The 57671-nt window shown below is 42.0% G+C and carries 59 protein-coding genes and 5 tRNA genes (2 of these 64 only partly in view); 32 read left to right on the forward strand and 32 right to left on the reverse strand.

Translation table 11 applies throughout. The features are described 5' to 3' along the window. The 3 genes from hsdR to DRF63_RS08060 form a co-directional block, all read right to left on the reverse strand. On the reverse strand, positions 1-1389 hold the 5' portion of the coding sequence (hsdR, locus tag DRF63_RS08050) for an EcoAI/FtnUII family type I restriction enzme subunit R (protein WP_005599900.1). The gene continues 975 nt to the left of window position 1, outside the view; 1389 of the gene's 2364 nt are visible here — the first part of the coding sequence; its start codon is at positions 1387-1389; its stop codon lies beyond the left edge, outside the window. A 116-nt stretch (positions 1390-1505) separates the two neighbouring features. Continuing rightward, complete coding sequence (gene asd / locus DRF63_RS08055) at positions 1506-2396, reverse strand: archaetidylserine decarboxylase (RefSeq protein ID WP_005599901.1); 891 nt, start codon at positions 2394-2396, stop codon at positions 1506-1508. Positions 2397-2546: 150 nt separating this feature from the next. Next, positions 2547-2891: a ComEA family DNA-binding protein gene (locus tag DRF63_RS08060; protein WP_005599904.1), complete on the reverse strand. Its 345-nt coding sequence runs from the start codon at positions 2889-2891 to the stop codon at positions 2547-2549. A 300-nt stretch (positions 2892-3191) separates the two neighbouring features. Between DRF63_RS08060 and DRF63_RS08065 the strand changes: the two genes are divergently transcribed. The 9 genes from DRF63_RS08065 to DRF63_RS11455 all read left to right on the forward strand — a co-directional run bounded on the left by DRF63_RS08065 (position 3192) and on the right by DRF63_RS11455 (position 12592). After that, the gene (locus tag DRF63_RS08065; RefSeq protein WP_005599906.1) at positions 3192-4583 is read left to right on the forward strand and encodes a LysM-like peptidoglycan-binding domain-containing protein; all 1392 of its coding nucleotides are present in this window, start codon (positions 3192-3194) and stop codon (positions 4581-4583) included. A gap of 121 nt (positions 4584-4704) precedes the next feature. Further along, positions 4705-5109 carry an MliC family protein gene (locus tag DRF63_RS08070; RefSeq protein ID WP_005599908.1) on the forward strand — a complete coding sequence of 135 codons (405 nt, stop codon included), beginning with the start codon at positions 4705-4707 and terminating at the stop codon, positions 5107-5109. 81 nt (positions 5110-5190) lie between these two features. Beyond that, positions 5191-6228 carry a lipopolysaccharide heptosyltransferase II gene (gene waaF / locus DRF63_RS08075; protein ID WP_043991944.1) on the forward strand — a complete coding sequence of 346 codons (1038 nt, stop codon included), beginning with the start codon at positions 5191-5193 and terminating at the stop codon, positions 6226-6228. A 74-nt stretch (positions 6229-6302) separates the two neighbouring features. Further along, complete coding sequence (gene rfaC / locus DRF63_RS08080) at positions 6303-7262, forward strand: lipopolysaccharide heptosyltransferase RfaC (protein ID WP_005599912.1); 960 nt, start codon at positions 6303-6305, stop codon at positions 7260-7262. 121 nt (positions 7263-7383) lie between these two features. After that, complete coding sequence (gene rpsL, locus DRF63_RS08085) at positions 7384-7758, forward strand: 30S ribosomal protein S12 (protein WP_005543325.1); 375 nt, start codon at positions 7384-7386, stop codon at positions 7756-7758. A gap of 136 nt (positions 7759-7894) precedes the next feature. Then, positions 7895-8365: a 30S ribosomal protein S7 gene (gene rpsG / locus DRF63_RS08090; RefSeq protein WP_005619841.1), complete on the forward strand. Its 471-nt coding sequence runs from the start codon at positions 7895-7897 to the stop codon at positions 8363-8365. Between the two features lie 99 nt (positions 8366-8464). Next, complete coding sequence (gene fusA, locus DRF63_RS08095; RefSeq protein ID WP_005620535.1) at positions 8465-10570, forward strand: elongation factor G; 2106 nt, start codon at positions 8465-8467, stop codon at positions 10568-10570. Positions 10571-10631: 61 nt separating this feature from the next. Then, positions 10632-11816 carry an elongation factor Tu gene (tuf, locus tag DRF63_RS08100; protein ID WP_009875214.1) on the forward strand — a complete coding sequence of 395 codons (1185 nt, stop codon included), beginning with the start codon at positions 10632-10634 and terminating at the stop codon, positions 11814-11816. 155 nt (positions 11817-11971) lie between these two features. Further along, positions 11972-12592: an IS256 family transposase, variant Zn-binding type gene (locus DRF63_RS11455; RefSeq protein WP_418910104.1), complete on the forward strand. Its 621-nt coding sequence runs from the start codon at positions 11972-11974 to the stop codon at positions 12590-12592. 535 nt (positions 12593-13127) lie between these two features. Here DRF63_RS11455 and DRF63_RS08110 read toward each other — a convergent pair. Both DRF63_RS08110 and pdxY read right to left on the reverse strand, forming a co-directional pair. Beyond that, entirely contained in the window at positions 13128-14027 is a 900-nt protein-coding gene (locus DRF63_RS08110; protein WP_418910105.1) for an IS256 family transposase, variant Zn-binding type, read from the reverse strand. Between the two features lie 137 nt (positions 14028-14164). Then, positions 14165-15025, reverse strand: a complete 861-nt coding sequence (gene pdxY / locus DRF63_RS08115; protein WP_005598723.1) for a pyridoxal kinase PdxY — start codon at positions 15023-15025, stop codon at positions 14165-14167. 100 nt (positions 15026-15125) lie between these two features. Between pdxY and DRF63_RS08120 the strand changes: the two genes are divergently transcribed. Next, positions 15126-15201 (forward strand) — tRNA-Thr (locus DRF63_RS08120). A 127-nt stretch (positions 15202-15328) separates the two neighbouring features. Here the strand turns inward: DRF63_RS08120 and accA are convergent. From accA to DRF63_RS08135, 3 genes are all read right to left on the reverse strand, one after another. Further along, positions 15329-16282 carry an acetyl-CoA carboxylase carboxyl transferase subunit alpha gene (accA, locus tag DRF63_RS08125; RefSeq protein ID WP_005598724.1) on the reverse strand — a complete coding sequence of 318 codons (954 nt, stop codon included), beginning with the start codon at positions 16280-16282 and terminating at the stop codon, positions 15329-15331. 116 nt (positions 16283-16398) lie between these two features. Further along, on the reverse strand, positions 16399-17811 hold the full coding sequence (locus tag DRF63_RS08130; protein ID WP_005598726.1) for a multicopper oxidase domain-containing protein: 1413 nt from the start codon (positions 17809-17811) through the stop codon (positions 16399-16401). Between the two features lie 6 nt (positions 17812-17817). Beyond that, a complete protein-coding gene (locus DRF63_RS08135; protein ID WP_005598728.1) occupies positions 17818-18552 on the reverse strand; it encodes a 1-acylglycerol-3-phosphate O-acyltransferase in 735 nt (244 codons plus the stop codon). Positions 18553-18694: 142 nt separating this feature from the next. Between DRF63_RS08135 and tpx the strand changes: the two genes are divergently transcribed. Beyond that, complete coding sequence (tpx, locus tag DRF63_RS08140) at positions 18695-19195, forward strand: thiol peroxidase (RefSeq protein WP_005598730.1); 501 nt, start codon at positions 18695-18697, stop codon at positions 19193-19195. A 122-nt stretch (positions 19196-19317) separates the two neighbouring features. Beyond that, a complete protein-coding gene (gene mnmE, locus DRF63_RS08145) occupies positions 19318-20676 on the forward strand; it encodes a tRNA uridine-5-carboxymethylaminomethyl(34) synthesis GTPase MnmE (RefSeq protein ID WP_005598732.1) in 1359 nt (452 codons plus the stop codon). Between the two features lie 108 nt (positions 20677-20784). Here mnmE and DRF63_RS08150 read toward each other — a convergent pair whose 3' ends face one another. The 3 genes from DRF63_RS08150 to DRF63_RS08160 all read right to left on the reverse strand — a co-directional run bounded on the left by DRF63_RS08150 (position 20785) and on the right by DRF63_RS08160 (position 23252). Then, positions 20785-22140: a PFL family protein gene (locus DRF63_RS08150; protein ID WP_005598734.1), complete on the reverse strand. Its 1356-nt coding sequence runs from the start codon at positions 22138-22140 to the stop codon at positions 20785-20787. Between the two features lie 12 nt (positions 22141-22152). Beyond that, complete coding sequence (locus DRF63_RS08155) at positions 22153-22425, reverse strand: ACT domain-containing protein (protein WP_005598736.1); 273 nt, start codon at positions 22423-22425, stop codon at positions 22153-22155. A 137-nt stretch (positions 22426-22562) separates the two neighbouring features. After that, the gene (locus DRF63_RS08160; protein ID WP_005598738.1) at positions 22563-23252 is read right to left on the reverse strand and encodes a pirin family protein; all 690 of its coding nucleotides are present in this window, start codon (positions 23250-23252) and stop codon (positions 22563-22565) included. Between the two features lie 315 nt (positions 23253-23567). On the opposite strand from DRF63_RS08160, the gene DRF63_RS08165 reads away from it, so the two are divergent. The 3 genes from DRF63_RS08165 (at position 23568) to DRF63_RS08175 (ending at position 26196) form a co-directional block, all read left to right on the forward strand. Next, complete coding sequence (locus tag DRF63_RS08165) at positions 23568-24137, forward strand: Dps family protein (protein WP_005598741.1); 570 nt, start codon at positions 23568-23570, stop codon at positions 24135-24137. A gap of 245 nt (positions 24138-24382) precedes the next feature. Continuing rightward, entirely contained in the window at positions 24383-24685 is a 303-nt protein-coding gene (locus DRF63_RS08170; RefSeq protein WP_005598743.1) for a helix-turn-helix domain-containing protein, read from the forward strand. Positions 24686-24831: 146 nt separating this feature from the next. After that, entirely contained in the window at positions 24832-26196 is a 1365-nt protein-coding gene (locus DRF63_RS08175) for a patatin-like phospholipase family protein (protein ID WP_005598745.1), read from the forward strand. 67 nt (positions 26197-26263) lie between these two features. Here DRF63_RS08175 and yccS read toward each other — a convergent pair whose 3' ends face one another. Together yccS and mgsA are read right to left on the reverse strand one after the other, a co-directional pair. Continuing rightward, positions 26264-28438 (reverse strand): YccS family putative transporter, encoded by a 2175-nt coding sequence (yccS, locus tag DRF63_RS08180; protein ID WP_005598747.1) that lies wholly within the window; start codon positions 28436-28438, stop codon positions 26264-26266. Between the two features lie 81 nt (positions 28439-28519). Next, a complete protein-coding gene (gene mgsA, locus DRF63_RS08185) occupies positions 28520-28978 on the reverse strand; it encodes a methylglyoxal synthase (RefSeq protein WP_005598748.1) in 459 nt (152 codons plus the stop codon). Between the two features lie 132 nt (positions 28979-29110). On the opposite strand from mgsA, the gene thrC reads away from it, so the two are divergent. Continuing rightward, complete coding sequence (gene thrC, locus DRF63_RS08190) at positions 29111-30391, forward strand: threonine synthase (RefSeq protein ID WP_005598749.1); 1281 nt, start codon at positions 29111-29113, stop codon at positions 30389-30391. An 85-nt stretch (positions 30392-30476) separates the two neighbouring features. Next, positions 30477-31810 (forward strand): IS3-like element ISApl3 family transposase gene (locus tag DRF63_RS08195; RefSeq protein WP_108744159.1). Its coding sequence is split into 2 segments (ribosomal slippage): positions 30477-30930 and positions 30930-31810, totalling 1335 coding nucleotides; the frame shifts between segments, so codons are not numbered across the junction. Between the two features lie 58 nt (positions 31811-31868). On the opposite strand, the gene DRF63_RS08200 is transcribed toward DRF63_RS08195, so the two are convergent. The 5 genes from DRF63_RS08200 to DRF63_RS08215 all read right to left on the reverse strand — a co-directional run bounded on the left by DRF63_RS08200 (position 31869) and on the right by DRF63_RS08215 (position 36671). After that, on the reverse strand, positions 31869-34733 hold the full coding sequence (locus DRF63_RS08200) for a valine--tRNA ligase (RefSeq protein ID WP_043991894.1): 2865 nt from the start codon (positions 34731-34733) through the stop codon (positions 31869-31871). A gap of 14 nt (positions 34734-34747) precedes the next feature. Continuing rightward, complete coding sequence (locus DRF63_RS08205; protein WP_005619261.1) at positions 34748-35224, reverse strand: hypothetical protein; 477 nt, start codon at positions 35222-35224, stop codon at positions 34748-34750. Between the two features lie 251 nt (positions 35225-35475). Continuing rightward, positions 35476-35652, reverse strand: a complete 177-nt coding sequence (locus tag DRF63_RS11155; protein WP_005598756.1) for a hypothetical protein — start codon at positions 35650-35652, stop codon at positions 35476-35478. A 158-nt stretch (positions 35653-35810) separates the two neighbouring features. Beyond that, complete coding sequence (locus DRF63_RS08210) at positions 35811-36233, reverse strand: GNAT family N-acetyltransferase (RefSeq protein WP_005598759.1); 423 nt, start codon at positions 36231-36233, stop codon at positions 35811-35813. Beyond that, positions 36234-36671 (reverse strand): DNA polymerase III subunit chi, encoded by a 438-nt coding sequence (locus DRF63_RS08215; RefSeq protein ID WP_005598760.1) that lies wholly within the window; start codon positions 36669-36671, stop codon positions 36234-36236. Between the two features lie 318 nt (positions 36672-36989). On the opposite strand from DRF63_RS08215, the gene lysM reads away from it, so the two are divergent. From lysM to cysE, 6 genes are all read left to right on the forward strand, one after another. Further along, positions 36990-37433 carry a peptidoglycan-binding protein LysM gene (lysM, locus tag DRF63_RS08220; protein ID WP_005598764.1) on the forward strand — a complete coding sequence of 148 codons (444 nt, stop codon included), beginning with the start codon at positions 36990-36992 and terminating at the stop codon, positions 37431-37433. Between the two features lie 211 nt (positions 37434-37644). Further along, positions 37645-38946: a trigger factor gene (gene tig / locus DRF63_RS08225; RefSeq protein WP_005598766.1), complete on the forward strand. Its 1302-nt coding sequence runs from the start codon at positions 37645-37647 to the stop codon at positions 38944-38946. A gap of 132 nt (positions 38947-39078) precedes the next feature. Continuing rightward, entirely contained in the window at positions 39079-39528 is a 450-nt protein-coding gene (locus DRF63_RS08230; protein WP_005598767.1) for a rhodanese-like domain-containing protein, read from the forward strand. A gap of 24 nt (positions 39529-39552) precedes the next feature. Beyond that, positions 39553-40053, forward strand: a complete 501-nt coding sequence (gene secB, locus DRF63_RS08235) for a protein-export chaperone SecB (protein ID WP_005598769.1) — start codon at positions 39553-39555, stop codon at positions 40051-40053. A 184-nt stretch (positions 40054-40237) separates the two neighbouring features. Further along, positions 40238-41248 carry an NAD(P)H-dependent glycerol-3-phosphate dehydrogenase gene (gene gpsA / locus DRF63_RS08240; protein ID WP_005598771.1) on the forward strand — a complete coding sequence of 337 codons (1011 nt, stop codon included), beginning with the start codon at positions 40238-40240 and terminating at the stop codon, positions 41246-41248. 11 nt (positions 41249-41259) lie between these two features. Further along, positions 41260-42075, forward strand: a complete 816-nt coding sequence (cysE, locus tag DRF63_RS08245) for a serine O-acetyltransferase (protein ID WP_005598772.1) — start codon at positions 41260-41262, stop codon at positions 42073-42075. Positions 42076-42269: 194 nt separating this feature from the next. Here cysE and tuf (DRF63_RS08250) read toward each other — a convergent pair whose 3' ends face one another. The 5 genes from tuf (DRF63_RS08250) to DRF63_RS08270 all read right to left on the reverse strand — a co-directional run bounded on the left by tuf (DRF63_RS08250) (position 42270) and on the right by DRF63_RS08270 (position 43962). Next, positions 42270-43454, reverse strand: coding sequence for an elongation factor Tu (gene tuf / locus DRF63_RS08250; RefSeq protein WP_009875214.1), 1185 nt, complete (start codon positions 43452-43454; stop codon positions 42270-42272). A gap of 113 nt (positions 43455-43567) precedes the next feature. Further along, a tRNA-Thr gene (locus DRF63_RS08255) sits at positions 43568-43643 on the reverse strand. A 3-nt stretch (positions 43644-43646) separates the two neighbouring features. Then, a tRNA-Gly gene (locus DRF63_RS08260) sits at positions 43647-43721 on the reverse strand. Positions 43722-43765: 44 nt separating this feature from the next. After that, positions 43766-43850: transfer RNA gene (locus DRF63_RS08265), tRNA-Tyr, on the reverse strand. A gap of 36 nt (positions 43851-43886) precedes the next feature. Next, positions 43887-43962 (reverse strand) — tRNA-Thr (locus DRF63_RS08270). Between the two features lie 245 nt (positions 43963-44207). Here DRF63_RS08270 and coaA point away from each other — a divergent pair. The 9 genes from coaA to DRF63_RS08315 all read left to right on the forward strand — a co-directional run bounded on the left by coaA (position 44208) and on the right by DRF63_RS08315 (position 50089). Further along, a complete protein-coding gene (coaA, locus tag DRF63_RS08275) occupies positions 44208-45158 on the forward strand; it encodes a type I pantothenate kinase (RefSeq protein WP_005598784.1) in 951 nt (316 codons plus the stop codon). Positions 45159-45292: 134 nt separating this feature from the next. Continuing rightward, positions 45293-45835, forward strand: coding sequence for a DsbE family thiol:disulfide interchange protein (locus tag DRF63_RS08280; protein WP_005598787.1), 543 nt, complete (start codon positions 45293-45295; stop codon positions 45833-45835). Beyond that, complete coding sequence (locus DRF63_RS08285) at positions 45816-46307, forward strand: cytochrome c-type biogenesis protein (RefSeq protein ID WP_005598789.1); 492 nt, start codon at positions 45816-45818, stop codon at positions 46305-46307. The genes DRF63_RS08280 and DRF63_RS08285 overlap by 20 nt, the downstream gene beginning before the upstream one ends. Next, on the forward strand, positions 46307-47221 hold the full coding sequence (gene ccmI, locus DRF63_RS08290) for a c-type cytochrome biogenesis protein CcmI (RefSeq protein ID WP_005598791.1): 915 nt from the start codon (positions 46307-46309) through the stop codon (positions 47219-47221). Before DRF63_RS08285 ends, ccmI begins: the two co-directional genes overlap by 1 nt. 71 nt (positions 47222-47292) lie before the next feature. Beyond that, entirely contained in the window at positions 47293-47877 is a 585-nt protein-coding gene (gene mog / locus DRF63_RS08295) for a molybdopterin adenylyltransferase (protein ID WP_005598793.1), read from the forward strand. A gap of 119 nt (positions 47878-47996) precedes the next feature. Beyond that, on the forward strand, positions 47997-48335 hold the full coding sequence (gene glnB, locus DRF63_RS08300; protein WP_005598795.1) for a nitrogen regulatory protein P-II: 339 nt from the start codon (positions 47997-47999) through the stop codon (positions 48333-48335). A gap of 78 nt (positions 48336-48413) precedes the next feature. After that, on the forward strand, positions 48414-48896 hold the full coding sequence (gene lspA, locus DRF63_RS08305; RefSeq protein WP_005598797.1) for a signal peptidase II: 483 nt from the start codon (positions 48414-48416) through the stop codon (positions 48894-48896). Further along, the gene (gene ispH / locus DRF63_RS08310; RefSeq protein ID WP_005598799.1) at positions 48897-49841 is read left to right on the forward strand and encodes a 4-hydroxy-3-methylbut-2-enyl diphosphate reductase; all 945 of its coding nucleotides are present in this window, start codon (positions 48897-48899) and stop codon (positions 49839-49841) included. Then, positions 49841-50089, forward strand: a complete 249-nt coding sequence (locus tag DRF63_RS08315; protein WP_005598800.1) for an FAD assembly factor SdhE — start codon at positions 49841-49843, stop codon at positions 50087-50089. Before ispH ends, DRF63_RS08315 begins: the two co-directional genes overlap by 1 nt. 67 nt (positions 50090-50156) lie before the next feature. On the opposite strand, the gene DRF63_RS08320 is transcribed toward DRF63_RS08315, so the two are convergent. The 9 genes from DRF63_RS08320 to frdA all read right to left on the reverse strand — a co-directional run. Next, complete coding sequence (locus tag DRF63_RS08320) at positions 50157-50756, reverse strand: NAD(P)-dependent oxidoreductase (protein ID WP_005598802.1); 600 nt, start codon at positions 50754-50756, stop codon at positions 50157-50159. After that, positions 50756-52573, reverse strand: coding sequence for a heme anaerobic degradation radical SAM methyltransferase ChuW/HutW (hutW, locus tag DRF63_RS08325; protein ID WP_017357825.1), 1818 nt, complete (start codon positions 52571-52573; stop codon positions 50756-50758). Before hutW ends, DRF63_RS08320 begins: the two co-directional genes overlap by 1 nt. A 156-nt stretch (positions 52574-52729) precedes the next feature. Next, a complete protein-coding gene (locus DRF63_RS08330) occupies positions 52730-53347 on the reverse strand; it encodes a glutathione S-transferase family protein (protein WP_005598806.1) in 618 nt (205 codons plus the stop codon). A gap of 65 nt (positions 53348-53412) precedes the next feature. Continuing rightward, the gene (gene lysA, locus DRF63_RS08335; RefSeq protein WP_005598808.1) at positions 53413-54663 is read right to left on the reverse strand and encodes a diaminopimelate decarboxylase; all 1251 of its coding nucleotides are present in this window, start codon (positions 54661-54663) and stop codon (positions 53413-53415) included. A gap of 122 nt (positions 54664-54785) precedes the next feature. Beyond that, positions 54786-54899: an LPS translocon maturation chaperone LptM gene (lptM, locus tag DRF63_RS08340; protein WP_012263268.1), complete on the reverse strand. Its 114-nt coding sequence runs from the start codon at positions 54897-54899 to the stop codon at positions 54786-54788. A 177-nt stretch (positions 54900-55076) separates the two neighbouring features. Beyond that, positions 55077-55421, reverse strand: a complete 345-nt coding sequence (gene frdD / locus DRF63_RS08345; protein WP_005619584.1) for a fumarate reductase subunit FrdD — start codon at positions 55419-55421, stop codon at positions 55077-55079. A 12-nt stretch (positions 55422-55433) separates the two neighbouring features. Further along, the gene (frdC, locus tag DRF63_RS08350; RefSeq protein WP_005598814.1) at positions 55434-55826 is read right to left on the reverse strand and encodes a fumarate reductase subunit FrdC; all 393 of its coding nucleotides are present in this window, start codon (positions 55824-55826) and stop codon (positions 55434-55436) included. Between the two features lie 8 nt (positions 55827-55834). After that, positions 55835-56569: a succinate dehydrogenase/fumarate reductase iron-sulfur subunit gene (locus tag DRF63_RS08355; RefSeq protein WP_005598817.1), complete on the reverse strand. Its 735-nt coding sequence runs from the start codon at positions 56567-56569 to the stop codon at positions 55835-55837. A 12-nt stretch (positions 56570-56581) separates the two neighbouring features. Further along, a protein-coding gene (frdA, locus tag DRF63_RS08360; RefSeq protein WP_005598820.1) for a fumarate reductase (quinol) flavoprotein subunit crosses the window boundary here: on the reverse strand, positions 56582-57671 show its 3' portion. It continues 710 nt past the right edge of the window; only the last 1090 of its 1800 coding nucleotides appear in the window; its start codon lies beyond the right edge, outside the window; the stop codon is at positions 56582-56584.

Genomic DNA, 57671 nt, shown 5'->3' on the forward strand with positions numbered 1-57671 from the left:
TTGGCGAATATATTTGGGATTTTTTGCCAACATATCGGCATTTAAGCGAGAAAGCTCCGCCACCATTCGCTGTGCGTGATTGATATTGGCACAGAACACAATGGTTTTATCCAAGCGGTTGGTTTTCTTGAGAAATTCTGTAATGCGTTCTGCGACAAGGCAAGTGCGGTCGTTTAAGATAATGTTGTAGTCAAAATCTTTAATGGTATAAAGACGATCCTCTACCAATTCTCCATTTTTGTCGGTTAAACCTTTGGTTGGTCGCCAACCTTTTAAGTCGCAATCTAAATCCACTCGAATAACCCGATAAGGGGCTAAAAAGCCATCTTCGATACCTTGTTTTAGGCTGTAGGTGTAAATCGGATCGCCAAAATAGCTGATATTGCTTGCATCAGCAGTTTCTTTTGGCGTTGCGGTCATACCAATGTGCGTTGCTTCGTTAAAATAGTTCAAAATTGCACGCCAATTAGAATCTTCTTTGGCACTGCCACGGTGACATTCGTCAATGATGATTAAGTCAAAAAATGACGGTTGGAATTGCTTAAATAATTCGTTATCCGTTTCGCCATCTAATTGCTGGTAGAGTGCAAGATAGACTTCAAACGAGCTATCTAATTTTTTATTGCTCACTTTAACCATTTTGTCTTTAAATGGCTTGAAGTCTTGAGTCATCGGCTGATCGACTAACACATTTCTGTCTGCTAAAAATAAGACTTTACGTTTTGCCCCACTGGCTTTTAGACGATGAATAATTTGGAAAGCGGTGTAAGTTTTCCCTGTTCCCGTTGCCATTACCAATAAGATGCGATTTCGTCCTTTTGCCACCGCTTCAATGGTAAGATTGATTGCATTCTCTTGGTAATAGCGTGGCTCTTTAAAATTATCACTTGCACTGGTGTAATAAGGCTGTTGGATAATTTTCAATTCTTCGGGTGTATATTGTTTGCTCCAACGTTCAGAAAGTTCTTGTGGAGTCGGGAATTGCGACATTGGCAAAGTACGTTGAACACCCGTAATAAAATCATGCTCAACAAACTCATCACCATTTGAGCTATAGGCAAAAGAGGCTCCCAAGTCTCTTGCATAATCCATTGCTTGCTGTAAACCATCTCTTGGCGAATGTTTATAATCCTTCGCTTCTACTACCGCAATCTTATGATTTTTTGATTGATATAAAATATAGTCCGCTCGTTTTGCGTCTTTGCGGCTGGCTAGTTTAGTTTTAGGATCAACAATCATCTGTCCATCGGTAAATGGTTTATCAACTTTAAAAGAATATTCCTCGCTAATATGTCGATCACTCCAACCTGCATTTTTAATTGCAGGTGTAATGAATTTTGAACGAATATCTGCTTCGGACATCTGACGTTTTTCTGCTGGACTAAACATGGCTTTCCTTCCGATAAGTTTCTCTTATCGGAATAATATCAGAAAGATTTATTTAGAAAAACAAAAGGCGTAAGTTACCTTACGCCTTTTATAAATACATTTTACGTTTGAATCGCTTATTTTATTTTCGCCAAACGTTCACCCATTCGAGTTTCTACGCCGGCTTGTAGGTGAGCTTCCAATTCAACACTATCTTTCGGGAAGAGGTTAATTACGGTTGAACCTAAGCGGAACGCCCCCATTTCCTGACCTTTTTTCAGGTGTACGGCCGTTTCACCGCTGGTTTCGTAGTGATATTCTACTACCTCTTTCGTACGAGGAGGGTTAATGATACCTGCCCAAACCGTACTCATACTTGCGGTAATTGTTGCGCCGACCAGAATTTGTACCATCGGTCCGAATTCGGTTTCAAACTCACAAATCACACGTTCGTTACGTGCAAATAAATTCGGCACGTGTTCGGCTAAGAACGGATTGACCGAGAACAATTCGCCCGGTACGTAAATCATTTTACGTAATGTCGCATCGCACGGCATATGTACGCGGTGGTAATCGCGCGGCGATAAATAAGTGGTAATAAAATGACCGTCTTTAAATTTATTTGCCATTTCTTGATCGTTCGCTAATAAAGTCTCAAGCGTGAAAAAATGACCTTTAGCTTGCAGTAAACGATCGTCTTCAATTTTGCCCGATTCGCTTACTTTACCGTCTGCCGGTAAGCAAAGTGCTTGTGCGTCTTGATTGATCGGACGAGCGTTTTCTTTTAGCGGACGAATAAAGAATTCATTAAAAGTTGCGTAGTCCGAAGCGTTGCTTTTTTGCGCCTCCGATAAGTTCACTTTATATTGTTTAGCAAATGTACGAATAATAAAGTGAGTTACTGCACCCCATTTTTGTTCTGCCAGCCAGCCGGCTAAGCGCGTAACGGGTAATTGCGGGAAGATATATTGAAATGCGACTTTCACTCGTTGCCAATAAGTCGGAGTAGCGTATGGCTTTAAAGACATTAGGTTGTATCCTTTTTATTCAATTACAGAAATAGGCGCGAAGTATAACAGAAAGAAAAGTGAATTACCTAATAGTTATAGAAGGGACTGAGCCGAACGATAAAATTAATAAGAGAGTGTGAGTATTGACGGTCGGCTCAGCGGATTTTTTTATTCTAGCGTGATGCGTTCGCGATTTTTCTCTAGTGTCGCTTTACCGATTCCGGAGACTTCCGTTAGTTGTTCTATCGTAATAAAAGCACCGTTTTTAGTGCGGTAATCGACAATCGCTTGTGCTTTTTTCTCACCGATTCCCACCAGTTTGGATTTAATTTCCGCTGCATCCGCCGTATTGATATTCACTTGATTTTGTTTATCGGCAGTTTTGTTCGTTGTTGTCATTTGTTGAACTACGGGAGTCGGTTCGGAAACGGGCGGATTATTAGGCTTTGCGATTGAATCGGCGGATAACAATGCAATGATGAAGCTAATACTAAATCGGGCAAATTTTTTCATAAAAGTTCTCCTTTAAGTAATCATATTTTTAGCTCAATTTACAGGCGAGAACCGTCTTGATCAATTTAAGCGGCATATTTTTGCGATCAGGATCGAGAAAGTAATAAAATTTGTTGTCATAAAATAAACGGAGAAATTGAGCTTTTATTTGCGATTCGGATAGAACGGGTAAGTAATTTCGCTATTATTCTTATTTATTAAGAGAAATTTTCTAAAAAGCGTGTGCTGATTGAGCGGAAATACTTTAAAATATAAAAAATTTATTTAGTTTTATTTTTACTCTAATATTTGGATATCTAAATGTCACATAATCATTTCCGTAAAGAGCCGACATTCGGCGAGCCGTCCGCAAATACTGTAAATTCGGCGGAACAAGTTGCAGAACAAATTAATTCGGACATTACTGAAAAAAGTGCCGTAAATGCTAAAGTATCGTTACATTCGACCAAAGTGCCTAGTTATACTTTTACGCCTACGATGACACGTCCGGTTGATGAAACGACCACATTAAAATCAATCGAGGAAACTCAACTAGTGAAAAATGAATCAAAACTATCGACTAATGTAGATAACGGTACTACAGATACGATTAAAGATGCGGAACCGGTAAATAAAGTGATCGCTTCGGAAGCTAACGAATTAAAATCGACCGCTAAAAATGCCGGTTTTACATTCTCTCCTGTCGAAGACGAAGCGGAAAGATACAAAGCGGAAGCTGTGAAAGTTGAGAAAACGGTAACGGAGGAAAAACCGACTATGAATACGAATAATATGGAACGTGTGATTCCCGTATCGAATACGGAAAAACCGGAAACGCCAATGGCAAAAGTACCGTCCAAATTCCGTCGTTTAGGGCTTGTTGCCGGACTGGCGGCCGTTTTAGCCGGTATCTTCTTTTGGTTAAAACCGAGCGCACCGGAAACCGTAGAAGAATTACAAGCTCAGCAAGGCGGTTCATTACCGATTGAGTTCCGACCGGTTGATGAAGAAGAAGCGAAACGTGCCGAAGCGCAAGCAAAAGCCGAACAGGAAGCAGCATTAGCACAGCAACAAGCGGCACAGCAAACACAACAAGCGGCGACAGAACCGACGGGAACGGCAGCGACAAATATGCCGGCAGAAACAGCGCCTACGACTGAAACTACTATGCCTGCGGCAAATAATTCCGCGCCTACCGAAACGGCGCCGGTTGTAAATAAGCCTGTCGTTCAAGCGGAAGTTGCTAAGCCGAAAACTCAAGGTAGTGTGATTCATCAATCGGAAAATAAGGCGGATAATAAAAAAGTTGAGCCTAAACAACCGAAAGTGAAGGCAATGACCGCCGATGAGTTTAATGCGAAGAAAGCTAAAAACGCTCAGTTAGATCAATTAGTGAAGAATGTGGAGCAAGGAAAACCGGTAGAAAAAGCGACCGCTAAAGTAGCGAAACCTACTACGACAAGCGCCGGCGTCGTTTCAAGCAAAACCTTAACGGTACCGAAAAGCACTTCATTAATGCAAGTATTCCGTGATAATAAGTTAAATATTTCGGATGTAAACGCAATGAGTAAGGTAAACAATGTAGTAAGTAACCTCAAAGTCGGTGAACGTATTACGGTTCGTTTGGATAAGAACAACCGCGTAGTCGAAATGAATATCGGTTCCGGCGGTAAGTTTACTCGTCAAGCGGATGGTAGCTATAGCTTTAAATAAGAAATATCACAGAGCAACGCTATAGCCGTTGCTCTTTTTCTTTTAATATTAGGAGAAAGAGAGGTCTATTGAGGTGCCTTTTTTAATTAAAAAGAAAATTGCGGTTATATGCTCAATAAGTATGTTGGCTGTGGTAGGCTGTAAGCCGTTGGAAGCGCCGGTCGAACAGGTGCAACGAGTACAATTTGTAAATAAACTTGTGCCTACCGCAATAAAACCGACGGAAAAAATTAGTGTGGTAAAAAGCCAAACGGCAACCGAGTTTCTTTGCAAAGACGATGTGGTTATTAAAGTTCAACGTTACCAACCGAAAAAAGATACGAAAAGTAAGCGCAGAACAAATGCCAATCAAGCTATTGCTTTAACGTACGGTAATGCTAAACATACTCTGTCGCCGGTCGTAGCTAAAGTCGGTGGCAAAAAATATAGCAATATTCGTTGGACGTGGTTTGAAGGGCTGGACGGAATCGCCGTACTTTCTGATAACAGCGGCAATATATTGGCAAGCGACTGTAAAGCCAAATAACGATAAGCGGTTAAATTTACTTAGATTTTTGCAAGTTTCTAGGTAAAAATGACCGCTTGTTATTTTAGGGAAAAGGATTTAATGAATATCTTAATTATTGGCCCGTCTTGGGTCGGCGATATGATGATGTCGCACGCACTGTACCAACAACTCAAAATTCAATATCCGAATTGTCACATTGACGTGATGGCACCGGATTGGTGTCGCCCGCTGCTTGCTCGAATGCCTGAAGTACGCAAAGCGATTTCGATGCCGATTGGGCATGGTTCGTTCCGCTTATGTGAGCGTTATCAGTTAGGAAAATCGTTAAAAAATCAATATGATATGGCGATTGTGTTACCTAATTCGCTTAAATCTGCATTTATTCCGCTATTTGCTAAAATTGCGGTGCGCCGCGGCTGGAAAGGCGAAAGTCGCTATTTCTTGTTAAACGATTTGCGTAATAACAAGCAAGGTTACCCGATGATGGTGCAACGTTATGTTGCGCTGGCTTTTGAGAAAAATGCCGTGCCGGATGCCAAAGCATTGCCGATGCCTGTACCTTATCTACAAACGCAAGTGGCTGAGATCAGTGCGACCAAAGCGAAATTTGCCAAACAGTTTGAATATGCCGAACAGCGTCCGGCAATCGGCTTCTGCCCGGGAGCGGAATTCGGGCCGGCAAAACGTTGGCCGCATTATCATTATGCCAAGTTAGCGGAAATGCTAATTGAAAAAGGTTATGCGGTACATCTGTTCGGTTCTAATAAAGATAAAGAGGTCGGCGAACAAATTCGTGCAAGTTTAGCGGACAATTTACAGCGTTATTGTGTCAATTTAGCGGGGCAAACCGACTTGAATCAAGCGGTTGATTTAATTGCCGATTGTCATGCAGTGGTAAGTAATGATTCCGGATTAATGCATATTGCCGCGGCACTTGGCAAACCGTTGGTTGCGCTTTACGGACCGACCAGTCCGCAATATACGCCACCGCTTTCCGATAAGGCGGTGATTATTCGCTTAATTGAAGGCGGTTTGATTAAGATTCGCAAAGGTGAAGCTGCCGAAGGCTATCATCAGAGTCTGATTGATATTCAGCCGGAAATGGTGATTAAAAAATTAGAGGCGTTATTAGGCTAATTGCAAGCGGTCATTTTTTGTAAAAACTTTGCAGATTTAGACCGCTTGTTTATCTCAATTTAAAAGATAAATAAATGAAAGTTTTAATTGTAAAAACATCCTCAATGGGGGATGTGATTCATACTTTGCCGGCCTTAACCGATGCTCAACAAGCAATTCCGGATATTCAATTCGATTGGGTAATAGAAGAAAATTTTAGTGAAATTCCGCATTGGCATTCGGCGGTTGATAAGGTCGTGCCGTTAGCGATTCGTCGTTGGCGTAAGAACTTATGTAAACGCCAGACCTGGCTGGAATGGCAAAATTATCTGAAGCAACTCCGCTCGACGGAATATGATGCGGTAATTGATGCGCAGGGGTTGATTAAAAGTGCGGTATTTGCCACCAAGCAGGCGAAAGGAACGAAATACGGTTACGATAAACATTCGGCACGAGAAGGTTTAAGTAGCCTGTTTTATGATCACTCGTTTAATATCGCTTATCAACAACATGCGGTGGAACGGATTCGTCAGTTATTTGCGATGTCACTGAATTACACGCTCCCCGATAGATTGGGCGATTATGGCATTGCCACGCATTTTGCTAAAAAAAATGAAAATTCAACCGCTTATGTGTTAGCTATTCATGCTACGACTCGAGCGGATAAACATTGGAAAGAAGAATATTGGCGAGAAGTGATTCAAGAATTAAGCGTACAAGGCGTTGAAGTCCGCTTACCATGGGGAAATGCACAAGAGAAAGCACGCGCGATACGTTTGGCGCAAGCGAATACCAATGTGACGGTATTACCGAAATTATCACTGACCGAATTAGCCGAGCAAATTTCCGGTGCGAAAGTGGTGTTATCGGTGGATACCGGATTGAGTCACTTAGCGGCGGCATTGGATAAACCAAACGTAATTTTATACGGTACAACCGATCCGAAATTAATCGGTGCTTACGGCAAAAATCAGCATTATTTAACCGGACACGGTATGGCGAATATTTTACCTTATCGCGTCTTGCAAACCTTAGAAACATTGATCACGGAATAATCAATTTATCCCTTGTCGGATGCTTGACTTTTACTCCGTATAACACTAGAATTTACTGTCCTTTCGTCTTTGAAAGGATATTTTTTAATTTTATTTTTATAATTTTAACTGGAGCTTTTAAATGGCAACTATCAACCAATTAGTACGCAAACCGCGTGTGAAAAAGGTTGTAAAAAGCAACGTTCCTGCATTAGAGGCTTGCCCGCAGAAACGTGGCGTGTGTACTCGTGTATACACTACTACACCTAAAAAACCGAACTCAGCATTACGTAAAGTGTGCCGTATTCGTTTAACAAATGGCTTTGAAGTAACTTCATACATCGGTGGTGAAGGTCATAACTTACAAGAACACAGTGTTGTATTAATCCGTGGCGGTCGTGTTAAAGACTTACCGGGTGTGCGTTATCACACTGTACGTGGTGCACTTGACTGTGCAGGCGTTAAAGACCGTAAACAAGGTCGTTCTAAATACGGCGTTAAACGTCCTAAAGCTTAATGGATCTCCGTTAAGTAAGGCCAAACGTCTAAATTAATCAAAAATTTAAACCATAAACTCCAGTCAATCGTGATGTGCAGTCACACACAATAGATGAGTTTTGGATTATCCTGAATATATAAACGGAGTATTTGCAATGCCACGTCGTCGTAGTGTTGAACCTCGCAAAATCCTTCCAGATCCGAAATTCGGTTCAGAATTACTTGCGAAATTTATTAATGTTTTAATGGTAGATGGTAAAAAATCTACAGCAGAATCAATTATTTACGGTGCTTTAGAAACTTTAGCACAACGTACCGGTAAAGAAGCTTTAGAAGCATTCGAAGCAGCGTTAGAAAACGTACGTCCGACAGTAGAGGTTAAATCTCGTCGTGTTGGCGGTTCTACTTACCAAGTACCGGTTGAAGTTCGTCCTTCTCGTCGTAACGCATTAGCTATGCGTTGGATTGTTGAAGCGGCTCGTAAACGTGGTGACAAATCAATGGCATTACGTTTAGCAAACGAACTTTCAGATGCAGCGGATAACAAAGGTACGGCTGTTAAGAAACGTGAAGACGTTCACCGTATGGCTGAAGCTAACAAAGCGTTTGCTCACTTCCGTTGGTAATCGTTTAGCAATATGCTTGCAGGGCTTCATCACAAAATTTGCGATGAAGCCTTACCCTTATTTAAACTCATATTAAATTCCAAACAAGGTAATAATATAATGGCTCGTACAACCCCTATTTCACGCTACCGTAATATTGGTATCAGTGCGCACATCGATGCAGGTAAAACAACTACCTCTGAGCGTATCTTATTCTATACGGGCGTGAGTCATAAACTTGGTGAGGTGCACGATGGTGCAGCTACTATGGACTGGATGGAACAAGAGCAAGAGCGTGGTATTACCATCACCTCTGCTGCAACAACAGCGTTCTGGTCCGGTATGTCTAAACAATTTGAACAACACCGTATCAACGTTATTGATACTCCGGGACACGTGGACTTTACAATCGAAGTAGAACGTTCAATGCGTGTTCTTGACGGTGCGGTAATGGTTTACTGTGCGGTAGGTGGTGTTCAGCCTCAATCAGAAACCGTATGGCGCCAAGCAAATAAATATCAAGTACCACGTATTGCGTTCGTAAACAAAATGGACCGTACCGGTGCTAACTTCCTACGTGTTGTTGATCAAATCAAAACTCGTTTAGGCGGTAACTCTGTTGCTTTACAACTTCCTATCGGTTCGGAAGATAACTTCAAAGGCGTAGTTGATTTAATCAAAATGAAAGCGATCAACTGGAATGAAGCTGACCAAGGTATGACTTTTACCTACGAAGATATCCCTGCGGATATGTTAGAAGCATGTGAAGAACGTCGTGCAATGTTAGTGGAAGCGGCGGCAGAAGCGTCAGAAGAATTAATGGAAAAATTCTTCAGTGGTGAAGAATTAACCGAAGAAGAAATCAAAACGGCTTTACGCCAACGTGTGTTAGCGAATGAAATTATCCCTGTTTGCTGTGGTTCTGCATTCAAAAACAAAGGTGTTCAAGCAATGCTTGACGCAGTTATTGAATATTTACCTGCACCGACCGATATCCCGGCAATCAAAGGTATCAATGAAGATGAAACCGAAGGTGAACGTCACGCAAGCGATGACGAACCGTTCGCAGCTTTAGCATTCAAAATTGCAACAGACCCGTTCGTTGGTAACTTAACCTTCTTCCGTGTGTACTCAGGCGTAATCAACTCTGGTGATACCGTTTACAACTCAGTTAAACAAAAACGCGAGCGTTTCGGTCGTATCGTACAGATGCACGCAAACAAACGTGAAGAAATCAAAGAAGTTCGCGCGGGCGATATCGCTGCGGCAATCGGCTTAAAAGACGTTGGTACGGGTGACACATTATGTGCACAAGACGCACCAATCATCCTTGAGCGTATGGAATTCCCAGAACCAGTAATCTCTGTAGCGGTAGAACCAAAAACTAAAGCTGACCAAGAGAAAATGGGCTTAGCGTTAGGTCGTCTTGCTCAAGAAGACCCTTCATTCCGTGTTCACACAGATGAAGAATCGGGCGAAACTATCATCTCAGGTATGGGTGAGTTACACTTAGATATCATCGTTGACCGTATGCGTCGTGAATTTAAAGTTGAAGCGAACATCGGTAAACCACAAGTATCTTATCGTGAAACTATCCGTACAACGGTTAAAGATGTTGAAGGTAAACACGCAAAACAATCCGGTGGTCGCGGCCAATACGGTCACGTTGTAATCGACTTATACCCATTAGAGCCGGAAGGTCCTGGTTACGAATTCGTGAACGAGATCAAAGGTGGTGTAATTCCTGGCGAATTCATCCCTGCGGTTGATAAAGGTATCCAAGAACAACTTAAATCAGGTCCGTTAGCGGGTTATCCGGTAGTTGATGTCGGTGTACGTTTACACTTCGGTTCATACCATGATGTTGACTCGTCAGAATTAGCGTTTAAACTTGCTGCATCATTAGCGTTTAAATCAGCGTTCGGTCGTGCAAACCCTGTATTACTTGAGCCAATCATGAAAGTTGAAGTGGAAACTCCGCCGGATTACGTGGGTGATGTAATCGGTGACTTAAGCCGTCGTCGTGCGATGGTGAACGGTCAAGAAGCGAATGAGTTCGTTGTTAAGATCAATGCGGAAGTGCCGTTATCAGAAATGTTCGGTTATGCAACAGACTTACGTTCACAAACTCAAGGTCGTGCATCTTACTCAATGGAACCATTAAAATACGCTGAAGCACCGACAAGCGTTGCTAATGCAATTATTGAAGCTCGTAAAGCTAAATAATTTATCTTTTAACTAAAGCCTCGGCAATAGGGCGGAGGCTTATTTCTAGGAAGCTATCAAAGTGTCTAAAGAAAAATTTGAACGTACAAAACCCCATGTAAACGTGGGTACAATCGGTCACGTTGACCATGGTAAAACAACTTTAACAGCAGCAATCACTACCGTATTATCAAAACACTTCGGTGGTGCGGCTCGTGCATTCGACCAAATCGATAATGCACCGGAAGAGAAAGCACGTGGTATCACCATCAACACCTCACACGTTGAATACGATACGGAAACACGTCACTACGCACACGTAGACTGCCCGGGACACGCGGACTATGTTAAAAACATGATTACCGGTGCGGCGCAAATGGACGGTGCAATCTTAGTAGTAGCAGCGACAGACGGTCCGATGCCACAAACTCGTGAGCACATCTTATTAGGTCGCCAAGTAGGCGTACCATACATCATCGTATTCTTAAACAAATGCGACATGGTAGATGACGAAGAGTTATTAGAATTAGTAGAAATGGAAGTGCGTGAACTTCTTTCTCAATACGATTTCCCGGGTGACGATACACCAATCGTACGTGGTTCAGCGTTACAAGCGTTAAACGGCGTGCCGGAGTGGGAAGAAAAAATTCTTGAGTTAGCACACCACTTAGATACATACATTCCAGAGCCGGAGCGTGCAATTGATAAACCGTTCTTATTACCAATCGAAGACGTATTCTCAATTTCTGGTCGTGGTACGGTAGTAACAGGCCGTGTTGAACGTGGTATCATCAAATCAGGTGAAGAAGTTGAAATCGTAGGTATCAAAGAAACTACGAAAACAACCGTAACCGGTGTTGAGATGTTCCGTAAATTATTAGACGAAGGTCGTGCGGGGGAAAACGTTGGTGCATTATTACGTGGTACAAAACGTGAAGAAATCGAACGTGGTCAAGTATTAGCGAAACCGGGTACAATCACTCCGCACACAGACTTCGAATCAGAAGTTTACGTATTATCAAAAGAAGAAGGTGGTCGTCATACTCCATTCTTCAAAGGTTACCGTCCACAGTTCTACTTCCGTACAACGGACGTAACAGGTACAATCGAGTTACCGGAAGGTGTTGAGATGGTAATGCCGGGCGACAACATCAAAATGACTGTGAGCTTAATTCACCCAATCGCGATGGACGAAGGTTTACGTTTTGCGATTCGTGAAGGTGGTCGTACAGTAGGTGCGGGCGTGGTAGCGAAAATCATCAAATAATTAGGTATTAGACTTAATATTTGAAGCGAAATGCTAAAAGAGAAGGCGTGTTGAAAGACACGCTTTTTTGTTTTGGCATAGTAGACAAAAAGGTTGGTAAAAAGTGGGTTAAAGCCTTATAGTACAAGGCTTTAACCTACCTTTTTGAAATATGAATAAAAACTTGCCCTTTTTGTCAATCTTCCAAAACACAAAAGTATGGCTTTAAAAATAAGCTTCAACGTTATAAATGTTCAGCTTGCAATAAAATATTTACCTTAACATCTAAATTAAATTCGACCCAAATTTGGTTGGATTATTCTGTTGGAAAACAAACATATCAACAACTCGCTAATAAATATCAGTGTTCAGTAAGAACGATTCAACGATATTTAGAAAAGGCTCCTAAAGCCTTCTTAAAAGCCCCTCAAAATAAATATTTAAACTTAATTATTGATACTACTTTCTTTCATCGTGATTTTGGCGTGATGGTTTTTATTGATAGCCTTTCAACCAAAGTGGTTTATCACCAAATTGTGAAAACGGAAAAAGATATTTATTACAAGAAAGCCATCAATCATTTAAGAGAAAAAGGCTATATCATTCAATCAATTACCTGTGATGGCAGGCGTGGCTTATTGAAAGATTTAATGAATACGCCCACGCAAATGTGCCAATTTCATTTAGTAGCAATCGTGATGAGAGCATTAAGAAAAAAGCATCAATCGCACGCAGGAAGAGAATTAAAAACGATAATAAAGACGTTAAAAGTCAGTTCAAAAATGAATTTTATTTAAAAATACATCACTGGAAAATAAAACATAAAGCCTTTTTAGAGGAACGGTCAGATAAACCGAATGAAAAAGGAAAATATCCTTATAAACATCGTAATGTGAGAAGTGCTTATACAAGTATAAAACGTTATATGGATTATATTTTTACGTATGAAAAGTATCCTGAGTTAAATATTGAAAAGACGACAAATCGAATAGAAGGATTATTTAAAGAATTAAAAGACAAATTACGCCCACATAGCGGATTAACGAGAAAGCATAAGATATTGTTTATACAGGACTTTTTAAATAAAAAGAGTCGGTAAAAATTTCTAAACATAATCATTACCAACCCTTTTGTCCAATAGAGGCATAGTTCGACAAAATACTAACCTTTTTGTCTACTATGCCTTTTTGATGATTAGGGAAAGATACGAACGATTTTCCCATACTCACTAAAATAAACGAATAAAAAATGCGGGATAGTGGACAAAATTGAGTCTAATTTCCCCATGATATAGCCATAATGGACATTTTTGAGTCTGTTATGGCTTTATTTTTAACTTCGCTGGCAAATAAAATCCTTTATAAACACCATCTTATGTTCATCAGTCAATCCTTGGTGAGGGGCTAATTTTGCTTTCATCAGCTTAAAAAATGACTCGACTAAATTCGTCGTATGTGCAATATGCAGTTCAGGATAATCTTGATAGGTAAATAAATAATTTATGCTACGTTTTAGACTCCAATAGGCACTTCTTAATCGTTTGTGTTTAAACCGTTTTGCATTATGCTCCGAGCGTTCGTTAAAGTAAGTTTTATACTCATTCCGCCATTGCAGTAATGCTTGATTAAGCGTCTCTTTTGTATAAGATTTAAGTGAATAGTATAGCTCCAATAACGCTTTCCCAGCCGGAGATTTGGGGGATTTCGTTAAATAAAATATCCCTCTCCCAACTTGATGAAAATGACACATCTGAGTTGGAATATCAGGATATGCATTGAGTAATCCCCTCCTACCATCGCAGGTAATCGATTGAATCTTAATGCCTTTTTCCATTAATTCTGATATAGCTTCGAAATAATACTGATTTTTCTCAGCGGGAATAAAACGAAAGTAGACCGGTTTGGAAGAGAGTGAATCCACTAAAACCAATACGGCAAAACGCTGTTTAAAATGTGTGGTATCCATCACGATGTTAATGGTTTCGGGTAAAGGTTTTTGCTCAGCTTTGATGGATTTTTGAAGATGTCTTCTGATGGTTCTTTCAGAACATTGATATTCAATAGTAAGCTGCCGAACGGTTTGTTTTAGCGAGGTATACTTAAACCAAATTTCTTGTGAATTAAGTCGTTTGGATGCAACAAAATTACGATGGCAATCGAGACATTTATAGCGTTGAACACCATTAATTTTGCCATATTTTTTTGAGGTTAAAAGATGAGCAGAAAATACAATTTTTTAGTCATTTTTATAAAAAGTGGGTTAAAGCCTTATAGTACAAGGTTTTAACCCATTTTGTAGACTCAATTTTGTCCACTATCCCAAAAACCGCTTATTTCACAACAAGCGGCATGATTTTTAGGCTATTTCGATTAAACAATCTTTATCGCTTTATATTGGCTGCGAGGTGTAAGGATAAATTCTCGAGCGGCAATAATTTGCAGTTCGTAAACGCCGGAATTTGCGGTAACTTCCATCACATCATTTACGGCATTTGCGGTATGTTCAAAGGCTTCGATATCCGATTTACCGTTCAGTAAATTGGCTAAGAATAAACCTGCGGTTAAATCGCCTACACCTACCGGCTCTTTGTCAAATTGATAGAGCGGACGACTGATATGCCAAATACCTTCCTCGGTTGCAAAAAACATTTCAAATTTATCCGCTTGTTTACCGACTTTACTTAAATGCTTCACTAAAACTTTTTTCGGTCCTTTGGTGAGAATGACTTTTACCGCTTCAATCGCTTGTTCAAAATTTTCTACGCTTAAACCGCTTAATTCTCTTAATTCGACTAAGTTCGGCGTAATAATATCGGCATGCGCCATTGCCTGTTTTATTAAGCCTTCTTTTACGCCGTCGGCGACGATACAGCCTTTATCCGGATGCCCCATGACCGGATCACACAGATAAATCGCATTCGGATTACGACTTTTCACCGTATGAAATGCGTTTACGATTTCCGTGACTTGTTCGGCCGAACCGATATAACCGGAAAGTACCGCATCGCATTTTGCCAATTCGCCAATCTCATCAATACCTTGGATAATTTCACCGATTTGTTCTTTCGGCATTACTATTCCTTTCCATTTACCGTATTGGGTATGATTCGAAAATTGTACCGTATTCAACGCCCAAACATCGACACCTAACAATTGCATGGGAAAGGTAGCGGATTTATTGCCCGCATAACCGTAAACCACATGAGATTGAATAGACAGAATGTTTTTCATTCAATTAACTCCCTTTTTATTTTTGAATGTATAAAAATCTAACAAAATAGACTTGTAACTTTAAACGAAAAAACTATAATAACGCCTCTTTTCAAGATACGCCGACTTAGCTCAGTAGGTAGAGCAACTGACTTGTAATCAGTAGGTCACCAGTTCGATTCCGGTAGTCGGCACCATTCTTCTTTACTTCCGAATAACTTGTTATCCATTCAAAAATAGTCGATTTAAGATTTTTGTGTATAAAAAAGCGATCAAATTTTCGCAAAAAATCACAAAAATTTGACCGCGTGTTTTCTCTTTCGTTTATACGTAACCGTAGCTCATTAAACGTTGATAACGACGATCTAATAGGTCTTCCGTACTGAGCGGAGCTAAGTCTTGTAAATCGGCTAAAATTTGTTGTTTAAGATTTTCCGCCATTTGCGCCACATCACGGTGCGCACCGCCGAGCGGCTCTGCCACGATGCTGTCGATTAAGTTTAATTCTTTTAAACGTTGCGCGGTTAAACCCATAACTTCCGCCGCGGTTGAGGCTTTTTCGGCGCTTTTCCAAAGAATGGAAGCACAGCCTTCCGGAGAAATGACCGAATAGGTTGAATATTGCAACATATTTACTTTATCGCCGACACCAATCGCTAAAGCACCGCCTGAGCCGCCTTCACCGATAACCGTACAGATAACCGGCACTTTTAATTGCGCCATTTCACGTAAGTTGCGTGCAATCGCTTCCGCTTGGCCGCGTTCTTCCGCACCGATACCCGGATAAGCGCCCGGCGTGTCGATAAAGGTAATAATCGGCATATTAAAGCGATCCGCCATTTCCATTAAACGTAACGCTTTGCGATAGCCTTCCGGTGCCGGCATACCGAAATTACGTCTCACTTTTTCTTTGGTGGTACGACCTTTTTGGTGGCCGATGACCATCACCGGACGTCCGTCAAGGCGTGCAATACCGCCGACGATTGCTTTATCATCCGCAAACGCACGATCACCGGCAAGTTCGTCAAACTCGGTGAAAATATGCTCGATATAATCTAAAGTGTACGGGCGATTCGGATGGCGCGCCATACGAGAAACTTGCCACGCATCTAAGTTGGCAAAGGTTTTCTTGGTCAGTTCTTCGCTTTTTTTCTGTAAGCGTTTGATTTCGTCATCAAGGTCGATCTTACCGTCTTGCTCGCTAACTGCACGGAGCGATTCGATTTTCGCTTCCAATTCGGCAATCGGTAATTCAAAATCTAAATATTCTTGGCTCATTGTCTAAGTCCTATTTTCAGAAAATTCTATCTATTTTACCAGTGATACGGGCTAAATAGGTATTTAAGCGGTTATTTTTTTCAATTTTTTGCAAATTTTGCGACAGATCCGACCGCTTATTCGGTGACGATAAACTGTCCCATCGCACCTCGGTCACGTAGCATAAAATCGGATACGCCGAAAGTGAACGGTAATTGCGCGCTTGCTTGGTGGTCAAAGCGAACTAACAGGGTCACTTCTTGGTTTTTTTCCAACCAAACCGTATCATGCCAAGCAAGTTGTTTATGCGGCAGACGTTGGCGATTACGGGTTTCAATCAGGAATTTCGCGCCTTGCAGAGTAAATCCGACCGCTTCATCACTGGTAATATACCAACGTTCGACGTTGCCTTGTTTCACATTAAAATCAATCCGTTTCGGATCAAAGCGTTTTTGATTAATCAAACGATCGAACGGACGAATAATCAAACGACGTTCTTCCGCAATTTTTAATTGAAAATCTTCGGTTGCAAACGGCGGTAAACTCGGTTTATTACTGAACACCGCCGCCATACCTTCCGGACGCAGTTCCAAAATCACGTTGTCGGTTAATTCGTTATCGTCACTGAACAGGTTTTTCGCTTGGTAAAAAATGTCTCGCTTTTGACCGCTTATCAGTGAAACGGTTTTACCTTCATTGAGATCGACCAAGACTTCCACTCGTTCGGAAGGAGCAAGAGTAATGCTTTCTAACGGCACGGGTTCGGCTAACATACCGACACCGGTTGCAATTAAATGTAACGGTTGATCATTGTCTAAGCGTAATTGATAAGGACGCGATAGCGAGGCGTTTACGATACGTAAACGTACCCAACCTCGCGCCACTTGGTGATAGGCGGATTCTTGCCCATTAACGAACAGACGTTTCCCGAAAAACTGTTTTTGATTGGCATCTAAAACTTGTACGCCCTGTTTGTTGAGCTGCTGATCTTGTAAAATCAGCGGAATATCGTTTACGCCGTACTTATTCGGTAAATTCGCTTTTTTACTTTGCTCGTCTTCGATAATCCACATCCCTGCCAAACCTCGGTAAATTTGGAACGCCGAATTGAGCATTGTATCGGCGTGATACCAACAGGTACAAGCCGGTTGATGTATCGAGATAATCGGAGACCAACTGCTTTTAGCCTCCAGTTTGCGATGAATGGAACCGATCATGTCGGTCGGAGCTAACAGCCCCTGAATATTCATCGTTACCGTTTGCGGCAAGTTATTCACATAGGTCAGTTTCACAAAATCATCGGATTTAACCCGCACCGTAGGCGCAAGATATTGACCGTTTACGCCCCAAACATCAACCAGTTTGCCTTTGTCGAATTGAGTTTGTGCCGGACGTAAATCCAAACGAACGGGACGACCGCGACCGACGTCGATAATCGGTGGGATTTTTAGCGGTTGGCGTTCCGCCGCCCATAAGGTTTTCGGTGCGGAAAACATCGTTGCGGCAACCGCCGAACGAGTAAGTAATTGTCTTCTGGTCAGATTCATCATCTTTAATTACTTTGTTTCTTTATTGGATTCCAATGCGGCAACCTCCGCATCCAACGCTTCGATTTTCGCCGACATCACGGCATAACTTTTTTCGATTAATTCTTTGATGTTATCACGGTTGTAACCGCTGGTATCGATCGGTTCTAACGTTTCACAAATGACCACGCCGTTATTCCAACGGTTTAAATCGACTTTATTATGTAGCGAAGAACAGACGATAGGTACAATCGGCACGCCGGCGGCAATTGCCGTGTGGAATGCACCGGTTTTAAACGGTAATAAACCTCTGCCGCGGCTGCGGGTACCTTCCGGGAACATCCAAATCGAAATTTGACGTTCGCGAATAATTTCCCCGACTTTATTCATTGTGCTGATCGCACTACTGCGCTTTTCGCGGTTGATAAAAATATTACCGGTCGCCCAATAAACCAAGCCGAAAAACGGAATCCAAATCAGACTCTTTTTACCGATGGTTACCGTACGAGGCGGCACCATACCGGCAATGGTAAGCATATCGTAATTGTTTTGATGATTAGCGATGTAAATCGCCGACTGATTAAATGCCGGACGAGGGCGGTAAATGACTTTTAAGCCGACTAAACGATGCATCGCCGCATACATTTTAGCGACGACGCCGACCGAACTCGGATGGCGAAAACGCACAAACGCATAGAGTGTTCCGATAAGGGAAATCATAATCGCAAGGACGGCGATTAAAAAGATACGAAGAATTTTTAACATAAATAACCTTGAGTTTAAATGAAGACGACGCTTCTTAAAAATTTACCGAAGTATAGCAAATTTTACTTATTTTATTAAAAGGTTTAAATGCGGAATAAAAGCCGCTATATTAATTTTACTTTTCAACCAGAGGATGTTTAAGATGAGTAATGTAACTTTAATGGGTAATCCGATTACCGTTGCCGGTATTTTTCCACAAGTGGGCGATACGGTTGCCGATTTTAGCCTAGTGAATAACGGTTTGGAAAATGTGGCGTTAGCAAGTTTTGCCGGAAAACGTAAAGTATTAAATATTTTCCCAAGTATCGATACCGGCGTATGTGCGACTTCAGTACGTGTGTTTAACCAAAAAGCGGCTGATTTAAGCAATACGGTTGTGCTTTGTATTTCCGCCGATTTACCTTTTGCACAGGCGCGTTTCTGTGGTGCGGAAGGGATCGAAAACGTACAAACCCTTTCAACATTCCGTAATAAAGCGGCACATAACGCATTAGGTGTGGATATTCAAAGCGGCCCGCTTGCCGGTTTAACTTCACGTTCCGTTATCGTATTAGACGAAAATAATCGCGTGTTACACAGCGAATTGGTTTCCGAAATTAAAAACGAACCGAATTACGAAGCGGCATTAGCGGTTTTAGCTTAAGCGAAACTTAAATCATAAAATGTAGTACCTTCCGTTTTATGCTATAATAGAACGATTACAAGCGGTCCGATTTGCAAATTTTTTTGCAAAAACGACCGCTTCTTTAATAAGAAGGGATCCAAATGAAAGATACGATTGTCGCTCAGGCAACCCCGATTGGTCGTGGGGGCGTGGGCATTTTACGCATCTCGGGGCCATTGGCTCAAGAGGTGGCAAAAGAAGTGCTGGGCAAAGAGCTAAAACCTCGTCTTGCCAATTACTTACCGTTTAAAGAGCAAGACGGCACGGTGTTAGACCAAGGTATTGCGTTGTTCTTTAAAGCGCCGAACTCGTTTACCGGAGAAGACGTGTTAGAACTGCAAGGGCATGGCGGTCAAGTCATCTTAGATATTTTACTGAAACGTATTTTAACAATTAAAGGCATACGTATTGCCCGTGCCGGCGAGTTTTCCGAGCAAGCCTTTTTAAACGATAAACTCGACCTCGCACAAGCGGAAGCGATTGCCGATTTAATTGATGCGACCAGCGAGCAAGCGGCACGTTCGGCGTTAAAATCGCTACAAGGCGAGTTCTCTAATAAGATTAATCAGCTAGTCGATTCGGTCATTTATCTGCGCACCTATGTGGAAGCGGCGATTGATTTCCCTGATGAAGAAATCGATTTTTTAGCGGACGGCAAAATCGAAGGGCATTTAAACGATATTATTCGCCAACTGAACGGCGTACGCAAAGAAGCGAAACAAGGTGCGATTTTGCGTGAAGGGATGAAAGTGGTGATTGCCGGTCGCCCGAATGCCGGTAAATCGAGCCTGTTAAACGCTTTAGCGGGCAGAGAAGCGGCGATTGTAACCAATATTGCCGGTACTACCCGTGACGTATTGCGTGAGCATATTCACATTGACGGTATGCCGCTGCATATTATTGATACCGCCGGTTTACGTGAAGCGAACGATGAGGTGGAGAAAATCGGGATCCAACGTGCGTGGGATGAGATCGAACAGGCGGATCACGTATTATTGATGATCGACAGCACCGAACAAACGGCGGAAGCATTTAAGACCGAATGGGCGGACTTTTTAGCCAAATTACCGCAAAACATTCCGGTTACCGTGATTCGTAACAAAGTGGATTTATCCGGCGAGGCTGAAGGCTTACAAGAGTTGGACGGTTTTACTTTGATTCGTTTATCGGCACAAACCAAAGTGGGCGTGGACTTACTGCGTGAGCACCTTAAAAAATCAATGGGTTATCAAAGCTCGACCGAGGGCGGCTTCTTAGCTCGCCGCCGTCATTTACAGGCATTGGAAACCGCCGCAGAGCATTTAGAACGCGGTCATATCCAATTAACCCAATTCTTCGCCGGCGAATTACTCGCAGAAGAATTGCGTATGGTACAAAATGCGTTAAGCGAAATTACCGGTCAATTTACCTCGGATGATCTGCTAGGCAATATTTTCAGCTCGTTCTGTATCGGTAAATAAGCCTAAGAAAGTGAAGATATAAAAAAACAAGCGGTCAATTTCTCAGGATTTTTGCAAAATTCCTATTGAAATTGACCGCTTTTTATAAGTTTTAAAGCTAAATAGCGATTAGTTTTTCATTGATTGAACCGGTGCCGGAATACGTCCGCCGCGATTCACAAACACTTCGCACGACCCTTCTTTAACCGGCATAATCGGCGCATAACCGAGTAAACCACCAAATTCGACGCTTTCGCCGACATCTTTGCCGGTGACCGGAATAATACGTACCGCCGTAGTTTTGCTGTTGATCATACCGATTGCCGCTTCATCGGCGATAATACCGGAAATAGTGTGCGCCGGCGTTTTACCCGGTACGGCGATCATATCTAAACCGACCGAACAAACGGCTGTCATCGCTTCCAATTTATCTAGCGTTAAGATACCGCTTTCCGCAGCAGCTATCATCCCTTCATCTTCCGATACCGGAATAAACGCACCGCTTAAACCGCCGACAGAGCTGGACGCCATCATACCGCCTTTTTTCACTGCATCGTTTAATAATGCTAAGGCTGCAGTAGTACCGTGCGTACCACATACACTTAACCCCATCGCTTCTAAAATACGCGCAACGGAATCACCGATTGCCGGTGTCGGTGCAAGCGATAAGTCTAAGATACCGAACGGAATATTCAGCATTTTTGCCGCTTCTTGACCGATTAATTCACCGACACGGGTAATTTTAAACGCGGTTTTCTTCACAACTTCAGCCACTTCGGTTAAGGTTGTCGCATTGGAATTTTCTAACGCTTCTTTCACCACGCCCGGGCCTGAAACCCCCACGTTAATAATCGCATCCGCTTCGCCTGAACCGTGGAATGCACCCGCCATAAACGGATTATCTTCCACCGCATTACAGAACACCACAATTTTGGCACAGCCGAAACCTTCCGGAGTAATGTCAGCGGTACGTTTAATCGTTTCGCCGGCAAGTTTTACCGCATCCATATTAATACCGGCACGGGTTGAGCCGATATTAATCGAGCTACACACGATATCGGTGGTTTGCATTGCTTCCGGAATCGATCGAATTAATACTTCATCGGAAGGTGACATGCCTTTTTGTACTAATGCAGAAAAACCGCCGATAAAAGACACACCGATTGCTTTTGCCGCACGATCAAGTGTTTGTGCGATAGAAACATAAGAATCCGCTTTGGTTGCTGCGGCAATTTGTGCGATAGGAGTCACGGAAATACGCTGATTAACAATAGGTATGCCGTATTTAGCGGAAAGGATTTTGGCGGTTTCGACTAAGTCTTTGCCGACAGTGGTAATTTTTTGATAAATATTTTGGTTTAACTGGTCGATATCGGCACTGATACAGTCGTGTAAATCGATACCGATGGTAATGGTTCGCACGTCAAAGTTTTGGTCGGCGACCATTTTTATCGTTTCAATAATTTCGCTGGATTGAATACTCATTTCTCCACTCCCTTAAATACGGTGCATCGCTTTGAAAATTTCTTCGTTTTGGATACGAATATCTAACGCTAATTTTTTGCTTTCTTGCGTGAAAAACTCGGCTAATTCCGGAAAGGATTTAGCACATTTTGTCGTATCCACCAAAATCACCATCGTGAAAAAGTCATCCATTAATTGTTGGCTGATATTTACGATATTAATTTGATTTTCCGCTAAAATTTTCGATACGTCGTACACGATACCGACACGGTCTTTACCGATAACGGTGATAACTGAATTGCTCATTGTCGCTTCCCCGAGTTTGCATATTATTAGATGGGAGCGATGAGTATAACGCCGTTTCGATTGTTTGACCAGACATTGCGCAAACGTTTGCGCAAATTAAAATAAAAAAACCACGGCGTAAATTCCGTGGTTAATGTTTAAACTAAATCGAATAATAAAAATTCAACGTCGCTATCGGTTTCAATCGTTAATAGTTGTTCGGCACGAATGCCTAACGCATCGCTGGTTTCAAGTTTTGTACCGTTTACGCTTAATTGACCTTTTACCACTTGTAGCCAGTATGAACGGTTGCTATCCAATTCGATTTGCGCATTTTTATTTGCCGCATATTGATAACGCCACAATTTCATATCCTGATAAATTTTAAACGAACCTTGTTCGGCGGTCGGCGATAAAATTAACGTACCGCCTTCACGATCGGCAAACTTATCTTGGCTGTAACGAGGCGTTACGTCTTTTTGATTCGGGATAATCCAAATTTGATAAAGATGTAAGGTTTCTTCCAGATCCGGATTGATTTCCGAATGGAAAACGCCCGTCCCTGCCGACATAATTTGGAATTCGCCCGCTTTTACTTCGGTTTGGTTACCCATACTGTCTTTATGAGCGACACGCCCGTTAAGTACATAAGTGAGGATTTCCATATTGTCGTGCGGATGCATACCGAAACCGCGTGCCGGTGCGATAAAATCTTCATTAATCACTCGTAAATGTGAAAAATGGATATGCTTCGGATCATAATAATTGGCAAAAGAGAACGTATGATAACTTTCCAACCAATCGAATGAACCGTCGCCTCGTTCATTCGCTTTTCTGACTTGTAACATTTTAAATTCCTTAAACTTTGTGATTTGATACGGTATTTGACCGCTGTTGTGATTAGGAGTATTGTAAATGGAAGATATGAGTGGATAAATATCACATTTGTGGAATAACTATTTACTTATGGTGGATAATAAACTTATTGCAAATGAATTTCAGAATCATTAATAGAAATAACCTATTTATATAACCTTATTTAATTAGTTTTATCTATTAATGCCTATCGTACTTATCAGTAATAACAATTAGACAGTATTGTGAATTTTACTCATAATTTGCCCAGTTAAATGATGAAAAAGAAATCAATAGGAGTATAAATTATGACAACTAATACTATTACTTTCCCAGTATTAACTTTAAGTACCCAAGCACAAGCACTCAGCGCAGACGTAAATAAAAATGCTACTCACACCGTTCCGGGTTTAACCGTTTCTACCGGTCATTTAATTGCCGATGCGTTACAAATGCGCTTACAAGGTTTAAACGAATTGGCGATGATTTTAAAACACGTACACTGGAATGTCGTTGGTAAAGGTTTTATCGGGATACACGAAATGCTGGATAGCCAAGTTGATGAAGTACGTGAATTTGTAGATGAAATTGCCGAACGTATGGCGACATTAGGCGTAGCGCCGAACGGTTTATCCGGTAATTTAGTTGCGACTCGTCAAACGCCTGAATATCCGTTAGGTCGTGCGACGGTACAGGATCATTTAAAAATGATCGATTCGTATTACTCGCATAATATTGAAGCGCATCGAGTGGTGCTTGAGCATAACGGTCATTTAGATCCGGTTAGCGAAGATTTATTAGTAGGCCAAATTAGTGCGTTAGAAAAATTACAATGGTTTATCCGTGCGCATTTAGATGACGGTAGCGGTAATATCTAGTTAGAATTTTGATTGTATCCTTCTAAAATAAGCGGTTGATTTCAATGCAAATCTTGCAAAGAAATTGACTGCTTAATTTTTTGGCAAAATGCAAGTTATTTTTTTTGATTTTGCGATCCAGATCGCAAAATTAATATTTTTCTCGTGCATTTTACCCGTTTATCCTATAGGGTTCGAGGCTGGCTTTAAATTGATTATAATTTATTTGTCGCACTAAATTGTCGCACTAAAAAGAGGTTATTAAAATGAAAGAAAAAAAGCTAAGAGAAATCTTAAAGCATAATAAACTCAATCGTCTGAAAACATTCGCTGAAGAAACGACGATGTGTTTAGATTTAAAATTAAGCCATTTACGTGAAGAACTGCAAATTACGCAACAAGAGATCGCTAATAAATTACAAATTAGCCAGCCTTCCGTTGTGGCGTTGGAAAAACGGGGAACGGATATAAAATTATCTTCCATTCAACGTTATATCGACGCTATCGGCGGACAGTTACAGATTGCGGTTGCCTTACCTTCCGGTAAGTCGGTGATTTACAAACTCTAGCTTTAATAAAATAAGCAATCCATTTTGAGAAGTTTTAAAGGAGATTAAAATGGATTGCTTGTTTTCTTGTTTATCATCGTTATTCTTATCTATAAATTATTATTTACGTTTCCATTATCTTAACCGTGTTGATGAGATAGCTGCGTATGAAGCCGATAACATTATTAGAAAAATCTATAGGGCTAATCGCTGTACTGGGCATATCCGCCTGTAGCTTGGTTTCTTATCAACCGGTTCAATCCATTACGCAAGTTAACCCTGATCAAGGCTATCGTTTACAATCCACCATCAATAAAAATACCGAAGACGGTAATCTCGTTATCCTGATGTTTTCCGGCGGCGGTACGCGAGCGGCAGCACTCGGCTACGGCGTATTAGAACAACTTAAATTGGAACATATTCGTCCGACGGAGAAAGGTTCGAGCCTAATTGATAATATCGATTTGGTGTACGGCGTATCCGGCGGTTCGGTGTTAGCCGGTTATTTCGCTTTGGAAGGACGAGATGTCATTCCTAAATTCGAGGAAAAATTTCTGAAAAGAAATTTTCAGCGAGAAGTCATCGGTCAAGTCTTTTCGCTTTCCAATATTCCGCGTTTAACTTCTCCGCAATTCGGCAGAGGCGATTTGCTTCAAGAACAGCTCAATATTGCGCTGTATAAGGGAAAAACGTTCGAGGATTTAGAGAAAAACCGCAAAGGACCTTTTGCCGTGATCAGCGCAACTGATATGAATATGGGGCAGAAGTTCAGCTTTACGCAAGAAACGTTCGACGGGCTTTGTCTAAATCTCAATGATCTGGAAATTGCGCGTGCGGTGGCGGCATCCAGTGCCGTACCGCTGATTTTTGCACCTTTAACGCTCAATAATAACGGCGGAAATTGTCGGTTTAAGATGCCGAAAGAGTTCGTAGTACGTGAGCAGACGGTAAACGGTTTAACCACCAAAAATATTCAAGAAACCAAGCATATGCTGACGCTTTACCAAAATAGTCGAGAACGACCGTTTATCCACTTGGTTGATGGCGGTTTAACCGATAATTTGGGTTTAGCCGGTTTGTTGGATATTTCCGAAGCGTTCGGTATGGAACAGCTTTATCAAATCATTCGACAGAGCCGAATTAAGAATATTATCGTGATTAATGTGAATGCGCAAAACGAAGTCACCAATGAAATAGATACGACTGCAAACGTGCCGAGCGTAACCGATGTGATTAATACGATTATCAACGTGCCGATTGATAAAACGACTCAAAATACCTTACGTCGTTTTCGTACCTTTACCGATGCGTGGAATAAATACGCCGTAACTCAGAAAGGGCAGAAAATTCGATTGCATTTTGTGGGTTTGAGTTTGAAAGACCTGCCGGAAGGCGAATTGAAAAAAGACGTGCTGAACATCAGTACTTCGTTTTATTTGCCTGAAGACGATGTCGATAAGCTGCGCCAAGCCGCTTATATTTTATTACAACAATCTGATGAATATCGCGCCGCTCTTTCTTCGTTGAGATAAAAGGAAGCGGTCGAATTTAACGAATATTTTGTCATTTTTTCGCTGAATTCGACCGCTTGTTTGAGTGTTATTCCCGGTAAAGTTGTTCTTTATTCACCAAGCGTTGTAATTGCGGTAACAACTGAGTAATCATACGTAGTTGTTGAACCAATACCAGAGCGAGCTTATCGCCGCCGTCTTGATAGGTCTGTTCAAAGTGATTGAGAGCCGTATCGATTTCACTGAGTTGCAGAGGAACGGATTCGCTATCTTTCATCTGTGTGATCGCATCTAATATATCGACCACCTGTTTTCCCTTACTGAAAAATATCGCCGAAAAATCAATATTATGACTTAATTCCGAACTTTCCACTCGATATGCGCCTAATGCCGAAATATAACCGAGCAACGTATAGGTTACGCCTAATAGTTTCGGCGCAAAGTCCAGCACTTCTCGATATTTTTTCGGTTCGCCGTGCATATTAGAAATCACCGCACTTAATGCCGAAATATTATTATGTACGTCACGGCGGGCGACACGATAGGCTAATTGGTCGTTATAACCGAATTGCAATTGCGCCAAAATATGGCGTAAATATTGTCCGCTGGCGACAAGTGTGCTTTGTAAATTGCGATGCAGATTGAGGTATTTCCAGTCCGGATAAATAAACGAAACCGCAAACCACGCTAATGCCGTGCCGATGAGAGTATCGAATAAACGCGGTAATAGAGCGTTTTCCGCCCCTAAACCGGAAACGTCTAAACTTACAAACACCAGTAATGTAATAAAGAAGGTTGAGAAACCGTAATTACTGATGCGGAAGAAGTAATATAAGCTGCCGGTAATGCTGATAAGTCCGAGCTGCGCTTCTAAACTCGGCGCAAAATATTGGAACAGGAAGCCGACAAATACGCCTAATACCGTACCGATAATTCGCTGAACCAACCGTTTTTTGGTTGCGGCATAATTCGGTTGGCAGACAAATACGGCGGTCAGTAAAATCCAATAGCCTTTGCCGTCCAAATTTAATAATTGCACGACTAAACTGCAGGCGAACACCACGATAGATAAGCGAATCGCATGGCGGAATAGTTGTGAAGACAGCGTACATTGGCTACGAATCGCGTTAAGCATATTTCTGAGACCGGATACATTCTCCGCAATCAGGCGGGCGGATTTCACCACGTCTTTACGTAAGTCGTCCACACCGTTTTCTTGTTCGATTTGGTTTAATTGCCCTTCGATATTCCGTAGGTTTTCCGCAATAGATTGCCAACGATGAGCGGATTTTAAGCCCCGTTCGCTATGGAAATGCAGCGAGTTAAGTAACCCTTGTAAGGCTTTTTCTCCTCTTGCGCTATGCTGATAGCTTTCGCCGTGACGTAATGCCGAAGCAACTCGCTGGCAGGCAATCGCCTGTAATTCCATTACACGTTGGAAACGGAACATCAAATCGCTGTTATTTAATTGTTGAAACAATTCGTGATATTGATAATGGCTGGAACTTGCCCGCTCCCAAATATCCTGTGCGGTAAAATAATAACGAAGCAAATGATGGGTACGGCTATGGCGGTTACGCCCTTGCAAGCGATAAAACAACGAAATCCGCGTTTGGTCGAAAGTTTGGATAATTTGCTGGTTCGCTTTGGCTAAAGCAAGCTGTTTGGCGGCGAGATCATCGTCATCGGGGTCGAAATATTCCGATTTGGCTTGTAAATAGGCGCCTAACGCATCGTAGGCTTTGGCTAAGTTTTCCTGAACGATACGATTTGGGAAACATAAATGCACGATTAACGCCACCACCCCGTAAATTAATGCGCCGGACAAGATCATCAACATATTGCCGTACCAAATACTTTCGGGGGTATAGACCAAACTGGTGTAAACCGCAACGATTAACGAACCGAACGCAATCGTACTGTAGCGTTGTCCGATTGCACCGAGCATCACTAAAATAAAGGTACTTAACATTGCCGCCGGTAAAAACAGCCAACCGAAACTGAGTGAAAATTGTGCGCCTAACGATGAAACGGCAAAGGCAAGTAAACTTAATACCAGATTTTTAACTCTGCCGGTCGGGCTATTATCCAAATCCACCAAACCGCCGGCGATAACCCCTAATATCAGCGACATCGCCAAATGTGACATTTGCAGTTGCCACACGACGAGCGAAACCAGATTAATTGAAATAAAGATCGGTAGCGTTTTAATCATATTTTCCGATAACCAATCGAATCGGAATGTTTTTAGGAAGTTTTTCATGATAGGAAGCGGTCGAATTCGGCTAAATTTTTACAAATTTTAAAGCAAATCCGACCGCTTGAACAAGAGCAAAACGAACGTTTAAGCTAAACGTTCGGCGAGATAGCTGTCATAATCCGGTACGTTAATTCCGATTTCCTGATCGAATAGTGCGGCACTGAGCAGGAAATTGGCACTGGTTTCGTTGATCGCCACCGGAATGTTCCAAACCGTCGCAATACGCATTAACGCTTTGACATCCGGATCGTGCGGTGCGGCGTTCATCGGATCCCAAAAGAAAATCAGTATATCGATTTTTTTCTCTGCAATCAGCCCGCCTAACTGTTGATCGCCGCCCATCGGGCCGCTTAATAACGCTTGGATGTTTAAACCGCTTTCACGAGCTAACAGATGTCCGGTCGTACCGGTTGCATATAAGGTATGCGGCGTTAAACTCGCTTTGTGTTGTAGCGTCCATTGAATCAGACTTTGTTTACAACTGTCGTGCGCCACTAAAGCAATACTTTTTCGGGCGGATATTTTTCGAATTGTTGTTTTCATAGCAGGTTTCCTTTTTGTAAAAATTTGCGCAAATAATACCGCTTATTTACGCCTTTTGCATTGACTAACGAACGATAATAGCTAGAATCTGACAAATCACTCTTAATACTTAATAATAAAGGACTTTTCCTAATGAACTTATACAACATCAAACACCCAGAAGAACAAGTTAATTTCGCACAAGGCGTGCGCCAAGGTTTAGGTAAGGATCAGGGGTTATTTTTCCCTGAAGTGTTACCGAAATTTGACGATATTGATGCGTTACTGGATTTACCTTTGGTTGAACGCAGCCAAAAAATTTTGGCGGCACTTATCGGTAACGAACTTCCGCAAGAAACGGTAAATGCCATGGTAAAAAATGCGTTTACTTTCCCTGCTCCATTAGCAAAAGTGAATGACTATATTTATGCACTTGAGCTGTTCCACGGCCCGACATTGGCATTTAAAGACTTCGGCGGTCGTTTTATGGCGCAAGCACTGGCAAGCGTGCGTGGTGACGGCAAAATCACCATTTTAACCGCAACCTCAGGCGACACCGGTGCGGCGGTAGCGCACGCATTTTATGGCTTAGAAAATATCAATGTAGTGATCCTTTACCCGAAAGGCAAAATCAGCCCGTTACAAGAAAAATTATTCTGTACCTTAGGCGGTAATATTCGTACCGTATCGATCGAATCGGACTTTGACGCTTGCCAAGCGTTAGTAAAACAAGCGTTTGACGATGCTGAATTACGTCAAACGATCGGCTTAAACTCCGCAAACTCAATCAATATCAGCCGTTTATTAGCGCAAGTTTGTTATTACTTTGAAGCGGTAGCACAATTACCGAAAGCAAAACGTTCTGATGTAGTGGTTTCAGTACCAAGCGGTAACTTCGGTAACTTAACCGCTGGTTTAATCGCAAAAACCTTAGGTTTACCAATTAAACGTTTTATCGCATCAACCAATGCGAATGACACAGTGCCGCGTTATTTAAAATCAGGTAAATGGGAACCGAACGCAACGGTAGCAACGCTTTCAAACGCAATGGACGTAAGCCGCCCGAACAACTGGCCTCGTGTGGAAGAATTATTTAAACGCAACGGTTGGGCGTTAAGCGATTTAGGTTCGGCGGCATTAAACGATGCGGAAACCGAAGCAGCATTAAAAGCACAATATGCGGAAGGTTACTTATGCGAACCGCACGGTGCAATCGCTTACCAAGCGTTAAAAGATCAGCTTCAAGCGGGCGAAACCGGTATTTTCCTCTGCACCGCTCACCCGGCAAAATTCAAAGAAAGCGTAGAACGTATTCTTAACATCGAATTACCACTACCGGAAGCATTGGATAAACATAACAAAATGGAATTATTATCCGACACTATGCCGGCGGATTTCGCCAAATTACGTGAGTATTTGTTAGCGGGTAACTAATTAGCTATTAAAAGAAAAGCACTCGGAGTGATCTGCCCCCCAAAAGTTGGACTAAACCTCCAACGGATTAAGGTGCAGATTTTTTATGACTAAATATAACTCGCTATTCAAACAACAAGTCATCGAGTTTTATCTTCAAAATGACAAAAACCGTTTATTCACTCAACGATATTTTCAATTATCCAAGAAAACCTTAACTCGATGGATTGCTCAATTTAATCATAACGGAATCAATGGGCTAGCGGTGATAGGTAAGAAGCAAAAATATTCCCCCGAATTCAAATTAACCGTCATACAAGCGGTCAAAAAGGGGCAATTTTCTGCGGAAAGCGCCTCCCTTCATTTTGGCATTGCTAATTCAGGTTCGATTAGCCAATGGTTGCACATCTTTGAAGAACAAGGTATAAACGGCTTATTACCCAAGCCCAAAGGTCGTCCGACAATGAAACCGAAATACCCGAAAATGCCTCCTCCACCTAAAACCGAGGAAGAACGCTTACGTTATCGTATTTTAGAGCTGGAAGCGGAGAATGCTTACCTAAAAAAGTTGCGGGAGTTCAACCAACAAAAAATGCGGCAAAAGCAGCCATCGTAAAAACGTTGCGAGTGGATTTTCCCTTAGAAATCCTCCTCCCTTTGACTGGTTTAAAACGTAGTACGTTCTTTTATCACTTACCGCCTAAAATCGATAAAAATGCAGTGATTAGGCAGAAAGTGATTGAGATTTATCAGGATAATGATGGCAATTACGGCTATCGTCGTATTACGTTAAAGTTACGTGATTTTTTGGGTGCGATTAACCATAAGCGTATTCAAAGGATAATGCAACAGCTTGATTTAAAAGGGAAATGTAAGCAGAGGAAATATCGTTCTTATCAAGGTGAAGTGGGTAAAATTGCCGAGAATGTATTGCAACGGGATTTTCACGCAACGGCGCCAAATGAAAAGCTCGTCACGGATATCACCGAGTTTAAATGTGCGGAAGGCAAGCTCTATTTATCGCCTATTAAGGACTTGTTTAATAGTGAAATTCTTGCTTATGATTTAGCAAGAAGCCCTAACTTTGAGCAAGTGATGCGGATGCTAAAGCAAGCGGTCGCAAAACTGCCTAAGGACGCTAAACCGATTTTACATTCCGACCAAGGCTGGCAATACCGGATGGCAGACTATCAAGACATGCTGAGAAAACATCATATTAAACAAAGTATGTCGAGAAAAGCGAATTGCTTGGATAATGGGGCGATGGAAAGTTTTTTTGGGCGATTGAAAACGGAATGTTACTTTGGTAAGCGATTTGAAACTTTCGAACAACTTGAGAAAGTGATTCACGAGTACATTCATTATTACAACAATGAGCGTATTCAAGTGAAATTAAAAGGACTGAGCCCTGTACAATACAGAACTCAGTCCTTAAATTAAACAGTCTAACTTTTTGGGGTCAGATCAAATTTGACCGCTTTTTTACTACTTACTTCGATTAAAGATTTTCAATCGCTTGGTATTGCGTTTGAAGTTTCTCTAAACCGTTTTGGTACTCTTGCATTTTTTCACGCTCTTTAGCGATCACCGCTTCCGGTGCTTTTGCCACAAAGGCTTCATTGCCGAGTTTGTTTTCAATACGAGTGATTTCACCACGCATTTTCTCGATTTCTTTAGTTAATCGAGCAAGCTCTGCTTCTTTATTAATAAAGCCAGCCATTGGGATTAGCACTTCCACATTACCGACTAATTTCGCGACTGAAAGCGGTGCATTTTCGTCCGCACTTAGCACTTGTACGCTATCTAATTTCGCCATTGCTTTTAACAAGCGGTCGTTTTCCGCAAGAATTTTGCGTTGCTCGTCAGATACGTTGCGAACAAGGAATTCTAAGCCTTTACTTGGTGCAATGTTGCTTTCCGCACGGATATTACGCACAGCGATGATTAACTCTTTAATCCAACCGATTTGCATTTCTGCAGATTCGTCTAACTCGCTTTTCACCACTTTCGGGAACGGTTGTAACATAATGGTATCAGCGTCAATGCCCGCAAAACCTTTCACTTTCTGCCAAATTTCTTCGGTGATGAACGGCATAATCGGGTGTGCTAAACGTAATAATTTTTCAAGTACGCGTACGAGCGTTTGGCTTGCACCACGTTTTTGAGCCTCTGTACCGTTGGCGAAGACTGGTTTGGTTAGCTCTAAGTACCAGTCACAGAACTCATTCCATGTGAAGTCGTAAATTGCGTTTGCCGCTAAGTCGAAACGATATTGGCTTAATGCGTCACGGAATGTACCAACCGTGCGGTTAAACGCAGATTCAATCCAGCGATCCGCTAAGCTGTATTCCACTTCGCCTGCTGATAAATCAAGTTTATCGTTGGTTAATACGAAACGGCTTGCATTCCATAATTTGTTACAGAAGTTACGGTAGCCTTCTAAACGTTTCATATCCCAGTTAATATCACGACCGTTACTCGCTAATGCGGCAAGCGTGAAACGCAATGCGTCCGTACCGTGTGCAGCGATACCGTTTTCGAACTCTTTGCGAGTCGCTTTAGCAATTTTTTCCGCAAGTTGCGGTTGCATCATATTGCCGGTACGTTTTTCGAGTAAATCTTCAAGGGAAATACCGTCAATCATATCGATTGGGTCAAGCACGTTACCCTTAGATTTCGACATTTTTTGACCATTTTCATCACGAATTAAACCGGTTACATATACGGTTTTGAACGGAACTTGCGGTTTGCCGTTTTCATCTTTCACAAAGTGCATCGTGAACATAATCATACGCGCAACCCAGAAGAAGATGATGTCGAAACCTGTGATTAACACGTCCGTTGGGTGGAACATTTTCAGTTCTTTGGTTTGCTCTGGCCAACCTAAAGTTGAGAACGTCCACAAGCCTGATGAGAACCAAGTATCTAACACGTCTTCATCTTGTTTTAATGGTAAATCCGCTGGTAAGTTGTGTTTTGAACGCACTTCTTCTTCATTGCGTGCTACATACACATTGCCCGCTTCGTCATACCACGCAGGGATACGGTGCCCCCACCATAATTGGCGAGAGATACACCAATCTTGAATATCACGCATCCAAGAGAAATAAAGGTTTTCGTATTGTTTCGGTACGAATTGGATTTCGCCGTCTTCCACCGCTTTGGTCGCTACTTCGGCAAGCGGTTTCACACTCACATACCATTGGTCGGTCAGCATTGGCTCAATTGGCACGCCACCACGGTCGCCGTAAGGCACTTTCAAATCGTGCGGTTTGATTTCGTCTAATAAACCTAACGCTTCAAAATCCGCCACCACTTTTTTACGTGCAGCGAAACGCTCTAAACCTTGATAATCCGCAGGGATTTTCGCTTCGTAAGTGGTTAGCGGTTTACCGTCCGTACCGATAATTTCCGCTTCCGCACGAATATCCGCATTCATCGTCATCACGTTTACCATTGGTAAGCTATGACGTTTACCTACTTCGTAGTCGTTGAAATCGTGTGCCGGGGTAATTTTCACTACACCTGTACCAAACTCACGATCAACGTATTCGTCTGCTACGATTGGAATTTCACGGTTTGCAAGCGGTAATACCACGGTTTTACCGATTAATGATTGATAACGTTCGTCTTCCGGGTGAACCGCTACCGCCGTATCGCCTAATACGGTTTCAGGACGAGTGGTTGCCACTACTAAATAATCTTTACCGTCCGCGGTTTTCGCACCGTTTGCCAACGGATAGCGGAAATGCCAAAGTGAACCTTTGCTCTCTTTGTTTTCCACTTCTAAATCTGAAATTGCGGTGTGAAGTTTCGGATCCCAGTTTACGAGGCGTTTACCACGGTAAATCAAGCCTTCTTCGTGTAAGCGAACGAACACTTCTTTTACCGCATTCGATAAGCCTTCGTCCATGGTGAAACGTTCACGATCCCAGTCGATTGAGTTGCCTAAACGGCGCATTTGTTGGCTGATTGTGCCGCCTGAATAAGCTTTCCAATCCCAGATTTTGTTGATGAAAGCCTCACGCCCATAATCGTGGCGAGTTTTGCCTTCTTCCGCTGCGATTTTACGCTCCACCACCATTTGGGTTGCGATACCCGCATGGTCTGTACCGGTTTGCCAAAGGGTGTTATTACCTTCCATACGGTTGAAACGGATTAACGTATCCATCAAAGTTTGTTGGAAAGCGTGCCCCATATGCAATGAACCGGTTACATTCGGCGGTGGAATTGCGATACAGTAACTTGGCAGTGAAGGATTCTCAGTCGGCTTAAAATAGCCCTGTTCTTCCCAGTGTTTATAAAGTGCTTGTTCAACCGCTGATGAGTCAAAGCGGTCTGCCATTTGGAGGTTTTGGGTCATTGTTTTACTCTTATTTAATATGATAGTTTTTGTTGTACATTACTAATTCTGTTCCTTAACTCTATACACAAATTAGAATTAACCTGATAACTAGAGTTACAGCTATTATTGTCGTATTTATTTTGCCAATACTTAATTTCCCTTGATATGTTAGTTTGTCCCTGCATTGCTCTTATCGACTGCTGATTTTCTTTAATTACATTTTTGATATCTAATATATTTGTATCTAACTTTGATTGTAAATTATTAGTTACACTAGTGAGCTCTGATTTTAAAGCATATTTAGAAGTATTGTTTTGCAAATTTTCCAAGTCTTTTTTATATAACTCTAAAGTGTTTTTAACTTCTTGTATTGGCGTTATAATCTTTACTCCTGATGATTGTGAGAAATTATATAGCCAATTTTTAGGTTCGATTAAACCAAAGTGAGAACATAATAAAAAAATTAATGCTGCAGAATTAAAGTAAGATAAAAGAGATGGTTTATTCATATAATTCTCCGATAGACTCTATGTTACCTCTTATTTATTGAAACTCCGATAGTACCCATCAGGAGGCGAGCGTTAGCATTTGGAATTGCAAATTTTTGCAGAAATTTAACCGCTCGTAATCCACGTACGGCAAACAGTACGTGGTTAGGCTCAGCCTTCGGCTGAGTGAGACACTCTGTGGCTCTGTATTTTGTCTAACTTACAGCCCCAGCGGGGCTGAACTATACTTAACCTAGTACGGCTTTGCCGTGCTAGGATTTATCGGCATATTTTATGACCTCTTCACGTCCGTCAGGATAATGTCGAACAATATTTCCATTCGGTCGCTGAAACGTTAGCATTTCACGCTTTTTCTTATCGTCCATCCACGCCTTAAATTGAATTTGCAGTTGGCGTTGTTGTTCTCTAATTTGTTCAATTTTGGTCATTTTCTTTCTCCAAAATTTGTAGATTTTTGCGGAAATTTGACCGCTCTTTTTCCACGCACGGCAAGCCGTACGTTGCTAGGATCAGCCTTCGGCTGAGTGAGCCACGCTGTGGCTCTGTATTTTATCTAGCTTCCAGCCCTAGTGGGGCTGAATTATGCTTAATTAAAAACCATATCAAGATGAGGAATATTATCTTCTAAATAAATTCCGGAAGTCGCTGTGAACCCAAGACTTTTATAAAATCCTTGTAAATAACTTTGCGCTTGGATTTTGATTGGTTTTGCGGATTTCTCGGCAAATTCGACCGCTTGTAACATTAATTCACGAGCTAAACCTGTTCCACGATATTCTATTGCCACCAATACTCGCCCGATTTTTATATAATCTTCGCAAGGGATTATGCGACAGTAAGCGGTTAAATTCTCATTATTCTTTGCAAATAAATGCGTGGCAATAAGATCTAACTCATCCACTTCCTGATAAGGACAATTTTGTTCCACTACAAACACGGCGGTACGTAACTTGTAAATTTCAAACAATTCTCTTGTAGATAATTGTGAAAAGGCTTTGCAATACCACATTTACGCTTGTTCCGTTTCCAATTGCCAACCCAATTGTCGGTACTGTTTGTAACGCTCGCGTGCCTGTACTTTTTCCGTTTCATTTGCCGGTACGAAGTCAATAATCTGATTAAAACTGTTGATAAAATCCGGTACGGCTGTTTGTAACGAAATCAATAAATCTCGGCGTTGTGCATTACGCTTGCCTTTCCATGAAATTTCTATCGGTGTAGCGTATTGCGTGACTTCGCCGGAAAGATTATGCGGCACAAACGAATCGGGATCTCTTGCCCATAACGCTTCGTCAATATTCAAGGCTTGTTGTTCGGTTTCACAGGCAATCAATACCCGTTTACCTAAACGCCACGCATCCGCCGCTAAATCACACGCCATCGCTTCAACTGCAGAAAGCTCTTGCCCGCCGGCTTGATTCAACAGGTAAAATTTAACTTGTTTCACGATTCGCCCTTGCCTGAATAAAATGAATGAAGAAAAATACAAAAGAATGAGATTTTAGCCGAAAATGAAGAAAATTTGAAACGTAAGCGGTCATTTTTACTCAATTTTTTGTAAAACATTTACTGAAAACAACCGCTTATCAAAGATAAGCCGTCAATTTTCTCACTTAACGATTAAAAACTTGATAAGCGGTATTATCCGTAGCAGATTGAACTTATTTTTTTATCATCAATCTAACGCAACGATTCGGCTATTTCAATCACCCTATAATGATGTAGAATATAGTCTCCCTTAAACCTAACTTTAGAGGAATTTACCATGGGTTTATTTGATTTTGCAGCCAATATCGGCAAAAAACTTTTCAATAAAGAAGAAGAAGCTTCACAAGCGGTAACCGAACACTTAAACGAAGATAATCCGGGTGTCGAGAACGTTCAAGTTACCGTTGAAAACGGTGTGGCGAATTTGACCGGTATTGCGGCGACTGCGGCAGCGGTAGAAAAAGCGGTATTAATGGCGGGTAACATCGAAGGTATTTCAGAAGTGAAAATCGACGGAGTTCAAATTGCTAACGGCGAAGCGCTTGCCGGTGACGATGAATTTTATGTGATCCAAAAAGGCGATACTTTATGGGAAATCGCAACTAAAGCATACGGTAACGGTGCGAAATATAAAGCGATCGTTGAAGCGAATAAAGAAGTAATCAAAGACGAAAACAAAATCTTCCCGGGTCAAAAAATCCGTATTCCTAAAGGTTTATAGTCTTTAAATCGGAAAGATAAGGTAAACCGTATTGATGATAAAAAATCAGTAAAATTTAACCGCTTAACGGATAAATTTTGCTGATTTTTTTTGATTATTTCTTATCAATTGTCCATTATCCGCGCAATATCCCTCGACAGTTCATTGACATAACGTTACAATGAACGTCTATTTCTGTATCTTTTATATACCCCCAACTTGAGGTTTAAGAATGTCAATTTCTATTGAAACTTTAGAAGGCTTACAACGCCGCGTAACTATTACCGTAGCTGCTGATAAAATCGAAGCGGCTTACAAAGAGCAATTAAAAGGCTATGCGAAAAACGCTCGTGTAGACGGTTTCCGTAAAGGTAAAGTACCGCACGCAATTATCGAACAACGTTTCGGTTTAGCGGCTCGCCAAGACGTATTATCCGATGAAATGCAACGTGCGTTCTTTGATGCGGTAATCGCTGAGAAAATTAACCTTGCCGGTCGTCCTACCTTCACACCGAACAACTACCAACCGAGTCAAGAATTCAGCTTCACTGCAACTTTTGAAGTATTCCCGGAAGTTGAATTAAAAGGCTTAGAAAATATCGAAGTTGAAAAACCGGTTGTAGAAATCACAGAAGCTGATTTAGACAAAATGATCGATGTGTTACGTAAACAACAAGCGACTTGGGCTGAATCTCAAGCAGCGGCACAAGCGGAAGACCGTGTTGTAATCGACTTCGTAGGTTCTGTAGACGGTGAAGAGTTTGAAGGCGGTAAAGCGACAGACTTCACTTTAGCAATGGGTCAAAGTCGTATGATCCCTGGTTTTGAAGAAGGTATCGTTGGTCACAAAGCCGGCGAACAATTCGATATCGATGTTACTTTCCCTGAAGAATACCACGCTGAAAACTTAAAAGGTAAAGCGGCGAAATTCGCAATTACACTTAAGAAAGTAGAAAATATCGTATTACCTGAATTAACCGAAGAATTCGTGAAAAAATTCGGTTCAGCAAAAACTGTAGAAGATTTACGTGCGGAAATTAAGAAAAATATGCAACGTGAACTTAAAAACGCAGTAACCGCACGCGTTAAAAACCAAGTAATCAACGGTTTAATCGCACAAAATGAAATTGAAGTGCCGGCTGCAGCGGTAGCGGAAGAAGTGGACGTATTACGTCGTCAAGCGGTTCAACGTTTCGGTGGTAAACCGGAAATGGCTGCACAATTACCGGCGGAATTATTCGAAGCGGATGCAAAACGTCGTGTTCAAGTAGGTTTATTACTTTCAACCGTAATCGGTACTAACGAATTAAAAGTTGATGAAAAACGTGTTGAAGAAACGATTGCAGAAATCGCTTCAGCTTACGAACAACCGGCGGAAGTTGTTGCTCATTATGCGAAAAACCGTCAATTAACCGAAAATATCCGTAACGTAGTGTTAGAAGAGCAAGCGGTTGAAGTTGTACTTGCGAAAGCAAAAGTAACTGAAAAAGCGACTTCTTTTGATGAAGTAATGGCTCAACAAGCTCAAGGCTAATTCTCAAACATAAAGCTCTCCGGTTTGGAGGGCTTTTAATTAGCATTTTATAAGCGGTTGATTTTAGGAAAAAATTTGCAAAAATTTCTCTAAAAATGACCGCTTTCTTTTTAACAAGAAGAGAATTTAGTCATGGATTTAACATTTACTCAACAGCTCCAACAATTTATTGCGGCCCATCCTATTTTAATTTTTGCTTGGATTGCCTTAGTGGTTGCGGTTTTATTCAATTTTTATAAAGGCGTAACCAGCAAATATAAAATCGTTGAAAATGCTCAAGCAACACAATTAGTTAATAAAGAAGAAGGTATTTTCCTCGATCTACGTTCGGAAGATGAATTCCGTGCGGGGCATATCGTTGAAAGTCATCATATTCTGCCGAGTGAAATCAAAGCCAATAATGTTCATCCGATCGAGAAATACAAAGATCGCCCGGTTATCTTAGTTGATAGCAATGGTTTCTCTGCCGGTTCAAGTGCGGATTTACTTGCCAAACAAGGTTTCGCTAAAGTGTATGTATTAAAAGAAGGTATTTTAGGCTGGAAAGCTGCGAATCTTCCGACAGTTAAAAAACATAAATAATTTAAATAGATTAAAGGAAATATTATGGCTGAAGAAAACCAAGTGGCCGCTCAAGAAGAAGCGCAAACTCCGTTCGAACTTCAAATTCAACGTATCTATATCAAAGACGTTTCATTCGAAGCTCCGAATCTACCGACTATTTTCCATCAAGAATGGAAACCTCAATTAGGTTTTGAACTTGATACGGAAACCAAACAGTTAGATGAAGATCTCTATGAAGTGGTATTACACATTAATGTTTCAACTACATTAGAAGATAGCGGCGATACCGCATTTATCTGTGAAGTGAAACAGGCGGGCGTATTCACAATTAAAGGTATAGAAGGCATTCAATTGGCACATTGCCTCGCATCACAATGCCCGAACGTACTTTACCCTTATGCTCGCGAATTAATTTCCAGCTTAGTAAACCGTGGTACCTTCCCTGCATTAAATTTATCTCCGGTAAACTTCGATGCGTTGTTTATGGATTACTTACAACGTCAAGAAGCGGAACAAAACGCGGAAGCACCTGCAGTAAACTAATCTCTTTTAAGGTATGCAAATTGCATACCTTTTCTTTTCTCCACCCAATTCATAACTCAAAACTTTGCATAGGTTTAAATAAGCATAATTGACGGATTTATCTCAAATGATATATTGAGCGTTATTGTTTAACAGCCTATACGAATGCTAATTTCAACATATTTCATCAGATAAGGACAATATAATGAGTGAAATGTATTCGGCACCCGTTACGGTTTTAGGTGCCGGTTCTTACGGTACCGCTTTGGCAATCGCACTTGCACGTAACGGACATAAAACCTACCTATGGGGACATCAACCGGAAAAAATGGCGGTGTTGGCAACCGAGCGAATGAATAACGCTTTTTTACCGGATATTGCTTTTCCCGATGCCTTAGAGATTGAAAGTGACTTAGTTCAAGCCATTGCTAAAGCCAAAGACATTTTAATCGTTGTACCAAGCCATGTATTTGCCGATGTGCTAAAACAAATAAAGCCTCTGTTAAGTGCCCATCATCGTATTATGTGGGCAACGAAAGGACTGGAACGTAATACCGGACGACTATTACAAACCGTAGCACAAGAAATTCTTGGTAATCAATACCCGTTAGCGGTACTATCCGGGCCGACATTTGCCAAAGAACTCGCTCAAGGTTTACCGACAGCTATCGCACTATCCTCAACAGACAGCCAATTTGCCGATGAAATGCAGCAACGTATTCACTGTGCTAAAGCGTTTCGAGTCTATTTGAACAACGATATGATAGGTGTGCAATTAGGCGGTGCGATTAAGAATGTCATTGCAATCGGGGCTGGTATTTCCGATGGAATGGGCTTTGGTGCTAATGCAAGAACGGCACTTATTACGCGCGGTTTAGCTGAGATCAGCCGTTTAGGCGCATCACTCGGTGCAAATGCCAATACTTTTATGGGTATGGCGGGACTTGGCGATTTGGTACTAACTTGTACCGATAACCAATCGCGTAACCGTCGTTTCGGTTTAATGCTCGGACAAGGAAAATCCGCTGAGGAAGCTATGGCGGAAATCGGGCAAGTGGTGGAAGGTTTCTACAATACCAAAGAAGCGTATTTATTGGCTCAGACCCAAGGTGTCGAAATGCCGATTGTCGAACAAATCTATCAAATGCTATTCTGCGGTAAGAATGCGCATGATGTTGCTACGAGCCTATTAGGGCGTGAACGCAAAGGCGAATAAAGAGGTTTTAGATGAACGAAAGTGAACTTAATCAAATTTGGAAAAATATTAGAGAAGAAGCTGAAGAACTTGTCGATAATGAACCGATGCTTGCCAGCTTTTTCCATGCGACTATTTTAAAACATAGCAATTTAGGCGGCTCGTTAAGCTATATTTTAGCGAATAAACTCGCTAACCCGATCATGCCGGCAATCGCATTAAAAGAAATTATCGAAGAGGCCTATCAAACTAACCCTCAAATTATTGCCAGTGCCGCTTGTGATATTGATGCGGTTCGTACCCGAGATCCGGCGGTAGATAAATGGACAACACCGTTGTTATATTTAAAAGGTTATCATGCAATCCAAAGCTATCGTGTTACTCATTACCTTTGGCAGCAAGGACGTAAAGCATTAGCTATTTATCTACAAAATGAAATTTCCGTGGCATTTGACGTAGATATTCATCCCGCTGCCAAATTAGGTTGCGGCATTATGTTTGACCACGCAACAGGTATTGTAGTGGGTGAAACGGCGGTAATTGAAAATGATGTATCTATTTTACAAGGCGTAACTCTTGGTGGTACCGGTAAAGAGCACGGCGATCGTCACCCTAAAATTCGTGAGGGCGTAATGATTGGTGCCGGTGCGAAAATCTTGGGTAATATTGAGATCGGACGTTATTCAAAAATCGGTGCCAATTCAGTTGTATTACAGCCTGTTCCTGATCACGCTACCGCAGCGGGTGTACCGGCTCGTATTATTGGGCAATCGTCCGTACAAAAACCGGCTTTTGATATGAACCAATATTTTGAAGATATCGAAGGGACTTATGGAGACGGAATTTAGCCGTTAGCAAAATCTCCTAAAAATCATGCCGCTTGTTGTGAAATAAGCGGCATTTTTTATTCGTTTATTTTAGTGAGTATGGGAAAATCGTTCGTATCTTTCCCTAATCATCAAAAATCAAAAACAAAAAAGCGTGTCTTTCAACACGCCTTCTCTTTTAGCATTTCGCTTCAAATATTAAGTCTAATACCTAATTATTTGATGATTTTCGCTACCACGCCCGCACCTACTGTACGACCACCTTCACGAATCGCAAAACGTAAACCTTCGTCCATCGCGATTGGGTGAATTAAGCTCACAGTCATTTTGATGTTGTCGCCCGGCATTACCATCTCAACACCTTCCGGTAACTCGATTGTACCTGTTACGTCCGTTGTACGGAAGTAGAACTGTGGACGGTAACCTTTGAAGAATGGAGTATGACGACCACCTTCTTCTTTTGATAATACGTAAACTTCTGATTCGAAGTCTGTGTGCGGAGTGATTGTACCCGGTTTCGCTAATACTTGACCACGTTCGATTTCTTCACGTTTTGTACCACGTAATAATGCACCAACGTTTTCCCCCGCACGACCTTCGTCTAATAATTTACGGAACATCTCAACACCGGTTACGGTTGTTTTCGTAGTTTCTTTGATACCTACGATTTCAACTTCTTCACCTGATTTGATGATACCACGTTCAACACGGCCTGTTACTACCGTACCACGACCAGAAATTGAGAATACGTCTTCGATTGGTAATAAGAACGGTTTATCAATTGCACGCTCCGGCTCTGGAATGTATGTATCTAAGTGGTGTGCTAACTCAAGAATTTTTTCTTCCCACTCCGGTACGCCGTTTAACGCTTGTAACGCTGAACCACGTACGATTGGTGTATCGTCACCTGGGAAGTCATATTGAGAAAGAAGTTCACGTACTTCCATTTCTACTAATTCTAATAACTCTTCGTCATCTACCATGTCGCATTTGTTTAAGAATACGATGATGTATGGTACGCCTACTTGGCGACCTAATAAGATGTGCTCACGAGTTTGTGGCATCGGACCGTCTGTCGCTGCTACTACTAAGATTGCACCGTCCATTTGCGCAGCACCGGTAATCATGTTTTTAACATAGTCCGCGTGTCCCGGGCAGTCTACGTGTGCGTAGTGACGTGTTTCCGTATCGTACTCAACGTGTGATGTGTTGATGGTGATACCACGCGCTTTCTCTTCCGGCGCATTATCGATTTGGTCGAATGCACGAGCCGCACCACCGAAGTGTTTTGATAATACGGTAGTGATTGCTGCTGTTAAAGTTGTTTTACCATGGTCAACGTGGCCGATTGTACCCACGTTAACGTGCGGTTTTGTACGTTCAAATTTTTCTTTAGACATTTTAAAAAGCCTCTTAAACAAACACGGTTACAAATGGTACATAACCACATTAACCAAATGTAGAAATTGTTAATAAATTCAAGACATTGAAAAGATGAAAATAGAAGAAATGCTGGTGCTGATAGGCGGATTTGAACCGCCGACCTCACCCTTACCAAGGGTGCGCTCTACCAACTGAGCTATATCAGCGCTTGGAGCGGGCAGCGGGAATCGAACCCGCATCATTAGCTTGGAAGGCTAAGGTAATAGCCATTATACGATGCCCGCTGTTCTAAATTCGTCTGTCCGATGTGCGATTCAATTATAAGGAATGGTGGAGGGAGAAGGATTCGAACCTTCGAAGGCTGAGCCAACAGATTTACAGTCTGCCCCCTTTGGCCGCTCGGGAATCCCTCCACGATTAATTGAATACTTATTTACAACATGCGATAATGGTGCCGACTACCGGAATCGAACTGGTGACCTACTGATTACAAGTCAGTTGCTCTACCTACTGAGCTAAGTCGGCGTTGCATTGTCGTAAGCAAGTGAGGTGCATTATAGGGAAATTTTAAAAGCGCGCAAGCATTTTTTTCAAAAAAATTAAAAAATCTGTTTTTTCGATTGCTTAGTAAACAAAATGATTGTTTTTTAGATATTTTACCTGTTTTTCTTAAGATAAAACGTCCTATTTTTAGATTTATATTGTATATTTGTACCCCAGCTTTTCTAAGAAAAGCATACTATTGCATCGGAAAACTAGAGAATTTGGCTATGAGCCTGCAAAAATCAAACAAAATCACACCTTTTTTAACTTTTGATCGTCAAAAATGGGCCGAATTACGTAAATCCGTCCCGCTAAAATTGACCGAACAAGATCTCAAACCGCTACTCGGTTTTAATGAAGACCTTTCTTTAGATGAAGTAAGCACTATTTATTTACCGCTTGCCCGTTTAATTAACTACTATATTGAAGAAAACTTAAAACGTCAGACCGTATTACACCGCTTTCTTGACGTTGCGTCACCGAAAGTACCTTATATTATCAGTATCGCCGGCAGCGTATCGGTCGGCAAAAGCACTTCGGCACGTATTTTACAGGCCTTACTGTCGCAATGGCCGAGCGAACGAAAAGTCGATTTGATTACGACGGACGGTTTTTTATATCCGCTGACAACATTACAAGAAAAAGATTTGCTTAAACGCAAAGGCTTTCCCGAATCATACGATATTCATCGCTTAATTCAGTTCGTCTCCGATATTAAATCGGGTAAACGTCATATCCAAGCGCCGATTTACTCACACTTAACTTATGACATTATTCCCGATCAATATAATGTGGTTGATCAGCCGGATATTGTGATTTTAGAAGGTTTAAACGTACTACAAAGCGGTATGAATTACCCGTCAAGTCCGCATAACGTATTCGTTTCGGATTTTGTCGATTTTTCTATTTATGTCGATGCCGATGAAGATTTGCTTAAAGAATGGTATGTCGCTCGTTTTTTAAAATTCCGCCGCAGTGCGTTTTCCGATCCGAACGCTTATTTCCATCATTATTCCAAACTTTCGGAACAGGAAGCCATTCGAACCGCTTCGAGCATTTGGGATGAAATTAACGGTTTGAATTTAAAACAAAATATTCTGCCGAGCCGCGAACGCGCAAACTTAATATTAATAAAAGGCGAGGACCATGCGATTCAGACGGTGAAGCTTCGTAAATAACGAAAAATATGATGATAGCAACGTATCGCATAATTAATCTAAAATACCGACAATTAATAGGCGATCAATAGCTAAATTTTTGTTAAGCTAACCGCCTGTTTTTGTAAAATTTCATTTAAAAAAGACCGCTGATTATGAACAAAAAACTTTTACTTCCTCTAATTATCTTCTTAGGGCTCACCGTCACTTTTATGGTGCAACTTTCACGTAATGCGCAAGGGGATGATCCTAAAAAATTGGAATCCGCTTTAGTCGGCAAAACGATTCCGGATTTTCGCTTGGAATCCTTGTTAGACGAAAAACAAATGCTGGATCAAAACGTGTTAAAAACAGGTACGCCTCGTTTATTAACCGTTTGGGCGACATGGTGTCCGACTTGCTATGCCGAACATGAATATTTAACGCTACTGGCGAAACAAGGCGTGGAAATTGTCGGTGTGGATTATAAAGACGAACGCTCAAAAGCGATGAGATTCCTCGCCAGTTACGGCAATCCGTACAAAGCGAATATTTACGATCCTAAAGGCTCTTTAGGTTTAGATCTCGGTGTTTACGGTGCGCCCGAAACCTTTATCATTGACGGCAACGGCGTCATTCATTACCGCCACGCCGGCGATGTAAACGATCAAGTATGGAATCAAGTATTAAAACCGATTTATGAAAAACTTAAACAGTAACAGTATGAAAAAATTTCTCTCTCTTTTTATATTTGCAACAACCGTGGTAAACGCCGCACCTATTGAGGTTAATCAATTCGATTCGGCACAACAAGAATCGGATTATCATGCGTTAATCCAAGAGCTGCGTTGTCCGCAATGTCAGAATAATAATATCGCCGATTCTAACGCTACCATCGCGACAGATATGCGCTTCAAAACCTTGGAACTGCTTAAACAGGGTAAAAGTAAAAATGAAGTGGTGGATTATATGATTGAGCGTTACGGTAACTTCGTGACGTATGATCCGCCGCTGACACCGGCAACCGTGTTACTTTGGGCATTACCGGTAGCGTTGTTATTGCTCGGCTTCGGTTTAATTTGGGGACGAAAATCCAAAGCGAAACAAGCGGTTAAATCCGAACAAAATTCTGCAAAGGCAGAGATTGATCAAGCACGTTTAAATCAAATTCTTAACAATAAGGACGACTAATGAATTTTTGGATCATTATTGCGCTGATTACCATCGTCATCTGCTTTATTGCTTTCTATCCGTTATTAAAAAAGACCGCCAAAAGCGACTCGACCAAACGCGACAGTTTAAATAAAGCCTTCTATTTGGATCGTTTAAAAGAAGTCGAACGTGAAGCGAATGAAGGGGTGATTGACGACCCTGAAAAAACCAAATTGGAACTTCAACAAAGTTTATTAGACGATATTCCCGAGCAAGCACAGACGCAACAAGCGCAACAAACTAAATCGGGTAAAGTTTTGTTTGTCGGTCTATTGTTAGCAGTGGGCGCTATCGGTACCGCCGCTTATGTTAGCGTCGGTTCGTGGCAAGCCGGTAATATGATTGATATGACTCATAAGAAATTAGAATATTTTTATGAGCGTATTAAAGATGAAGACACCAATCCGCTATCCGAACAAGAGCTAAATCAATTTGCGATGGCATTACGCGTCGAATTACAAAATAAACCGAATGATGCCAAAGGCTGGTTTATGTTAGGTCAAATCGGCATGGCGAAAGATGACGGGCAATTAGCACTGGAAAGCTACGAAAAAGCCAGCAAACTGGACCCGAAAAATCTGCAATATAAAGGCAGCTACGCTCAAGTGCTGATGTTCTCGCAAGATCAAGCGGATAAGGACAGAGGTAAAGCGGTGCTAAAAGAAATTTTACGTGAAGATCATACCAATTTAGATGCGCTCAGCTTACTGGCTTTCAGTTCTTTTGAAGAACAAGACTATAAAATGGCGGCAATGACTTGGGGCATGATGCTAAAACTGATTCCTGAAGGCGAACCGCGCCGCGCTACAGTAGAAAAAAGTATCAATATGGCAATGTCGATGTTGCAAGAGCAAGAAAGCAAACAACCGGCTAAAGCGGAAGAGAAAAAATAATAACATTTTAGCGAACTAAAAACTGATTCGGGCGGGTTTATACCCGCCCTAAAATTGCAAAAGGATAAATAATGTTAAGTAAAGAGACATTAAAAATCGGTTTGGTTTCCGTTTCGGACCGTGCCTCCGGCGGCGTTTACCAAGACCAAGGTATTCCCGAATTACAAGCGTGGTTGGAATCCGTATTAACCGCCCCGTTTGAAGTGGAAACACGTTTAATTCCGGACGAGCAAGCTATCATTGAGCAAACATTAATTGAATTGGTGGATACGCACCACTGCCATTTAGTCTTAACCACCGGCGGTACCGGACCGGCAAAACGAGACGTCACGCCGGATGCGACCCTTGCGGTGGCACATCGTGAAATGCCGGGCTTCGGCGAGCAAATGCGCCAAGTCAGCCTGCACTTCGTACCGACCGCGATTCTTTCTCGCCAAGTCGGTGTTATTCGTCACGATTCGCTAATTTTAAATTTACCGGGGCAGCCGAAAGCAATTAAAGAAACTCTTGAAGGGGTAAAAGACGCACAAGGTAATACGCTGGTACGAGGCATTTTCAGCGCTGTGCCGTATTGCTTACAACTATTAAGTGATATTTATATCGACACTCGCTCTGAAATCTGCGAAAGTTTCCGTCCGAAATCAGCAAGAAGATAATCTTTAAAACCACGGAGCACCTGATAACTCGGAAAACTAAACAAGCGGTCAAATTTACTGAAAATTTTACATTCCGAGTAATCTGCGTTATCTGCGGTGATTAAAAATAGGAACTTATTATGAAAAAAATCGAAGCGATTATTAAGCCGTTCAAACTGGATGATGTGCGTGAAGCATTAACCGACGCCGGCATTACCGGTATGACCGTCACCGAAGCGAAAGGATTCGGTCGTCAAAAAGGTCATACCGAGCTTTATCGCGGTGCGGAATATGCGATTGATTTTTTACCGAAAATTAAACTGGAAATCGTAGTAGCGGATGACCAAGTGGACGCCTGTATCGAAGCAATTATCGATACCGCACAGACCGGTAAAATCGGCGACGGCAAAATCTTTATCTATGATGTCGAACGAGTGATTCGTATCCGTACCGGCGAAGAAAACGAAGACGCACTTTAACCGTTTTTAGCGATGTTACCCTCTCAGAGAGAGGCGGCATACAACCAGACACACGATTAACATTCAAATAGGAAAACTATGAAACAAACCGGAATCAAATGGTTGTGGCTAAGTTTAGCGACAATTATTATTGATCTATGGACCAAATACCTTGTAGTACAACGCTTTGAGTTATATGAAAGCGTAAACGTATTGCCCGTTTTTAATTTAACTTATGTACGCAACTACGGCGCGGCGTTCAGCTTTTTAGCCGACTACGGCGGCTGGCAGAAATATTTCTTCTTAGGGCTGGCGATTGTTATTTCACTCGGTTTAATCGTGATGCTGTGGCGTAATCAAGCGGTCAAAAAATTAGAAAATTCTGCATATGCCCTGATTATCGGCGGTGCTATCGGTAATGCGATTGACCGAGCTTATAACGGTTATGTGGTTGATTTCTTTGATTTTTATTGGGATATCTATCATTATCCCGTGTTTAATGTGGCGGATATTGCCATTGTAGTGGGTGCGGGATTGCTCATCTTGGAAGCATTCCTCGACAAAAAGAAAAAGAGTGATTAAATGAATATTTTATTAGCAAACCCAAGAGGTTTCTGTGCCGGCGTTGATCGAGCGATTTCGATTGTGGAACTTGCCCTTGAAATTCACGGCGCACCGATTTATGTACGTCACGAAGTGGTACATAACCGCTTTGTGGTGGACGGTTTAAAAGCCAAAGGTGCGGTGTTTGTCGAAGAGTTGGACGAAGTGCCGGACGGTGCGATTGTGATTTTCTCGGCACACGGTGTCTCGCAAGAGGTTCGCCAAGAAGCTAAACGCCGCGGCTTAAAAGTATTTGACGCAACTTGCCCGTTAGTAACAAAAGTACATATGCAAGTGGCTCGTGCCAGCAAAAAAGGCACTAAAGCGATTTTAATCGGACATGAAGGTCATCCGGAAGTGATCGGCACGATGGGGCAATACGATAACCAAAACGCCGGTATATTCTTGGTGGAATCGGTCGAAGATATTGCCAAACTGCCAGTCAGCAGCCAAGACGATTTAACTTTTATGACGCAAACCACACTTTCGATTGACGACACCAGCGATGTGATTGAAGTGTTAAAAGAGAAATATCCGGCAATTCAAGGCCCGCGCAAAAACGATATTTGTTATGCGACAACCAACCGCCAACAAGCGGTACGAGAATTGGCAAAACAGTCTCAGCTTGTATTAGTGGTCGGTTCCAAAAATTCGTCAAATTCTAACCGCTTGGCAGAACTGGCTTCACGTATGGGTGTGCCGTCTAAATTGATTGACGGTCCTCAAGATATTGATCCGAGTTGGTTGGACGGTGTGGAAACTATCGGCATTACCGCCGGTGCATCGGCACCGGAAGTTTTAGTACAATCGGTGGTTGAACACTTAAAAACTTTAGGTGTAACCGGTGTGAGCAACTTAGAAGGTTGTGAAGAAAATATGGTATTTGAAGTGCCGAAAGAACTACGTATTCATGAGGTGAAATAATGGCTGAATTAAATCGTTTTAGAATTGAGTGGGAATGTCGCCGTGGTATGCGCGAATTAGACAAAATGATTATGCCTTTTTACAAGGAATATTTTGATGAGTTAAGCGAAGCACAGCAGCAAACCCTTGTGGCAATGCTCAAATATACCGATCCGGAATTATTCCGCTGGTTTATGCATCAAGCCCCGGCACCAACACAAGAAATGACCGATTTAATCGAATTGATTCGTTCTAAAATCGAGCGTTAATTTACCCTCTTACAAGCGGTTGTTTTTGGAAAAATTTTGCTAAAAACAACCGCTTGCTTTTCTACACTTATTGCATCACAGATAAAATTTTATGATTGAGATCTTGACGTTCGAGTACACATAGCACCGCTTTTGCCAATGCATTACGGCTCATATAGCACTTAGGTATTTCCGTCGCATTTTCAATTAAACGAAAGGTTTCGCCTTCGTCCGTATTCAGTCCGCACGGGCGGAGAATCGTCCAATTTAGTGCGCTTTCACACAGTAAGTTTTCCGCCTGTGTTTTTTCTCGTAACGCTTCTCCCAGTACTTGTTTCCCTCGTTCGGATACAAATTCCCATTGCTCTCCGCAACCCATACTGGTAATAAAAATAAAACGAGCGGTAGGCGCATATTTCAGCATAGCACGAATAATATTGATATTGCCGGCAGCATCGCTACGTACACCGTCTTTTTTGCCACCGATATAGCTAATCACCACTTTTGGCGAATATTGCTGCATCACCGCTTCACAGGCTTCCGGTGACATTACATCGGCAACCGCCGTTTGGCGATCTGCAAAAAACGGATCGTCCGAAGGTCGGCGCAATACAGAGACGATCGGTTGTTCGGCCGCTTCCAGTAATGCACGTCCGGCTAAGCCGTTGGCTCCAAATAATAAAATCATTACTCACCCTTAATTAATTGACGCATAAAGTCGATTTGATTTTGGCGTAAATTGCGATCTTCATCACGTCCGACAAAGATTTTAAACATTGCACCGCCTTGATGGTTAATAAAGTTAAGCGATACGGTATGTTTGCCCATAAACGGACGCTCAAGTAAATAAATCGCCGCACAGTTTTCATAACGTAGGTGACCGTGTACGCCGCCTTCCTGAGCGTGATCGAAATTGTAAAAACCTCTGCCGATTTGACCGCTTGGTAGCTTGCCGGTGACCTCAACCACCGCATCCGGCGTGTGTGCAATAAAGGTCACCGCATCTTCTAGCGTTGCTAACGCTTGCATAATTTCCACAAAACGTGCGCCGTCCGTTTTGGTGACCATTTCCGCCGGTAAGCAGCTAATCACTTCTTCTAAGCTGCATTGTTTCATACCGGCAACCATTTCTAAAATTTGCCCCGGATTTTCGGCAAGCGATTGACGTAATTCGCTTAATTGTTCTTCACTTAATTTAACCATACTGTTCTCCTTTTTATCTTCTGTGGGTAGCGTGAGCATTAATTTACGGATCAAAGTCGGTGACCAGTATCGACCGCTGATATTCAAGCGAGCGATACCGTCTTGATCAATGTTTAATAAAGATAATTGCTGCCATTGCATCAGCAATTTCATTGCTTTCGGGTTATGTTTAAATAATTTAATATCCAGATAACCCAGTTCTAAATCGTGTTGCACGACACCAAGTAACGGCTTATTCGCACCGTGTTTACTTAAAAACGACAGCGCTTTTTTATCTGCCGGTGTGTCTAAATAAGTTTGTAGTGTGGAATGTACTTGGAAACTATAACCGCCGAAATTACCACCTGCGCCGGAGCCGAAGGCAAGACACGGCATATTGGATTTGACTAACGTGTTATAACGGTTACGTTCCCCGCGATTCGGGAAAGCAAAGTGGTTATTACTCACTTGTTGCCAACCGGTGTTTTGTAAATGTTCTACCGCATAAGCATAATGCTGCGCTTGAACTTCAAAACTTGCAGCGGCAGGCAGAGAACCGTGTTCGATCATCTTGTTAATCGGTAAAAACGGATAATTATTAAACGCATAAATATCTAAACCGGATAACGGTAGAGTGCTTGCCACTTGAATATCGTTCGCCCAAACTTCATCCGTTTGATTCGGTAAGCCGAAAATTAAATCGGCAACGACAACCGCATCCAATTCGCACAAGGCTTTGAGATATGCGTAAGCTTCTTCGCCGCTATGTTTACGCCCTAAACGCTTACGAATGTTTGAGTTAAAGGTTTGAATACCGATTGAAATACGATTCGCACCGGCGGCTACGCAAGCACGCGCCTTTTCAATATCAAAATGACTGATACGCCCTTCAATCGTAAATTCGCAATCGTCCGCTAACGGTAAATATTGATAGCAGGCTTTGATTAAGCGGACTAAATCTTCGGTATCCAAGGCGGTTGGCGTTCCGCCGCCAAAATAAACCGCTTTGATTTTACCGCTACCTTGGCGGATACTTGCTTCGTACGCCAATTCTTTAATTAATTTATCGGTATAGATTTTACTGTATTCTTGTTTCCACGCATTACGGTAAAAACCACAGAAAATACAGTGACCGGCACAAAAAGGGATATGGACATATGCTAAACCGTCTTGTTTGAGGGCGTGAATAGCGGCTTGTCCCCATACGCTCTGCCATTCTTGTTGCGGTACGACTTCACCGCCCCAGATCGGCATTAACGCCTGACGTTCGGGAAATGCTTTCGGAGCGGCTTGGCTTGCCTGCCAATTTGTTGTTGTAATCATCATCACTTTCTCAATTCTTTCAAAACGAAGAAAGGATTTATACAAAATCTAATTGTAAATGATATTGATTCTTATCAATATTTGTCAAGTTAATAAGCATTATCCTTATAAAAAAGCAGAGCGATTCGCTCTGCTTTTTCGTTTACTGATGAAAGATTAGCCTTTTAAACCCTCGGCAACACGTATCGCATCCACACCGGCATTCGCTTCAACGCGTTGCATAAACGGAGAAAGCTGCTCAAGATGTGAGAAATCCAAGCCCAACATACGGCACCAATTCAACATAATATAAAGATAAACATCCGCCACCGAAATATTTTCACCGAAGAAAATATGACTTTCCAAATGCTCGTTTGCAGTCGCCAATTGGCTTAAAACCTGTTCTGCCGCTTGCTGGCGAATCACTCGAGTTAATTCTTCATTCCCTTCCGCATAGCTCGGTAAACGGAATAACGGTACAAACGATTTATGCACATCACTATTGAAAAACGCTAACCAACGCGCCGCTTTCGCTTTATCACGCAAAGTTTTGCTACCGAATAATTTTGCATCCGGATATTTCTCATCTAAATAGTGCAAAATCGCTTGGTTTTGTGAAAGCGCTAAATCGCCGTCCACTAATAACGGCACTGCGCCGCGCGGATTCAAGGCTAAAAATTCCGCCGATTTAATAAAATCACGGCTGACTAGTTCCGCTTGATATTCCGCACCGGTCCATTCTAACGCCACGTGCGGTACGAATGAGCAAGCGCCTTTTAAACAATAAAGTTTCATATCTTTTCTCCAATTTAAAATATTTCTATTTGCCTCATCTCGTAAGGAAGCAAATGATTTAAAAATTACGGTAGTAATTTCTCTAGACGCCACAAGTCCGCAAAACTTGCACGTGCTTTAATTAAATAAGCCTGATCACCGTCCACCATAATTTCGACCGCTTGCGGACGCGAATTATAGGTTGAAGACATCGCCGCTCCGTACGCACCTGCCGAACGCATTGCAATTAAGTCACCTTGTTCAATCGCCAGTTCTCTATCTTTACCTAAAAAGTCTGAAGTTTCACAAATCGGACCGACTACGTCATAGACTGCTTTTTCACGCGAAAGCGATTGATCCACCTCGGTAATCTGCATATAAGCTTCATAAAGCGCCGGACGAATCATATCGTTCATACCGGTATCGACAATCGCAAAATTACGATCTTCATTCGCTTTAAGGTATTCCACTTTAGTGACTAAAATCCCCGCATTCGCCGTGATCGCTCGACCCGGCTCTAAAATGATCTCAAGATCCGCATAGCCTTTTAATTTTTCGAGTAACGCTTTGGCATATTCGGTCGGATGCGGCGGCTCTTCGCCGTTATACGGTACGCCTAAACCACCACCTAAATCCAAGTGATGTAATTCGATACCGTCTTCTTTTAATTGTTCCATTAATACAATCAAGCGATCGGTCGCATCTAAAAACGGTTGTAATTCGGTTAATTGCGAACCGATATGGCAATCCATACCGGTAATTTTTACGTTCGGTAAGGTTTTGGCTAAACGGTACACTTCACGTGCTTGGGTTACGCTTACCCCGAATTTATTTTCTTTTAAACCGGTGGAAATATAAGGGTGAGTGTGCGCATCCACATCCGGATTTACACGCAATGAAATCGGTGCGATTTTACCTAATTGACCGGCGACTTCATTAATGCGGTGTAACTCGGCGATGGATTCGATATTAAAGCAACGAATGCCGACTTCCAATGCACGCTGAATTTCGCTATGTGATTTTGCCACACCGGAAAATACCACTTTGCTCGGCTCGCCGCCGGCGGCAAGTACACGTTCAAGTTCGCCTTGCGACACAATATCAAAGCCCGAACCGAGGCGTGCCATTACATTTAATAGCGCGATATTGGAATTGGATTTTACCGCAAAGCAAATCAAGTGCGGGTGTGCGCCGAATGCTTTATCAAAAGCGTGCCAATGACGCTCAAGCGTAGCACGAGAATAGATATAAGCGGGCGTACCGTGTTGATTGATGATATCTGAAACGGAAACGTCTTCCGCAAAAAGTTGTTGGTTTTTATAATTGAAATGATTCATTAATTTGTCCGTTGTGTTTGAAAAAATAAAACCACGGCAAACTCACTACACTCGCATTTACAAAAAATCGAATAAATTCGACCGCTTGTTATACGTAGATTTTGAATTACCGTGGTTAGCAATTATTTTGTTTGTTGTTGAGCCGGTTGCTGCTCGGGAAAATAAAGCGGACCTTTTACACCGCAGGCAGCCAACCCGAACGATGCGATTAACGCCGCTAAAAATAATTTTTTCATCATAAATCCTTGAGAGTAAATCGTCCGTTGATTCTAAAACAAATTGCAGTAATGAAAAAGTAAAAAAGCCGTTTCTACCGTTTTGGAGAAAACGCTTTGCAAAATTTGCCAAAAATTCAACCGCTTACGATACAAAAAAAGCCACCCGGACGGATGGCTTTATTCACGTTATATTGATTACAGTGCGATTACTGCAAAGAACACAATCACTGAGTAGAGAGCGGATAATCCGTAGAATACCCAGCCACCCGCAGGAAAGTGAATTTTGAGGTCATGTAAACCGTGATGTACACGGTGCATACCCGCCCACATTGGGAAAATAGTTACCGCTAAAATCACTAATTTACCGAACCAAGTGTGAGCAAACGCCACAATATTCTCCACCGGCACTAAACCGAGCGGTAATAACACACCTAAAATAAGAAGTAATACCGGGAAGCAAATTGCGCTGATTGTACCGCCCGCACTAAACATTAACCATACAGGCGGTTCGTTAGAACGTTTTGGATCTTGTTTATTCATTGCCATTCTCCCCTAGATATAAGTACATACTAATGCAACAAGGCTTACTAAACCTGTTACCGCCCAAAGTGCATTTTTTAAAATATTCGGATTTACGCGCTCGTTTTTAACGATAAAAGTTAAAACTTGCGGTGTCATCACATACAATGTTGCAGCATGGTAAAGTAATGCGGCAATACTGATAACGTTTAAAATAAATACGATAGGGTTTTGTAAGAAGCTGATAAAACCGTCTAAACTTCCCCCGCCTAAACTGATTACTCCGTGAAGCAATACTAAGCAGAACCATACTGTCGCTAAACAGGTCGCTTCACGAACCATGTACATTTTATAGAAGCTTGATTTTGTCCACCAATTCGCTTTCATTTCGCGTACATACGCTTTACGTTTAGTTGCTGTTGTCATATTGCCCCCTAGCCTTTTGGTTTAAGCATTGAAATTACGTAATCTTTCGCACTTTCCAATTTACCTTGGTTAATTGCGGAAGCCGGACCGACGTGTTTCGGACACACTTCCGAGCAATAACCGACGAAAGTACAACTCCACACCCCGTTTTTCGAGCTTAAGAGTTTCATACGTTGCTCACGACCGTTGTCACGGTTATCCAAGTTATAACGGTGGGCAAGGGTAATCGCCGCCGGGCCGATAAACTCAGGGTTTAAACCAAATTGCGGACAAGCCGCATAGCATAAGCCACAGTTAATACACATTGAGAATTGACGATATTTCTCTAATTGTGCCGGTGTTTGTTTAGTGCGCTGACCTTCCGGTGCTTTATTATCGATAACATAAGGTTTGATTGCTTCGATGCTATCGATAAAGTGGCTTAAATCCACCACTAAGTCACGCTCAATCGGGAAGTTGGCAAGCGGTTCGATTCGCATAAAGCCGCTGTAATCACGTAAGAACGTTTTACACGCTAATTTCGGTTTACCGTTTACCATCATACCGCACGAGCCGCAGATCGCCATACGGCAAGACCAACGATAAGAGAGTTCCGGCTCAAGTTCGTCTTTAATATAACCGAGTGCGTCTAATAATGAAGTTTGGCTGTCGAACGGCACTTCATATTTATCTAAATGTGGTTCGCTATCTGTTTCCGGGTTGTAGCGAAGCACTTCGATGGTCATTTTGCTTAAATTTGCCATATTATCGCTCTCCTATTTTTGTGCCTGTTCTGCGGCTTTTTTCGCTTTTTCTTGCGCTTCGGCTTCCGCACCATATACACGTTTCGCCGGTTGTGATTTAGTAATTTTCACATCCGAATATTTAATGGTCGGTGTGCCGTCCGCGTTATAGAACGCTTGAGTGTGTTTTAAATAATTCACATCGTCACGTTCGGTATAGTCTAAACGTTGATGCGCACCGCGAGATTCTTTACGTTCAACAGCCGAGCAAGCGATTGATTGCGCCACATCTAAAATGAAGCCTAATTCGATTTTGTAGAGTAAATCGGTATTAAATACGCTTGATTTATCTTTCACGCTGATATTTTTGTAACGCTCTCTTAACTCATGGATTTTGTTTACCGCACCTTCCATACTTTCTTGCGTACGATAGATACCGCAACCTTCTTCCATTGCATCACCCATTTGGTTACGAATGTCAGACCAAGATTCATTACCCTCTTGACGAGCTAAAGCGTGTAAGCGTGCCACCACATCTTGTGCTTGCGCATCAATTTGCGCTTGATTACGAGGACCGGCTTCTTGAGCACGACGAGCGGCATTTTCACCGGCAACTTTACCGAATACCACTAATTCCGCTAATGAGTTAGAACCTAAGCGGTTTGCACCGTGTAAGCCTGAAGAAGCACATTCACCGACTGCAAATAAACCTTTAATTGAAGTTTCTGCGTGCATATCCACTTCAATACCACCCATGGTGTAGTGTACAACCGGACGAACTGGGATTGGCGAAGTTACCGGATCAACACCTTCATAAGCACGTGCTAATTCGCAGATAAACGGTAAACGCTCGGTTAAGTGTTTTTCTCCTAAGTGACGTAAGTCTAAATGCACCACATCTACGCCTTTTGCGGTTTTTAAGGTGTTACCTTTTTTCCATTCTTGCCAGAATGCTTGTGAAACTTTGTCACGCGGACCTAATTCCATATATTTGTTTTCAGGTTTGCCGATTGGCGTTTCAGGGCCTAGACCATAATCTTGTAAGTAACGGTAACCGTCTTTATTGACTAAGATACCGCCTTCACCGCGACAACCTTCAGTCATTAAGATACCGGTATTCGGT

Origin of the sequence: Actinobacillus pleuropneumoniae (genome assembly GCF_003290385.1) — a bacterium.
Taxonomy (GTDB): domain Bacteria; phylum Pseudomonadota; class Gammaproteobacteria; order Enterobacterales; family Pasteurellaceae; genus Actinobacillus; species Actinobacillus lignieresii.

Excerpts from the sequence above, each read along its gene's own strand:
- asd (WP_005599901.1), bottom strand. The coding sequence starts at position 2,396 with ATGTCTTTAAAGCCATACGCTACTCCGACTTATTGGCAACGAGTGAAA.
- DRF63_RS08060 (WP_005599904.1), bottom strand. The coding sequence starts at position 2,891 with ATGAAAAAATTTGCCCGATTTAGTATTAGCTTCATCATTGCATTGTTA.
- DRF63_RS08065 (WP_005599906.1), top strand. The coding sequence starts at position 3,192 with ATGTCACATAATCATTTCCGTAAAGAGCCGACATTCGGCGAGCCGTCC.
- DRF63_RS08070 (WP_005599908.1), top strand. The coding sequence starts at position 4,705 with ATGTTGGCTGTGGTAGGCTGTAAGCCGTTGGAAGCGCCGGTCGAACAG.
- waaF (WP_043991944.1), top strand. The coding sequence starts at position 5,191 with ATGAATATCTTAATTATTGGCCCGTCTTGGGTCGGCGATATGATGATG.
- rfaC (WP_005599912.1), top strand. The coding sequence starts at position 6,303 with ATGAAAGTTTTAATTGTAAAAACATCCTCAATGGGGGATGTGATTCAT.
- rpsL (WP_005543325.1), top strand. The coding sequence starts at position 7,384 with ATGGCAACTATCAACCAATTAGTACGCAAACCGCGTGTGAAAAAGGTT.
- rpsG (WP_005619841.1), top strand. The coding sequence starts at position 7,895 with ATGCCACGTCGTCGTAGTGTTGAACCTCGCAAAATCCTTCCAGATCCG.
- fusA (WP_005620535.1), top strand. The coding sequence starts at position 8,465 with ATGGCTCGTACAACCCCTATTTCACGCTACCGTAATATTGGTATCAGT.
- pdxY (WP_005598723.1), bottom strand. The coding sequence starts at position 15,025 with ATGAAAAACATTCTGTCTATTCAATCTCATGTGGTTTACGGTTATGCG.
- accA (WP_005598724.1), bottom strand. The coding sequence starts at position 16,282 with ATGAGCCAAGAATATTTAGATTTTGAATTACCGATTGCCGAATTGGAA.
- DRF63_RS08130 (WP_005598726.1), bottom strand. The coding sequence starts at position 17,811 with ATGATGAATCTGACCAGAAGACAATTACTTACTCGTTCGGCGGTTGCC.
- DRF63_RS08135 (WP_005598728.1), bottom strand. The coding sequence starts at position 18,552 with ATGTTAAAAATTCTTCGTATCTTTTTAATCGCCGTCCTTGCGATTATG.
- tpx (WP_005598730.1), top strand. The coding sequence starts at position 18,695 with ATGAGTAATGTAACTTTAATGGGTAATCCGATTACCGTTGCCGGTATT.
- mnmE (WP_005598732.1), top strand. The coding sequence starts at position 19,318 with ATGAAAGATACGATTGTCGCTCAGGCAACCCCGATTGGTCGTGGGGGC.
- DRF63_RS08150 (WP_005598734.1), bottom strand. The coding sequence starts at position 22,140 with ATGAGTATTCAATCCAGCGAAATTATTGAAACGATAAAAATGGTCGCC.
- DRF63_RS08155 (WP_005598736.1), bottom strand. The coding sequence starts at position 22,425 with ATGAGCAATTCAGTTATCACCGTTATCGGTAAAGACCGTGTCGGTATC.
- DRF63_RS08160 (WP_005598738.1), bottom strand. The coding sequence starts at position 23,252 with ATGTTACAAGTCAGAAAAGCGAATGAACGAGGCGACGGTTCATTCGAT.
- DRF63_RS08165 (WP_005598741.1), top strand. The coding sequence starts at position 23,568 with ATGACAACTAATACTATTACTTTCCCAGTATTAACTTTAAGTACCCAA.
- DRF63_RS08170 (WP_005598743.1), top strand. The coding sequence starts at position 24,383 with ATGAAAGAAAAAAAGCTAAGAGAAATCTTAAAGCATAATAAACTCAAT.
- DRF63_RS08175 (WP_005598745.1), top strand. The coding sequence starts at position 24,832 with ATGAAGCCGATAACATTATTAGAAAAATCTATAGGGCTAATCGCTGTA.
- yccS (WP_005598747.1), bottom strand. The coding sequence starts at position 28,438 with ATGAAAAACTTCCTAAAAACATTCCGATTCGATTGGTTATCGGAAAAT.
- mgsA (WP_005598748.1), bottom strand. The coding sequence starts at position 28,978 with ATGAAAACAACAATTCGAAAAATATCCGCCCGAAAAAGTATTGCTTTA.
- thrC (WP_005598749.1), top strand. The coding sequence starts at position 29,111 with ATGAACTTATACAACATCAAACACCCAGAAGAACAAGTTAATTTCGCA.
- DRF63_RS08200 (WP_043991894.1), bottom strand. The coding sequence starts at position 34,733 with ATGACCCAAAACCTCCAAATGGCAGACCGCTTTGACTCATCAGCGGTT.
- DRF63_RS08205 (WP_005619261.1), bottom strand. The coding sequence starts at position 35,224 with ATGAATAAACCATCTCTTTTATCTTACTTTAATTCTGCAGCATTAATT.
- DRF63_RS11155 (WP_005598756.1), bottom strand. The coding sequence starts at position 35,652 with ATGACCAAAATTGAACAAATTAGAGAACAACAACGCCAACTGCAAATT.
- DRF63_RS08210 (WP_005598759.1), bottom strand. The coding sequence starts at position 36,233 with ATGTGGTATTGCAAAGCCTTTTCACAATTATCTACAAGAGAATTGTTT.
- lysM (WP_005598764.1), top strand. The coding sequence starts at position 36,990 with ATGGGTTTATTTGATTTTGCAGCCAATATCGGCAAAAAACTTTTCAAT.
- tig (WP_005598766.1), top strand. The coding sequence starts at position 37,645 with ATGTCAATTTCTATTGAAACTTTAGAAGGCTTACAACGCCGCGTAACT.
- DRF63_RS08230 (WP_005598767.1), top strand. The coding sequence starts at position 39,079 with ATGGATTTAACATTTACTCAACAGCTCCAACAATTTATTGCGGCCCAT.
- secB (WP_005598769.1), top strand. The coding sequence starts at position 39,553 with ATGGCTGAAGAAAACCAAGTGGCCGCTCAAGAAGAAGCGCAAACTCCG.
- gpsA (WP_005598771.1), top strand. The coding sequence starts at position 40,238 with ATGAGTGAAATGTATTCGGCACCCGTTACGGTTTTAGGTGCCGGTTCT.
- cysE (WP_005598772.1), top strand. The coding sequence starts at position 41,260 with ATGAACGAAAGTGAACTTAATCAAATTTGGAAAAATATTAGAGAAGAA.
- tuf (WP_009875214.1), bottom strand. The coding sequence starts at position 43,454 with ATGTCTAAAGAAAAATTTGAACGTACAAAACCGCACGTTAACGTGGGT.
- coaA (WP_005598784.1), top strand. The coding sequence starts at position 44,208 with ATGAGCCTGCAAAAATCAAACAAAATCACACCTTTTTTAACTTTTGAT.
- DRF63_RS08280 (WP_005598787.1), top strand. The coding sequence starts at position 45,293 with ATGAACAAAAAACTTTTACTTCCTCTAATTATCTTCTTAGGGCTCACC.
- DRF63_RS08285 (WP_005598789.1), top strand. The coding sequence starts at position 45,816 with ATGAAAAACTTAAACAGTAACAGTATGAAAAAATTTCTCTCTCTTTTT.
- ccmI (WP_005598791.1), top strand. The coding sequence starts at position 46,307 with ATGAATTTTTGGATCATTATTGCGCTGATTACCATCGTCATCTGCTTT.
- mog (WP_005598793.1), top strand. The coding sequence starts at position 47,293 with ATGTTAAGTAAAGAGACATTAAAAATCGGTTTGGTTTCCGTTTCGGAC.
- glnB (WP_005598795.1), top strand. The coding sequence starts at position 47,997 with ATGAAAAAAATCGAAGCGATTATTAAGCCGTTCAAACTGGATGATGTG.
- lspA (WP_005598797.1), top strand. The coding sequence starts at position 48,414 with ATGAAACAAACCGGAATCAAATGGTTGTGGCTAAGTTTAGCGACAATT.
- ispH (WP_005598799.1), top strand. The coding sequence starts at position 48,897 with ATGAATATTTTATTAGCAAACCCAAGAGGTTTCTGTGCCGGCGTTGAT.
- DRF63_RS08315 (WP_005598800.1), top strand. The coding sequence starts at position 49,841 with ATGGCTGAATTAAATCGTTTTAGAATTGAGTGGGAATGTCGCCGTGGT.
- DRF63_RS08320 (WP_005598802.1), bottom strand. The coding sequence starts at position 50,756 with ATGATTTTATTATTTGGAGCCAACGGCTTAGCCGGACGTGCATTACTG.
- hutW (WP_017357825.1), bottom strand. The coding sequence starts at position 52,573 with ATGATTACAACAACAAATTGGCAGGCAAGCCAAGCCGCTCCGAAAGCA.
- DRF63_RS08330 (WP_005598806.1), bottom strand. The coding sequence starts at position 53,347 with ATGAAACTTTATTGTTTAAAAGGCGCTTGCTCATTCGTACCGCACGTG.
- lysA (WP_005598808.1), bottom strand. The coding sequence starts at position 54,663 with ATGAATCATTTCAATTATAAAAACCAACAACTTTTTGCGGAAGACGTT.
- lptM (WP_012263268.1), bottom strand. The coding sequence starts at position 54,899 with ATGAAAAAATTATTTTTAGCGGCGTTAATCGCATCGTTCGGGTTGGCT.
- frdD (WP_005619584.1), bottom strand. The coding sequence starts at position 55,421 with ATGAATAAACAAGATCCAAAACGTTCTAACGAACCGCCTGTATGGTTA.
- frdC (WP_005598814.1), bottom strand. The coding sequence starts at position 55,826 with ATGACAACAGCAACTAAACGTAAAGCGTATGTACGCGAAATGAAAGCG.
- DRF63_RS08355 (WP_005598817.1), bottom strand. The coding sequence starts at position 56,569 with ATGGCAAATTTAAGCAAAATGACCATCGAAGTGCTTCGCTACAACCCG.